General features: G+C 70.4%; 55 protein-coding genes and 1 tRNA gene (1 of these 56 cut by a window edge). 29 read left to right on the top strand and 27 right to left on the bottom strand.

Annotation, left to right across the window (positions count from 1 at the left end; translation table 11 throughout):
* Positions 1-29: 29 nt before the first annotated feature.
* Entirely contained in the window at positions 30-917 is an 888-nt protein-coding gene (locus tag MRBLWS13_RS06475) for an aminodeoxychorismate lyase (RefSeq protein ID WP_349428195.1), read from the top strand.
* An 83-nt stretch (positions 918-1,000) separates the two neighbouring features.
* Here MRBLWS13_RS06475 and pstB read toward each other — a convergent pair whose 3' ends face one another.
* From pstB to MRBLWS13_RS06440, 7 genes are all read right to left on the bottom strand, one after another.
* A complete protein-coding gene (gene pstB / locus MRBLWS13_RS06470; RefSeq protein ID WP_331912250.1) occupies positions 1,001-1,780 on the bottom strand; it encodes a phosphate ABC transporter ATP-binding protein PstB in 780 nt (259 codons plus the stop codon).
* Between the two features lie 33 nt (positions 1,781-1,813).
* Positions 1,814-2,920, bottom strand: a complete 1,107-nt coding sequence (gene pstA, locus MRBLWS13_RS06465; RefSeq protein ID WP_349428194.1) for a phosphate ABC transporter permease PstA — start codon at positions 2,918-2,920, stop codon at positions 1,814-1,816.
* Between the two features lies 1 nt (position 2,921).
* A complete protein-coding gene (gene pstC, locus MRBLWS13_RS06460; protein ID WP_349428192.1) occupies positions 2,922-3,866 on the bottom strand; it encodes a phosphate ABC transporter permease subunit PstC in 945 nt (314 codons plus the stop codon).
* 75 nt (positions 3,867-3,941) lie between these two features.
* Positions 3,942-5,051, bottom strand: a complete 1,110-nt coding sequence (pstS, locus tag MRBLWS13_RS06455) for a phosphate ABC transporter substrate-binding protein PstS (protein WP_349428191.1) — start codon at positions 5,049-5,051, stop codon at positions 3,942-3,944.
* A 239-nt stretch (positions 5,052-5,290) separates the two neighbouring features.
* Positions 5,291-6,229, bottom strand: a complete 939-nt coding sequence (locus MRBLWS13_RS06450; protein ID WP_349428190.1) for an NUDIX domain-containing protein — start codon at positions 6,227-6,229, stop codon at positions 5,291-5,293.
* Complete coding sequence (locus MRBLWS13_RS06445) at positions 6,226-8,388, bottom strand: RNA degradosome polyphosphate kinase (RefSeq protein WP_349428189.1); 2,163 nt, start codon at positions 8,386-8,388, stop codon at positions 6,226-6,228. Before MRBLWS13_RS06445 ends, MRBLWS13_RS06450 begins: the two co-directional genes overlap by 4 nt.
* Positions 8,389-8,461: 73 nt before the next feature.
* Positions 8,462-9,160, bottom strand: a complete 699-nt coding sequence (locus MRBLWS13_RS06440; RefSeq protein ID WP_159842741.1) for a response regulator transcription factor — start codon at positions 9,158-9,160, stop codon at positions 8,462-8,464.
* 137 nt (positions 9,161-9,297) lie between these two features.
* On the opposite strand from MRBLWS13_RS06440, the gene MRBLWS13_RS06435 reads away from it, so the two are divergent.
* The 4 genes from MRBLWS13_RS06435 (at position 9,298) to MRBLWS13_RS06420 (ending at position 12,599) form a co-directional block, all read left to right on the top strand.
* Positions 9,298-9,588, top strand: a complete 291-nt coding sequence (locus MRBLWS13_RS06435) for a hypothetical protein (RefSeq protein ID WP_349428188.1) — start codon at positions 9,298-9,300, stop codon at positions 9,586-9,588.
* A 135-nt stretch (positions 9,589-9,723) separates the two neighbouring features.
* Positions 9,724-10,326 (top strand): FABP family protein, encoded by a 603-nt coding sequence (locus MRBLWS13_RS06430; RefSeq protein ID WP_349428187.1) that lies wholly within the window; start codon positions 9,724-9,726, stop codon positions 10,324-10,326.
* A 42-nt stretch (positions 10,327-10,368) separates the two neighbouring features.
* Positions 10,369-11,475 (top strand): glycine cleavage T C-terminal barrel domain-containing protein, encoded by a 1,107-nt coding sequence (locus MRBLWS13_RS06425; RefSeq protein ID WP_349428186.1) that lies wholly within the window; start codon positions 10,369-10,371, stop codon positions 11,473-11,475.
* An 11-nt stretch (positions 11,476-11,486) separates the two neighbouring features.
* Complete coding sequence (locus MRBLWS13_RS06420; protein ID WP_349428185.1) at positions 11,487-12,599, top strand: FUSC family protein; 1,113 nt, start codon at positions 11,487-11,489, stop codon at positions 12,597-12,599.
* 10 nt (positions 12,600-12,609) lie between these two features.
* Here MRBLWS13_RS06420 and MRBLWS13_RS06415 read toward each other — a convergent pair whose 3' ends face one another.
* Positions 12,610-13,428 (bottom strand): class I SAM-dependent methyltransferase, encoded by an 819-nt coding sequence (locus MRBLWS13_RS06415; protein WP_349428184.1) that lies wholly within the window; start codon positions 13,426-13,428, stop codon positions 12,610-12,612.
* Positions 13,429-13,527: 99 nt separating this feature from the next.
* On the opposite strand from MRBLWS13_RS06415, the gene MRBLWS13_RS06410 reads away from it, so the two are divergent.
* Positions 13,528-14,277 (top strand): phosphoglyceromutase, encoded by a 750-nt coding sequence (locus tag MRBLWS13_RS06410; RefSeq protein WP_349428183.1) that lies wholly within the window; start codon positions 13,528-13,530, stop codon positions 14,275-14,277.
* A 79-nt stretch (positions 14,278-14,356) separates the two neighbouring features.
* Here the strand turns inward: MRBLWS13_RS06410 and phoU are convergent, their stop codons facing one another.
* The gene (gene phoU, locus MRBLWS13_RS06405; protein WP_308869915.1) at positions 14,357-15,034 is read right to left on the bottom strand and encodes a phosphate signaling complex protein PhoU; all 678 of its coding nucleotides are present in this window, start codon (positions 15,032-15,034) and stop codon (positions 14,357-14,359) included.
* Positions 15,035-15,205: 171 nt separating this feature from the next.
* Between phoU and MRBLWS13_RS06400 the strand changes: the two genes are divergently transcribed.
* Together MRBLWS13_RS06400 and MRBLWS13_RS06395 are read left to right on the top strand one after the other, a co-directional pair.
* Entirely contained in the window at positions 15,206-16,525 is a 1,320-nt protein-coding gene (locus tag MRBLWS13_RS06400; RefSeq protein WP_349428182.1) for an ATP-binding protein, read from the top strand.
* Positions 16,522-17,205: a response regulator transcription factor gene (locus MRBLWS13_RS06395; protein ID WP_349428181.1), complete on the top strand. Its 684-nt coding sequence runs from the start codon at positions 16,522-16,524 to the stop codon at positions 17,203-17,205. Before MRBLWS13_RS06400 ends, MRBLWS13_RS06395 begins: the two co-directional genes overlap by 4 nt.
* Before the next feature lie 69 nt (positions 17,206-17,274).
* Here the strand turns inward: MRBLWS13_RS06395 and MRBLWS13_RS06390 are convergent, their stop codons facing one another.
* On the bottom strand, positions 17,275-17,805 hold the full coding sequence (locus MRBLWS13_RS06390) for a DNA modification methylase (RefSeq protein ID WP_349428180.1): 531 nt from the start codon (positions 17,803-17,805) through the stop codon (positions 17,275-17,277).
* A gap of 177 nt (positions 17,806-17,982) precedes the next feature.
* Here MRBLWS13_RS06390 and MRBLWS13_RS06385 point away from each other — a divergent pair, with 177 nt between their 5' ends.
* Both MRBLWS13_RS06385 and ispD read left to right on the top strand, forming a co-directional pair.
* A complete protein-coding gene (locus MRBLWS13_RS06385; protein WP_045298114.1) occupies positions 17,983-18,465 on the top strand; it encodes a CarD family transcriptional regulator in 483 nt (160 codons plus the stop codon).
* Between the two features lie 115 nt (positions 18,466-18,580).
* The gene (gene ispD, locus MRBLWS13_RS06380; protein WP_349428179.1) at positions 18,581-19,783 is read left to right on the top strand and encodes a 2-C-methyl-D-erythritol 4-phosphate cytidylyltransferase; all 1,203 of its coding nucleotides are present in this window, start codon (positions 18,581-18,583) and stop codon (positions 19,781-19,783) included.
* A gap of 6 nt (positions 19,784-19,789) precedes the next feature.
* On the opposite strand, the gene MRBLWS13_RS06375 is transcribed toward ispD, so the two are convergent.
* Positions 19,790-20,263, bottom strand: a complete 474-nt coding sequence (locus MRBLWS13_RS06375; RefSeq protein ID WP_349428177.1) for a GNAT family N-acetyltransferase — start codon at positions 20,261-20,263, stop codon at positions 19,790-19,792.
* 56 nt (positions 20,264-20,319) lie between these two features.
* Positions 20,320-21,270, bottom strand: coding sequence for an EamA family transporter (locus tag MRBLWS13_RS06370; RefSeq protein WP_349428176.1), 951 nt, complete (start codon positions 21,268-21,270; stop codon positions 20,320-20,322).
* Between the two features lie 92 nt (positions 21,271-21,362).
* On the opposite strand from MRBLWS13_RS06370, the gene cysS reads away from it, so the two are divergent.
* From cysS to MRBLWS13_RS06355, 3 genes are all read left to right on the top strand, one after another.
* On the top strand, positions 21,363-22,820 hold the full coding sequence (gene cysS / locus MRBLWS13_RS06365; RefSeq protein ID WP_349428175.1) for a cysteine--tRNA ligase: 1,458 nt from the start codon (positions 21,363-21,365) through the stop codon (positions 22,818-22,820).
* A gap of 30 nt (positions 22,821-22,850) precedes the next feature.
* Complete coding sequence (gene rlmB, locus MRBLWS13_RS06360; RefSeq protein ID WP_349428174.1) at positions 22,851-23,843, top strand: 23S rRNA (guanosine(2251)-2'-O)-methyltransferase RlmB; 993 nt, start codon at positions 22,851-22,853, stop codon at positions 23,841-23,843.
* Positions 23,844-23,945: 102 nt separating this feature from the next.
* Entirely contained in the window at positions 23,946-24,587 is a 642-nt protein-coding gene (locus tag MRBLWS13_RS06355) for an NAD(P)H-binding protein (RefSeq protein ID WP_349428173.1), read from the top strand.
* A 66-nt stretch (positions 24,588-24,653) separates the two neighbouring features.
* Here MRBLWS13_RS06355 and MRBLWS13_RS06350 read toward each other — a convergent pair whose 3' ends face one another.
* Together MRBLWS13_RS06350 and ugpC are read right to left on the bottom strand one after the other, a co-directional pair.
* Positions 24,654-25,961 (bottom strand): DUF4032 domain-containing protein, encoded by a 1,308-nt coding sequence (locus MRBLWS13_RS06350; protein WP_308869903.1) that lies wholly within the window; start codon positions 25,959-25,961, stop codon positions 24,654-24,656.
* A gap of 74 nt (positions 25,962-26,035) precedes the next feature.
* Positions 26,036-27,139 (bottom strand): sn-glycerol-3-phosphate ABC transporter ATP-binding protein UgpC, encoded by a 1,104-nt coding sequence (gene ugpC, locus MRBLWS13_RS06345; RefSeq protein WP_308869902.1) that lies wholly within the window; start codon positions 27,137-27,139, stop codon positions 26,036-26,038.
* A 222-nt stretch (positions 27,140-27,361) separates the two neighbouring features.
* Here ugpC and MRBLWS13_RS06340 point away from each other — a divergent pair, with 222 nt between their 5' ends.
* The 5 genes from MRBLWS13_RS06340 (at position 27,362) to bcp (ending at position 31,165) form a co-directional block, all read left to right on the top strand.
* Positions 27,362-28,318 (top strand): thioredoxin domain-containing protein, encoded by a 957-nt coding sequence (locus MRBLWS13_RS06340; protein ID WP_349428172.1) that lies wholly within the window; start codon positions 27,362-27,364, stop codon positions 28,316-28,318.
* Positions 28,319-28,356: 38 nt separating this feature from the next.
* A tRNA-Thr gene (locus tag MRBLWS13_RS06335) sits at positions 28,357-28,432 on the top strand.
* 28 nt (positions 28,433-28,460) lie between these two features.
* Positions 28,461-29,408: a DMT family transporter gene (locus MRBLWS13_RS06330; RefSeq protein ID WP_349428171.1), complete on the top strand. Its 948-nt coding sequence runs from the start codon at positions 28,461-28,463 to the stop codon at positions 29,406-29,408.
* 330 nt (positions 29,409-29,738) lie between these two features.
* Positions 29,739-30,653, top strand: coding sequence for a CoA ester lyase (locus MRBLWS13_RS06325; RefSeq protein WP_349428170.1), 915 nt, complete (start codon positions 29,739-29,741; stop codon positions 30,651-30,653).
* A gap of 38 nt (positions 30,654-30,691) precedes the next feature.
* A complete protein-coding gene (gene bcp, locus MRBLWS13_RS06320) occupies positions 30,692-31,165 on the top strand; it encodes a thioredoxin-dependent thiol peroxidase (protein WP_349428169.1) in 474 nt (157 codons plus the stop codon).
* 117 nt (positions 31,166-31,282) lie between these two features.
* Here the strand turns inward: bcp and MRBLWS13_RS06315 are convergent, their stop codons facing one another.
* The gene (locus MRBLWS13_RS06315; protein ID WP_349428168.1) at positions 31,283-31,819 is read right to left on the bottom strand and encodes a nitroreductase family protein; all 537 of its coding nucleotides are present in this window, start codon (positions 31,817-31,819) and stop codon (positions 31,283-31,285) included.
* A complete protein-coding gene (gene msrB, locus MRBLWS13_RS06310) occupies positions 31,819-32,235 on the bottom strand; it encodes a peptide-methionine (R)-S-oxide reductase MsrB (RefSeq protein ID WP_349428167.1) in 417 nt (138 codons plus the stop codon). The genes MRBLWS13_RS06315 and msrB overlap by 1 nt, the downstream gene beginning before the upstream one ends.
* Before the next feature lie 191 nt (positions 32,236-32,426).
* Between msrB and MRBLWS13_RS06305 the strand changes: the two genes are divergently transcribed.
* From MRBLWS13_RS06305 to groL, 5 genes are all read left to right on the top strand, one after another.
* The gene (locus MRBLWS13_RS06305; protein WP_349428166.1) at positions 32,427-33,446 is read left to right on the top strand and encodes a DUF2332 domain-containing protein; all 1,020 of its coding nucleotides are present in this window, start codon (positions 32,427-32,429) and stop codon (positions 33,444-33,446) included.
* Between the two features lie 9 nt (positions 33,447-33,455).
* Positions 33,456-33,704 carry a DUF3263 domain-containing protein gene (locus tag MRBLWS13_RS06300; protein ID WP_349428165.1) on the top strand — a complete coding sequence of 83 codons (249 nt, stop codon included), beginning with the start codon at positions 33,456-33,458 and terminating at the stop codon, positions 33,702-33,704.
* Positions 33,705-33,772: 68 nt separating this feature from the next.
* A complete protein-coding gene (locus MRBLWS13_RS06295; RefSeq protein ID WP_349428164.1) occupies positions 33,773-34,342 on the top strand; it encodes a LytR C-terminal domain-containing protein in 570 nt (189 codons plus the stop codon).
* 130 nt (positions 34,343-34,472) lie between these two features.
* Positions 34,473-34,673 carry a cold-shock protein gene (locus tag MRBLWS13_RS06290; RefSeq protein WP_045298154.1) on the top strand — a complete coding sequence of 67 codons (201 nt, stop codon included), beginning with the start codon at positions 34,473-34,475 and terminating at the stop codon, positions 34,671-34,673.
* Between the two features lie 189 nt (positions 34,674-34,862).
* Positions 34,863-36,482, top strand: coding sequence for a chaperonin GroEL (gene groL / locus MRBLWS13_RS06285; RefSeq protein WP_349428163.1), 1,620 nt, complete (start codon positions 34,863-34,865; stop codon positions 36,480-36,482).
* Positions 36,483-36,568: 86 nt separating this feature from the next.
* Here the strand turns inward: groL and MRBLWS13_RS06280 are convergent, their stop codons facing one another.
* From MRBLWS13_RS06280 to MRBLWS13_RS06270, 3 genes are all read right to left on the bottom strand, one after another.
* The gene (locus MRBLWS13_RS06280) at positions 36,569-36,856 is read right to left on the bottom strand and encodes a WXG100 family type VII secretion target (protein WP_349428162.1); all 288 of its coding nucleotides are present in this window, start codon (positions 36,854-36,856) and stop codon (positions 36,569-36,571) included.
* Between the two features lie 141 nt (positions 36,857-36,997).
* Positions 36,998-38,581: a HAMP domain-containing sensor histidine kinase gene (locus tag MRBLWS13_RS06275; protein WP_349428161.1), complete on the bottom strand. Its 1,584-nt coding sequence runs from the start codon at positions 38,579-38,581 to the stop codon at positions 36,998-37,000.
* Positions 38,582-38,769: 188 nt separating this feature from the next.
* Positions 38,770-39,462: a response regulator transcription factor gene (locus tag MRBLWS13_RS06270; RefSeq protein WP_308869889.1), complete on the bottom strand. Its 693-nt coding sequence runs from the start codon at positions 39,460-39,462 to the stop codon at positions 38,770-38,772.
* Between the two features lie 229 nt (positions 39,463-39,691).
* Here MRBLWS13_RS06270 and MRBLWS13_RS06265 point away from each other — a divergent pair, with 229 nt between their 5' ends.
* From MRBLWS13_RS06265 to MRBLWS13_RS06255, 3 genes are all read left to right on the top strand, one after another.
* A complete protein-coding gene (locus tag MRBLWS13_RS06265) occupies positions 39,692-40,930 on the top strand; it encodes an FAD-dependent oxidoreductase (RefSeq protein ID WP_349428160.1) in 1,239 nt (412 codons plus the stop codon).
* 89 nt (positions 40,931-41,019) lie between these two features.
* Complete coding sequence (gene folP, locus MRBLWS13_RS06260) at positions 41,020-41,835, top strand: dihydropteroate synthase (RefSeq protein WP_349429002.1); 816 nt, start codon at positions 41,020-41,022, stop codon at positions 41,833-41,835.
* Complete coding sequence (locus tag MRBLWS13_RS06255; protein WP_349428159.1) at positions 41,835-42,542, top strand: pyrimidine reductase family protein; 708 nt, start codon at positions 41,835-41,837, stop codon at positions 42,540-42,542. The genes folP and MRBLWS13_RS06255 overlap by 1 nt, the downstream gene beginning before the upstream one ends.
* 26 nt (positions 42,543-42,568) lie before the next feature.
* Here the strand turns inward: MRBLWS13_RS06255 and MRBLWS13_RS06250 are convergent, their stop codons facing one another.
* Positions 42,569-43,117: a TetR family transcriptional regulator gene (locus tag MRBLWS13_RS06250; RefSeq protein ID WP_349428158.1), complete on the bottom strand. Its 549-nt coding sequence runs from the start codon at positions 43,115-43,117 to the stop codon at positions 42,569-42,571.
* A 60-nt stretch (positions 43,118-43,177) separates the two neighbouring features.
* On the bottom strand, positions 43,178-44,005 hold the full coding sequence (locus MRBLWS13_RS06245) for an SDR family oxidoreductase (protein WP_349428157.1): 828 nt from the start codon (positions 44,003-44,005) through the stop codon (positions 43,178-43,180).
* Positions 44,006-44,289: 284 nt separating this feature from the next.
* Here MRBLWS13_RS06245 and MRBLWS13_RS06240 point away from each other — a divergent pair, with 284 nt between their 5' ends.
* The gene (locus MRBLWS13_RS06240; protein WP_349428156.1) at positions 44,290-46,083 is read left to right on the top strand and encodes a bifunctional metallophosphatase/5'-nucleotidase; all 1,794 of its coding nucleotides are present in this window, start codon (positions 44,290-44,292) and stop codon (positions 46,081-46,083) included.
* Between the two features lie 60 nt (positions 46,084-46,143).
* On the opposite strand, the gene MRBLWS13_RS06235 is transcribed toward MRBLWS13_RS06240, so the two are convergent.
* The 3 genes from MRBLWS13_RS06235 to MRBLWS13_RS06225 are packed head-to-tail and all read right to left on the bottom strand — an operon-like array spanning position 46,144 to position 49,826.
* Entirely contained in the window at positions 46,144-47,784 is a 1,641-nt protein-coding gene (locus MRBLWS13_RS06235) for a DNA repair helicase XPB (protein ID WP_349428155.1), read from the bottom strand.
* Between the two features lie 51 nt (positions 47,785-47,835).
* Positions 47,836-49,557, bottom strand: coding sequence for a helicase-associated domain-containing protein (locus MRBLWS13_RS06230; RefSeq protein ID WP_349428154.1), 1,722 nt, complete (start codon positions 49,555-49,557; stop codon positions 47,836-47,838).
* A gap of 5 nt (positions 49,558-49,562) precedes the next feature.
* Positions 49,563-49,826 carry a multidrug ABC transporter ATPase gene (locus tag MRBLWS13_RS06225; protein WP_331910384.1) on the bottom strand — a complete coding sequence of 88 codons (264 nt, stop codon included), beginning with the start codon at positions 49,824-49,826 and terminating at the stop codon, positions 49,563-49,565.
* A 144-nt stretch (positions 49,827-49,970) separates the two neighbouring features.
* Here MRBLWS13_RS06225 and MRBLWS13_RS06220 point away from each other — a divergent pair, with 144 nt between their 5' ends.
* Positions 49,971-50,354, top strand: a complete 384-nt coding sequence (locus MRBLWS13_RS06220) for a cold shock domain-containing protein (protein WP_349428153.1) — start codon at positions 49,971-49,973, stop codon at positions 50,352-50,354.
* Positions 50,338-51,216 (top strand): DUF3027 domain-containing protein, encoded by an 879-nt coding sequence (locus tag MRBLWS13_RS06215; RefSeq protein ID WP_349428152.1) that lies wholly within the window; start codon positions 50,338-50,340, stop codon positions 51,214-51,216. The genes MRBLWS13_RS06220 and MRBLWS13_RS06215 overlap by 17 nt, the downstream gene beginning before the upstream one ends.
* An 81-nt stretch (positions 51,217-51,297) precedes the next feature.
* On the opposite strand, the gene MRBLWS13_RS06210 is transcribed toward MRBLWS13_RS06215, so the two are convergent.
* The 3 genes in view from MRBLWS13_RS06210 to MRBLWS13_RS06200 are tightly spaced (at most 2 nt apart) and all read right to left on the bottom strand, a layout consistent with a single transcriptional unit that may run on beyond the window.
* Positions 51,298-53,640 carry a glycoside hydrolase family 3 N-terminal domain-containing protein gene (locus tag MRBLWS13_RS06210; RefSeq protein ID WP_349428151.1) on the bottom strand — a complete coding sequence of 781 codons (2,343 nt, stop codon included), beginning with the start codon at positions 53,638-53,640 and terminating at the stop codon, positions 51,298-51,300.
* Positions 53,637-54,689 (bottom strand): ABC transporter permease, encoded by a 1,053-nt coding sequence (locus MRBLWS13_RS06205; protein WP_349428150.1) that lies wholly within the window; start codon positions 54,687-54,689, stop codon positions 53,637-53,639. Before MRBLWS13_RS06205 ends, MRBLWS13_RS06210 begins: the two co-directional genes overlap by 4 nt.
* A 2-nt stretch (positions 54,690-54,691) precedes the next feature.
* Positions 54,692-55,078 carry the end of an ABC transporter permease gene (locus MRBLWS13_RS06200; RefSeq protein WP_349428149.1) on the bottom strand. It continues 693 nt past the right edge of the window, so only the last 387 of its 1,080 coding nucleotides appear in the window; its start codon lies off the right edge, out of view — the gene reads right to left on this strand; it ends in the stop codon at positions 54,692-54,694.

Genomic DNA, 55,078 nt, shown 5'->3' with positions numbered 1-55,078 from the left:
GGCATTCCCGAGCACTTAGGCTCGGGGACATGGCATTGCTCTTCGCGCTCGTCATCGACCCCGCGGCATCCGATGATCCTCGGTCCGATTTCGCCGGCACGTTCCGGGTCATCAACCCGTCGGCGCCGGCCCTGAGCGTCGGCGAGCTGAGCACGCAGCGCGGCGACGGCATCTTCGAGTCGATCGGGGTCGTCGACGGCCACGCGCAGGAGACACAGGCCCACCTCGAGCGGCTCGCACACTCCGCGCGCATCTGCGACCTGGCCGCTCCGCACCTCGAGCAGTGGCGCCAGGCCGTCGACGCCGCCGCGCAGCACGCGCCTCGCCAGGGCGAGGGCGTCATCAAGCTCATCCTGAGCCGCGGCGTCGAGCACGGCCCCGCACCGACGGCGTGGGTGACGGTGGCTGCCGCCGCCGACAACACCGCCGTGCGCGAGCACGGCATCAGGGTCGTCACGCTCGATCGCGGCTACGGCATCGACACCCCTGCGAAGGCGCCGTGGCTGCTGCTCGGCGCGAAGACCCTGTCGTACGCGGTCAACATGGCTGCGATCCGCGAGGCCAAGCGCCGAGGGGCCGACGACGCCGTCTTCGTCACCTCGGACGGCTTCGTGCTCGAGGCGCCCACCGCCTCTCTCATCCTGCGCATCGACGGCCGCTTCGTCACGCCCGCGCCGAACGGCGGCATCCTCCACGGCACGACGCAGCTGAGCCTCTTCGCCCACCTCGAGGAGGAGGGGCACGAGACCGGTTACGCCACGCTGCCGACGAGCGCGCTGACGGACGCGGATGCCGCGTGGCTGGTGTCGAGCGTGCGACTGGCGGCGCCCATCACAGCCATCGACGGCGCGGCGGTGCCGGTGGATGCCGAGGTCACGGCATCCTTCAACCGCTACCTGCTGAGCCCGCGCGACTGAGCCCGACCGACTGATCCCGCACGACTGAGCCGACGACGAAGCCCCCGCCGATCGGCGAGGGCTTCGGGCAGCGATCGGGCGGTTCAGCCGAATCGACCGGAGACGTAGTCCTCGGTCGCCTGCACCGACGGAGTCGTGAAGATCGAGCGCGTGTCGTTGTACTCGATGAGCTTGCCGGGCTTGCCGGTGCCCGCGATGTTGAAGAACGCCGTCTTGTCGCTCACCCGTGACGCCTGCTGCATGTTGTGCGTCACGATGACGACCGTGTAGTCGTTCTTGAGTTCGCCGATCAGCTCCTCGATCGCGTAGGTCGAGATCGGGTCGAGGGCGGAGCATGGCTCGTCCATGAGGATCACCTCGGGCGAGACCGCGATGGCGCGCGCGATGCACAGACGCTGCTGCTGGCCGCCAGACAGGCCCGATCCGGGCTTGTCGAGGCGGTCCTTGACCTCGTTCCACAGGTTCGCGCCACGCAGCGACTTCTCGACGAGAGCATCCGAGTCGGACTTCGACATCTTCTTGTTGTTGAGCTTGACCCCCGCCAGCACGTTCTCCTTGATCGACATCGTGGGGAACGGGTTGGGGCGCTGGAAGACCATGCCGACCTGACGGCGCACGAGCACCGGGTCGACGTTCGCGCCGTAGAGGTTGTTTCCGTCCAGGAGCACCTCGCCCTCCACACGCGCGCCGGGGATCACTTCGTGCATGCGGTTGAGCGTGCGCAGGAACGTCGACTTGCCGCAGCCCGACGGGCCGATGAAGGCGGTGACGCTGCGCGGCTCGATGCCGAGGGAGACGCCTTCGACGGCCTTGAAGTCGCCGTAGTAGACGTTGAGGTCGTTGACTTCGATGCTCTTGGACATGGTTCCTGTCAGTGCTTTCGGGTGGAGGCTGCTTCAGCGGCCCAGCTTGGGGGAGAACACCTTCGCGACGAGGCGCGCGATGAGGTTGAGGAGCATCACGATGACGATGAGGACGAGAGCGCACGCCCACGCGCGGTCGATGTAGGCCTGGGCGGGGATGCCCTGGTTCATGTACTGCGAGTAGGCCATGACCGGCAGCGTCATCATGCGGCCCTCGAAGAGGTTGTAGTTCATCGACGTCGCGACGCCCGCCGTGAGAAGCAGCGGAGCGGTCTCGCCGATCACGCGGGAGATCGAGAGCATGACGCCCGTGGTGATGCCGGCGAGCGAGGTCGGCAGGACGATCTTCGCGATCGTGCGCCACTTGGGCACGCCGAGCGCGTACGACGCTTCGCGGAGCTCGTTGGGCACGAGGCGCAGCATCTCCTCCGTCGAACGCACGACCACCGGGATCATCAGCACCGCCAGTGCGACCGAGCCCATGATGCCCATGCGGATGCCGGGCCCGAGGAACAGCGCGAACAGGGCGTACGCGAACAGACCGGCGACGATCGACGGGATGCCGGTCATGACGTCCACGAGGAACGTGATGCCGCGGCTCAGGCGTCCGCCCTGCCCGTACTCGACGAGGTAGATGGCGGTGAAGATGCCGATCGGGATCGAGATCACGGCGGCTGCGAACGTGATGAGGACGGTGCCGACGATCGCGTGGAGCGCGCCGCCGCCTTCGCCCACGACGTTGCGCATCGAGGAGGTGAAGAACTCGGCCGAGATGCCGGCGACGCCGTTGACGACGACCGTGATCGCCACCGAGACCAGCGGGACCATGGCGATGAGGAATGCGATCGTCACGACGCCGGTCACAAGGCGATCCATGCCCTTGCGGCGGCCCTCGACGAGGGACGACGTCGTCGTGATCAGCGCGAGGTACACCAGCGCCGCCACGACCGCCCAGCCGGCGACGTTGAAGCCGTCTCCGGAGCCCATCGCGACGATCGCGAAGAGGATGGCGCTGATGACGAGGCTGCCGACGAGGATGGCCCATGGCGCCCAGGAGGGGAGGTGGCCGCTGGTCAGCCGCGGGGTCTCGCGCACGGGCGCCGACTGCGGAGCCCGGGGTGGAGCGGTCGTCACGGTCATGTCAGTTCGCTCCCGAGAATTCCTTGCGGCGGCTGACGATCCATCGGGCGATGGCGTTGACCGCGAAGGTGACGATGAAGAGGATGAGGCCGGTGGCGATGAGGACGTTGATGTTGACGCCGTACGCCTCGGGGAAGGTCAGGGCGATGTTGGCGGGGATCGTGCCGGGGTTCTCGGCCGTGAACAGCTGGAAGGTCACCACGTTCGCGACGGAGAGCACCATGGCGACCGCCATCGTCTCGCCGAGCGCGCGGCCGAGGCCCAGCATCGAGGCCGAGACGATGCCGCTGCGGCCGAACGGGAAGACGGCCATCTTGATCATCTCCCACCGCGTGGCGCCGAGCGCCAGGGCCGCCTCCTCATGCAGGACCGGGGTCTGCAGGAAGATCTCGCGGCAGATGGCGGTGATGATCGGGACGACCATCACCGCGAGGACGATCGCGGCGGTGAAGATGGTGCGGCCGGTGCTGGAGACGGTGCCCGAGAAGAGCGGGAACCATCCCATGTTGGCGTTGAGCCATGCGTAGATCGGCTGGACGGCGGGGGCGAGCACGAGGATGCCCCACAGGCCGAAGACCACCGACGGAACGGCGGCGAGCAGGTCGACGATGTAGCCGAGCCCCTGCGCGAGTCGACGCGGTGCATAGTGCGAGATGAAGAGGGCGACCGAGACTGCCAGAGGGACGGCCATCAGAAGGGCCAGGAAGGAGGCCCACACGGTGCCGAAGGCGAGCGGCCAGACGTACTCCCAGAAGTTCCCCGCAAGGATGCTGGCGGTCTCCGACGTGGCGGTCAGACCGGGCACGGACTGGATGAGGAGGAAGATGGCGACCGCGGCCAGCGTGACGAGGATCATCACGCCGGCGCCGAGCGCGGTTCCCGAGAACCAGCGGTCGCCCGGCCGCTGCTTGACCTTGCCCGAGGCGGGGGCGGTCGTCGTGGTCATGGTGTCCTTCTGGATTCGGGTTCTCTCAGGGTGATACCCGGCCCGATCGCGAGGACCGGGCCGGGTATCGGGGTCTTACGGGGTGACGATCAGGTCGATCGCGGCGTTGACCTGCTCACGCAGGGAGTCCGAGATCGGCGCGCTGCCGGCGGCGGCAGCAGCGGCATCCTGGCCCTCAGCGCTGGCCACGTACTGCAGGTAGCCCTTGACGATCGGCGCCGCGGCCGCGTCGGCGTACTCCTGGCACGCGATCATGTAGCTCACGAGCACGATCGGGTAGACGCCCGCGACGTCGGAGGTGCGGTTCAGCTCGATGGCGAGATCGCCCTCGCCGCGGCCCTCCTCGAACGGCGACTCGTCGACGATGGCGGCAGCCGCCTCCGGCGAGTACTCGACGAACTCGTCGCCGACCTTCACCGCAGCGGTCGAGAGGCCCTCCTCAGCGGCACGCGACGCGTCGGCGTAGCCGATGGTGCCGTTGCCGCCCGCGACGGCGGAGACGACACCCGAGGTGCCCTGGGCGGCCTCACCGCTGGACAGCGGCCACACGCCGTCGGCCTCGTTCGTCCACACGTCGCCGGCCGCCTGGTAGAGGTAGTCGGTGAAGTTCTCGGTGGTGCCCGAGTCGTCGGCGCGGTGCACCGGCGTCACGGCCAGGTCGGGGAAGGTCACGTCGGGGTTGAGAGCGGCGATCGCCGGGTCGTTCCAGTTCGTGATCGTGCCGGCGAACAGGCCGGCCATCGTCGCCGCGTCGAGGTTGAGCGAGTCGACGCCCTCGACGTTGAAGATGACGGCGATCGGCGAGATGTACGTCGGCAGCTCGATGATGCCCGACTCCTCGACGCAGCCGTCGAACGGACCGGCCTCGACCTCTTCGATCGTGAACGCGCGGTCGGAGCCCGCGAACGGGAAGGCTCCCGCCTGGAACGACTCGCGGCCGGCGCCGGAACCCGACGGGTCGTACGTGATCGTCACGTCGGGGTTGGCGGTCTGGAAGCCGGCGGTCCACGCCTGGACGGCGACCTCCTGAGCCGAGGAGCCGCCGCCGGCGATCTCGCCGGAGAGGTTCGACTCGGGTGCGTCGGTGGTCTCGCCCGAGGGGGTCTCGTTGGAGGCGCAGCCTGCGAGGGCGAGGGCCGCGATTGCGGCGACAGCGCCCACCTGGGCGATGCGAGAGATCTTCACTGTGTGAATCCTTCACGTGTCAGGGAAAGAGGCCCGGGAAGGCCTTCGGGTTCGAACCCGGTGCGGGGTTCGTTCTGAAACGTAGGCTCGGACTCTTAAGAGAGTGCGCTGCGCGGGTGAACGGAAGGTGAACGGGATGCCGACATCCATGCGCCGGCATCGAGGTCGCACGGCGTCCCGCCGCGGGATTCCGCGGCATCCGGTGGCTGCTGTTCACTCACCCGGCTGAGGCGCGCGGATCAGACCTTCGGGATGTGGGTCTCGATGGCGACGATGCCCGAGCCGGGATTGTCCACCGACATGTGCACGACCGAGAACGCTGCCGGCTCGAGCGCCGACGCGCTGCCGAGGTACGACCCGCGCAGTGTGCCCGTCGCGAGTGCGAGCTCACTGAGGATGTCGGGCAGCACCGGCCCATGGCTGCACAGCACGGAGGGCTTGCGGGCGCGGACGCGTTCGCCGACGACGGTGCGCGCGTCGGAGGTGCCTTCCTCCCACGCGTCCTGGCCGATCATCCTGGTGGTGTCGATCTTGCGACCGAGAGCGGCCGACAGCGGCGCAACCGTCTTGACGCAGCGCACCGCCGGGCTCGACACGATCTTGCGGACGCCGAACGCGACCAGCGGGCCGACGATCGAGTTCGCCTGCTTGCGGCCGCGCGCCGCGAGCGGACGCGCGGCATCGCTGCCGTCCCACTCCTCGCGGGCGACCGCCTTGGCGTGCCGCAGCGCGACGATGGGGAAGGTGCGCAGCACGCCCTCGTCGATCAGCCGGACGAAGTACTCCAGGATCTCGGCGTCGACGGGATAACTGAGCCGGCGGAGGGCCTTCTTCGGCGAGACCCACTCGATCGCGGCGATCTCCTTGTTCGGGACGAACGCGGAGGTGCGGATCGCCGTCTCCGTCGCCTCCGCCGCCCAGTAGTGCACGATCTTGGTGCGCTTGCTGGGCAGTCGGTAGCGAGACACGCCGACGGGCACGCCGAGAGCGACACGGATGCCCGTCTCTTCGTGGATCTCGCGGACCGCGGTCTCGGCGAGCATCTCGCCGGGGTCGACCTTGCCCTTGGGCAGCGTCACATCGCGATACTTCGTGCGGTGGATCAGGAGCACGCGCAGCTTGCCGTCGACGACACGCCAGACGACGCCCCCGGCCGCGTAGACGGCCGTCTCGGTCATCGCACCGCCCGTGCCCGCCGGCGGCGCTGCACGTTGATCATGGTCCGGTCCTGGAGGTCCAGGAGCAGCTTGCCGTCCTCGCCGACGTTGTGGCGCACCCATTCGCCGTCGGGTCCCAGATGCCACGAGCTGGTGGTGTCGCTCATGGACAGCGTGAAGAGGTCGTTGAGCTCCTTGACGTGGGCGGGCATCGACACGCGCACGAGCGCCTCGACCCGGCGGTCGAGGTTGCGGTGCATCATGTCGGCGCTGCCGATGTACACCACCGGGTCGCCGTCGTTGTGGAACGCGAAGATGCGCGAGTGCTCCAGGTAGCGACCGAGAATGGAGCGGACCGTGATGTTCTCGCTCATGCCCACCACGCCCGGTTTCAGCGAGCAGATGCCCCGCACCCACACCTCGACCTTCACGCCGGCCTGGCTGGCCCGGTAGAGCGCGTCGATGATCTGCTCGTCGACCATGGAGTTGACCTTGATGCGCACACTCGCGGGCTTGCCGGCGAGGGCATTGCGGCGCTCCTTGTCGATGAGGCGCAGCAGGCCCTTGCGCAGGTGGAGAGGCGCGACCAGGAGGCGCTTGAACTTCTTCTCGATCGCGTAGCCGCTCAGCTCGTTGAACAGGCGGGTGAGGTCGCGGCCCACGACGTCGTCAGCCGTGAACAGGCCGAAGTCCTCATAGACGCGGCTGGTCTTCGGGTTGTAGTTGCCGGTGCCGACATGGCTGTAGCTGCGCAGCACGCCGTTCTCCTCGCGGATCACGAGCGCCAGCTTGCAGTGGGTCTTCAGGCCCACCAGGCCGTATACGACGTGGACGCCCGCCTTCTCGAGCTTGCGCGCCCAGACGATGTTGTTCGCCTCGTCGAAGCGTGCCTTGATCTCCACGAGCGCCAGGACCTGCTTGCCGGCCTCGGCGGCGTCGATGAGCGCCTCAACGATGGGGCTGTCACCCGACGTGCGGTAGAGGGTCTGCTTGATGGCGAGGACGTGGGGGTCCTTCGCCGCCTGCTCGAGGAAGGCCTGCACGCTGGTCGCGAAGGACTCGTAGGGGTGGTGCACGAGCACGTCGCCCTTGCGGATCGATGCGAAGATGTCGGGCCGCTCGTTGTTGTCGCCGGGCTGGAAGGCGACCGCGGTCGTCGGCAGATGCGGCGTGAAGCGCAGGTCCGGGCGATCGATGCGCAGATCGAACAGGCCGCGCAGGTCGAGTGGACCGGGGAGGCGGTAGACCTCCTGCTCGGTGACGTCGAGCTCCTTGACGAGGAGGTCGAGCGTCACGTCGTCCATGTCGTCCGTGATCTCGAGCCGGATCGGCGGGCCGAAGCGGCGCCGCAGCAGCTCCGCCTCGAGCGCCTGGATGAGGTTCTCGGTCTCGTCCTCCTCGATCGCGACGTCCTCGTTGCGTGTGAGGCGGAACGCGTGGTGGTCCAGCACCTCCATGCCCGGGAACAGATCGTCGAGGTGGTTGGAGATGAGGTCTTCGAGCGGCAGGTAGCGCACCGTGCCCGCGGCGGCGGGCAGCTCGACGAACCGGGGGAGCATCGGCGGCACCTTCAGACGCGCGAACTCCTGACGACCGGTGCGGGCGCTGCGGATGCGGATCGCGAGGTTCAGCGACAGCCCGGAGATGTAGGGGAACGGGTGTGCGGGGTCGACCGCGAGTGGCATCAGGACGGGGAAGACCTGCGCCTGGAAGTAGTCGTAGAGCCGTGCGCGTTCGTCCTCGTCGAGGGTGTCGTACGAGACGATCTGGATGCCGGCGTCGGCGAGCGCCGGTTTGACGAGCGACGTCCACGCCTCGGCGTGACGCAGCTGCAGGCGGCGCACCTCCGCCGAGATGTCGGCGAGGACGTCCGCGGGGGAGCGGCCGATGTTCGTCGGGAGCGCCAGACCGGTGACGATGCGGCGCTTGAGGCCCGCGACGCGCACCATGAAGAACTCGTCGAGGTTGTTCGCGAAGATCGCCAGGAAGTTCGCCCGCTCCAGCGTGGGCAGGTTCGGATCCTCGGCGAGTTCGAGCACGCGCTGGTTGAAGGCGAGCCAGCTGAGCTCGCGGTCCAGGTAGCGATGGTCGGGAAGCTGCGAGTCGAAGACCTCCGAGAGGTCGAAGTCGTCGTCGTCCGCATCGCCCAGGCCGGCGTCGAGCACCTCGGGTTCGATCATCCCCTCATCATTGCAGGGTCACGTGACGAGAGTGTGAACGGGGTGACGGATGCCGCGGGTCGAGCCCGGTCGCCTACGCCTCGGTGCGCTCGCGAGGAGCGGGCTCGGGCTCGTCCTCGTACACGTTGAAGCGGTAGCCCACGTTGCGGACGGTGCCGATGAGCTGCTCCATGTCGCCGAGCTTGGCCCGCAGTCGCCGGACATGCACGTCCACCGTGCGGGTGCCGCCGAAGTAGTCGTAGCCCCAGACCTCGCTCAGCAGCTGCTCGCGCGTGAACACCCGCGACGGGTGCGTGGCGAAGAAGTGCAGGAGCTGGAACTCCTTGTAGGTGAGGTCGAGCGGCCGGCCGTGCACCTTCGCGGAGTACGACGACTCGTCGATCGTGATGCCCGACGTCTGGATGCGGGTCGACACCTGCTCGGCCGACTGGCGTCCGACCGCCAGCCGGATGCGCGCGTCCACCTCGGCCGGGCCCGCGGTGAAGAGGATCACGTCGTCGACGCCCCAGTCCGGCGAGACGGCGGTGAGACCGCCCTCCGTGACGATCAGCAGGAGCGGCGCGTCCAGACCCGTCGTGTTGAGGATCTTGCACAGCGACTTCGCTCCGACGAGGTCCACACGGGCGTCGACGAAGATGATGTCGGCGCTGGGGGCGTTGACCAGCTGGGCGGGCTCGGCGGGGATCAGGCGCACGCGGTGGCTCAGCAACTCGAGCGAGGGCAGCACGGGGCCGCCTCCGTGAGTGGAACTGAGAACCAGGAGCTGTGCCAATGGATCGCCTTCCCGGCGCGTGGGGGCGCGCCGCGAACCCCAGTGTAGGGCGTGGCCGGGTTGCGGTTCGCTCTCATGACTTCGTGGACGCTGTCTGGACGCGTGCGCCGAGCGACCCGATGGGCGATGATGGAGGCGTGGCCGTCCCTGAACTCGCCCCTCGTCGCACCTTCGGTGGCATCGTCGCCGTGTGGGTGCTGGCGGCGCTGATCGCGATCGTCGTCGGCGTCTTCGCGACGCCGGACTGGCGCGCGGCCTGGCTGGGCGTCGGCTTGGGCGGATGCCTCATCGTCGCGTTCGCCACCCAGCTCTGGTCGGGCCGCTCCCAGGGGTTCACCGAGCGGGTGGCGGCGAGCGTCCTCGGTGCGGCCCTGGTGATGGGGGTCATCAGTCTCGGCTTCGGTCTGGCCGCCCTCGTTCCCGGCTAGACTCGGTCTCATGGATCTCGTCGCGCTCGAACTGTTCTTCGTGGGCCTGCTCGGTCTGGCGTCGCTCGCGATCGCCTTCGTCTCCGCGGTCGTCGTCAAGAACCTGTACCGCGGCCAGCGCTGACGGGTCGCGTCGTGCTCGAGATTCCGACCGACCTTCCCGCAGAGCTCGTGCCGCTGTCGTGGCTCATCGGCGTGTGGGAGGGAACCGGCGTCATCGACTACGGTGACCACGCCTACACGGGCGAGTTCACGCACCGCGTGAGCTTCAGCCACGATGGCGGCGACTACCTGAACTACTCCGCCGAGGCATGGCTGCACGACGCCGACGATCCCGAGGCGCGCACGCGACTGGTGGCCGAGCTCGGCTACTGGCGTCTCACCCTCTCTGCGACCGACGCGGACGCCGGACCTGGCCTGCTCCCCGCCGTCTCGGCTCCGGTCACCCGCACCGCCGACGACATCGAGGGGCTGCGCAACAGCGACGGCGGGTTCGACCTCGAGGTGGCCCTCGTGCACGCCGACGGCGTGAGCGAACTGTACCTCGGCCAGATCAAAGGCCCCCGCATCGACATCGCCACGGACGCCGTGGTGCGTCCGGCGAGCGCCAAGGCCTACGCCGCGGCGACCCGCATGTACGGCCTCGTCGACGGCCACCTGCTGTGGGCGTGGGACATCGCCGCACTCGGCTTCGAACTCGGCGCGCATGCCTCAGCCCGCCTCGCGAAGCTGGAATGAGCGCTGTGGAATGAGCACTCCCCGAAATGAGCAGAGTGATCGATGACTGACCCGTTCGCCGCCGTCCCCGGCGCCGTCGTCGACGACGCCGGTCTGCAGCACGTGGGCAGCCCCCTCGTGGAGCAGCGTCGTCTCGCCGCAGGCGCCGCGATCGCGCCGCGCCGCGACCGCGCGGTCATCGCGGTTCCCGGCGAGGACCGGCTGACCTGGCTCGACTCGCTGTCGTCGCAGGCGCTGGCGCGCCTTCAGCCCGGCGTGAGCACGGAGCTTCTCATCCTCGATCCGCAAGGACACGTCGAGCATGCGGCATCCGTCCTCGACGACGGCGAGACCACCTGGCTGATCGCCGACCGGGCGGACGTCGACGGCCTCTTCGACTGGCTGCGCAAGATGCGCTTCCGGCTGCGCGTCGACCCGCGCATCGCCGACGACGAGTACACGGTGGTCGGCGGCACCGCCGCGGCGCTCGAGCGCATCTCGCCCGCCGCGCCGTCCGGCATGCCCGTCGTGTGGCACGACCCGTGGCCGTCCGTCACGCCCGGCGGGCACGCATACGCCCCGGTCGACCCGCACCCCGGTGCCGACCGCGACTGGGCCGAGGCGATCGTGACGCGTGACGAGGAGCAGCGGATCGCGGATGCCGCGGCCGCCGGTGATCTCGAGCTCGCCGGGCTCGCAGCGGTCGACGCGCTCCGCGTCGCGGCATGGCGGCCGCGGTGGACGGCCGATGTCGACGAGCGCGCGCTGCCGCACGAGCTCGACTGGCTGCGCACCGCCGTCCACCTCGACAAGGGGTGCTACCGCGGCCAGGAGACCATCGCGAAGGTGCACAATCTCGGCCACCCGCCGCGACGGCTCGTCGCCCTGCAGCTCGACGGCTCGGACAGCGTCCTGCCCGAGCATGGTGCTGCGGTGCGGGTCGGCGACGACGCGGTCGGCATCGTGACGTCCGCGGCGCTTCACTACGAGGAGGGGCCCATCGCCCTGGCGGTCGTGCGCCGCACCACTCCGGTCGACGCGCCGCTCACGGTGGATACCGCCGACGGCCGCATCGCCGCGGCGCAAGAGGTCGTCGTGCCGCCCGACGCCGGCGCCACGGCGAACGTCCCCCGGATCACCCGGCTGTCGCGGCGCGCGGCAGCGCAGTAGGAGCGGCGGCGGTGAGCGGCGACGGCGACACCGCCGCGATCACCCAGACCGTGCCCACGGGCTGGCGCGCCCGGCTCGATCTGCGGCCGCAGCTGGCGCGCGTCCGCGGATCCGCGATCGCGATCGTGCAGATCACGGTGGCCGCGACCGCAGCGTGGGCCTTCGCGCACTACGTGGTGGGGCATCCGGCGCCGCTGCTCGCGGCGACCGTCACGATCTCGAGCCTCGGCCTCGTGCGCGACGCCCGTCCTCGCCGCGTGCTGGAGACCGTCGTCGGGATGCTGGTGGGCATCCTCGTCGCCGAGGGCTTCGTCGTGGTCGTCGGGCCGGGGTGGTGGCAGCTCGCGCTCGCGCTGGGTGTCACGCTGCTCGTCGCCCGGTTCCTGTCGCCGTATCCGCCGTTCGCGATCATGGCCGGGATCCAGGCGTCGATCGTGATGTCGCTGCCGGCGTCGCAGCCCTTCTCCCGGCTCATCGACGGGATCGTGGGCGGTGTGGCCGCCCTCGTCGTGACCGCGCTCATCCCGCGCAACCCCCGCAGCGAGGAGGCGAGAGACGGACACGCCGTGTTCGCGGCGGCCGATGCCGCCGCGCGCACCATCGTGCAGGCGCTCCGCCGCGGCGATGCGCTGCGGGCGACACGAGGGCTCGAGAAGGCCCGGGCGATCGGCCCCCGGATCGACGAATGGCGCGCGTCGCTGGAGTCGGGACTCGCGGTGGCCGGATTCTCGCCGTGGCTGCGTCCCCAGCGCGCCGAGCTGCGGCGCCATCAGACGGTGCTGCAGGCCATGGACTTCGCCACGCGCAATCTTCGCGTGGTCGCCCGCCGGGCGGTGTACCTGTGCGACGACGGCCAGCGCCGCCCGGTGCCGGCGGAGCTCCTGGCCGAGCTGATGCGTGGCGCCTCCCTCGTCGGCGAGAGCCTCGACGACATCTCGTTCCAGCCCGCCGCCCAGGAGGCGGTGCGGGCGGTGGCGACCCGTCTCGACCCGGCACAGATCCTGCCTGACGGCTCGCAGGGCGAGCAGTACCTCATCACGGCGCTGCGCCCTCTCGCGGTCGACCTTCTCACCGCAACCGGCATGCCGTCGGCCGAGGCGCGCGCCCTGCTGCCGCGGGTGTGAGGATCCGGGGTCAGCGCGGCGCGACGGCCTCCCAGGGGACGGTGACCTCGCCCAGGCGCCACCGCGACCGTTCGAGGACCGGCCATCCGCCCTCGACGAGCGCGGAAAGCGACGTGCGCCAGCGATGCACCGGCCCGAACGGCGAGACGCTCGCCGCGCGTTCCCACTCGGCGTCGAGGGCGGCCAGGAACGCGTGCACGCGCTCGCCGGGGACGTTCCGGTGGATGAGAGCTTTCGGAAGCCGCTCCGCGGCGACGGACGGATGCTCCAGCCCGGCCAGCCGCAGTGACACCGTGAGGGTCCGCGGTGCCGCGTCGGGGCCGATCGCGGCCCAGGTCGCGATCCGCCCGATCTCGTCGCAGGTGCCTTCGACGAGAAGCCCGTCGAAGGCGAGACGCGCGGCCATCGTCCCCCAGGCCTCGGCGACCTCGGCCTCGTCGTACTGGCGCAGGACGTTGAATGCCCGCACGACGGCCGGCCGGCGGCCGCCGGCCACGGGCACCTCGAACCCGCCGCGCGCGAACGAGACCCGCGCATCCCGTGCGAACGAGGTGCCGCCGCTGCGCACCTGCTCGAGCTGCGCGCGGGCGCGCGTCACACGCGCCGGATCGATCTCGAGACCCAGCACCTCGACGTCCGGGCGGACGTGCGCGAGCCGGGAGTGCAGCTCGAGCGCGGTGACGCCGCTCGCGCCGTAGCCGAGATCGACCACGAGCGGATCCGCGGCCCGGCGGAGAGCGGGCTGCCGCGCGATCCAGCGATCCACGCGCCGCAGCCGGTTGGTCCCGGTCGTGCCGCGCGTGATCTGCCCGACCGGTCCCCGCGCCATCCCCCCATGATGCCAGGCCGTCGCCACGGTCGAGCTGACGGGTCCCGCCCGCCGACACAGCGCCGGGGCGGGCGGCATCGCCCGGATATCATGGGGCGCATGACCGCGCCCTATACGCTGATCCTCCTCCGTCACGGCCAGAGCGAGTGGAACAAGACCAACCAGTTCACGGGCTGGGTCGACGTCCGCCTCACCGACCAGGGCAAGGCCGAGGCCGCGCGCGGCGGCGAGCTGCTCGCCGAGTCCGGCATCCTCCCTGACGTCCTCCACACCTCGGTGCTGAGCCGCGCCATCCAGACCGCCGACATCGCCCTCGACGCGGCTGACCGCCTCTGGATCCCGGTGAAGCGCTCGTGGCGCCTGAACGAGCGGCACTACGGCGCTCTGCAGGGCAAGGACAAGGCGCAGACCCTCGAGGAGTTCGGCAACGAGCAGTTCATGCTGTGGCGCCGCTCGTTCGACGTGCCGCCGCCGCCGCTGGCTGCCGACGACCAGTACAGTCAGGTCGGCGACCCGCGCTACGTGGGCATCGACGGCGAGGTGCCCGACACCGAGTCGCTGAAGATCGTGATCGACCGCATGCTGCCGTACTGGCACAGCGACATCGTCCCCGACCTCAAGGCCGGCAAGACCGTCCTCGTGACGGCGCACGGCAACTCCCTGCGCGGGCTGGTCAAGCACCTCGACGGCATCAGCGACGCCGACATCTCGGAGCTCAACATCCCCACCGGCATCCCGCTGGTGTACCGCCTCGACGAGAACCTCGAGCCGCTCAGCCCGGGGGAGTACCTCGACCCCGAGGCCGCCGCCGCCGGGGCCGCCGCGGTCGCCAATCAGGGCAAGGCCTGACCCCAGACGCGCAGAGAAGCGCGGATGCCTCCCCCCGAGGCATCCGCGCTTGCTGTTCCGCGTGGCGGTAGCGTCTGGGCTACTGCGGGGTCACCACGTCGATGGTGTCGGTGCTCGTCGTCCAGTCGCCCGTCGACAGGTAGGCGACCTTCTTCGCCACCGAGACGGCGTGGTCGCCGAAGCGCTCGTGGTAGCGGCTGGCGAGCGTCGCGTCGACGGTGGCCGACGGGTCGCCCTGCCAGCTGTCGCTCAGCACCTTCTCGAACACCGACACGTGCAGCTCGTCGAGCTTGTCGTCGGCGTTGCGGATCTCGTCGATGAGGTCGCCGTCCTGGGTGCGCAGCAGCTCGGTCAGCTGGCGAGCCGCCTCGACGTCGAGCTCGCCCATCTTCAGGAAGGTCGACTTCAGCCCCTTGGGGATGGCTCGCTCGGGGAAGCGCATGCGGGTGAGCTGCGCGATGTGCTCGGCGATGTCACCCATCCGCTCGAGCGATGCGCTCATGCGCAGCGCGCTCACGACGATGCGCAGGTCGCGGGCCACCGGCTGCTGACGCGCGAGGATCTCGATCGCGAGCTCGTCGAGCTCGACGGCCTTCTCGTCGATGACCGCGTCGGCCTCGATGACCTCCTCCGCCAGGGCGACGTCGCTCGTGCCGAACGCGCGCGTCGCCTTGTCGATGGCGACCGTGACGAGTTCGGCGATCTCGACGAGACGCCCCTGCACGTCCTCGAGGGACTGGTGGAAGACTTCGCGCATTCCGACGCACCTTTCATGGGTTTCGGGGGATGAGGCTCGGCCCCGCGCCCCGCCGATTGTCGCCAGGGAAGGTTAACGGATGGTGCCTCCGCGGTGAACAGTACCCGGCCGATGCGGAGTCCTTCCCGTTCGCGTCAAACCCCACCGTGAGCGTGGCTCTACGCTGGTCGCATGGACACGACGCAGCTCGCGCTGCTCGCCCTCCTCGCGGGGATCATCATCGGCGGTTCGATCTCCGCCGTCGTCGTCGCGGCGATGCGGGCGCGCGATCGTGCGCACGCGGAGATGTCTGTAGAGATTCCCGACGGCGTCCGCGGCGTGCTCCACGGCATGGATGACGCCGCGCTCGTGGTCGACGCGTCGTTCACGGTCCTGGCGGCGTCGGCGGCCGCCGCCGCCTTCGACCTCGTGGAGGGCGGCACGCTCCCGAACGACGAGCTGCGCGCCCTGGTGCGCCGTGTGCGCACGAGCGACGCGGTCGCGACCGAGACCAGTGCGACCGAGACCATGCGCATGCGCCGGGGCGCCCCGCCGGCGGAGCCTCGTCTCGTGGTGGTCCGGGCGTCGCGGATCTCGCCGCGGCTGACCCTGTTCGTGCTCCGCGACATCACCGAACGCGAGCGCGTCGAAGAGATGCGCCGCGACTTCGTCGCCAACACGAGTCACGAGCTCAAGACGCCGGTGGGCGCGGTGAGCCTGCTCGCCGAAGCCATCGAGTCGGCATCCGATGACCCGCCGCAGGTGCGGATCTTCGCGACGCGGCTGCAGGCCGAGGCGAACCGGCTCGCACTGCTCACGTCGCGCATCATGAACCTCTCGCGACTGCAGGCATCCGACGAGCTGCCGCAGCGGGACGTCTCGGTCGACGAGGTCATCGCCTCCGCGTTGGACGCGCACGCCATTCAGGCCGATTCGGCCGGCGTCGAGGTGGTGCGAGGCGGCGCCCGCGGCCTTTACGTCCGCGGCGACGCGCAGATCCTGAGCGAGGCCGTCGGCAACCTCATCGCGAACGCCATCGCTTACTCGCCCCGCGGCTCGAGCGTGGGGGTCGGCATCAAGGCCGCGGACCGCGTCGTCGAGATCACCGTGACCGACCGCGGGATCGGCATCGCCGAGGGCGAGCAGGACCGTGTCTTCGAGCGCTTCTACCGCGCCGATCCGGCCCGAGCGCGCCGCACCGGCGGCAGCGGCCTCGGACTGTCCATCGTCAAGCATGCGGTCCAGCGGCACGGCGGCGAGGTGCGGCTGTGGTCGCGCCCTGGCCGCGGGTCGACGTTCACCATCCGGCTGCCGCAGATCGACGCCCCTGACCTCGACCCGGCACCCAAGCGCGGGCGTAAGAAGAAGCGGCCGGCCGCGACCTCCACCGGGGCCACCGGCCCCGCCGTCGGTGCGACCTCCGCTGCCGGCGGCGCGACCGCCCCCCGAACCATCGTCGGCCCTGCTGCCGGCAAGAACCTCGCCTCCGGCAGGAATGGAGACCCCGCATGACCCGCGTCTTGATCGTCGAGGACGAGCCCGATCTCGCCGACCCGCTCGCCTACCTCCTGCGCCGCGAGGGGTACGACGTCGAGATCGCCGAGGACGGTCCCGCCGCCCTCGCCTCGTTCCGGGAGCGCGGCGCCGACATCGTACTGCTCGACCTCATGCTGCCCGGGATGCCGGGGACCGAGGTGTGCCGGCAGATCCGGACCACCTCGGCGGTGCCGATCATCATGCTGACGGCCAAGGACTCCGAGGTCGACATCGTCGTGGGGCTCGAGCTCGGCGCGGACGATTACGTCACCAAGCCCTACTCGGCCCGTGAGCTGCTGGCGCGCATGCGTGCCGTGCTGCGGCGCTTCTCGCAGATCGACACAGACCTCGAGGATCGCGTGCTCGAGGGCGGGCGTGTGGTGCTCGACATCGACCGGCACACCGTGGCGGTCGAGGGCGGCGAGATCAACATGCCGCTCAAGGAATTCGAGCTGCTCGAGGTGCTGATGCGCAACGCCGGCCGGGTGCTCACCCGTGGGCAGCTCATCGACCGGGTGTGGGGGAGCGACTACTTCGGCGACACCAAGACGCTCGACGTGCACATCAAGCGGATCCGCTCGCGCATCGAGAGGAACCCGGGATCCCCCGAGATGCTGGTCACCGTCCGCGGTCTGGGCTACCGCTTCGAGGGCTGAGCGCGGCAGACGAACGAAGAGGGCGCCCCGACCGGGGCGCCCTCTTCGTGGTGCGTGCGACGCGTCCGCTCAGGGGGCGAGCGCGGAGAGGTAGTCGAGCGAGCCGTCGAGAACCGGCACGGAGACCAGCGTGCCCTCGGCGTCGCCGGACTGGAAGAAGGCCGTGACGTCCGTGCCGGGCAGAGCGTCGAGCTCTTCGATCAGCAGCGGCTCGTCCTCTTCGGAGCCGAGGCTCACCGTCGTGTTGGCGGGGACGCGCACCGTCAGGGCGACGCCGTCCTCGCCGATCTCGACGTTGAGGGTGTGCGAGTCGTCGGTGCGGTTGATGATCGCGGCGACGAAGTTGCCCTCGGAGCCGTCCTCGTTCGCCACGATGAGGGCGTTGCGCACCTCGAGGGGGCCGGAGCCGTAGACGTTCGTGCCCTCGGCGGCCGAGTACGCGATCGTGGTCGCCTGGGGCGAGATCATGCTGCACCCGGTGGCGGTGAGGACGAGGGCGCCGCCGACGGCCAGCGACGCGATCAGCCGGCGATTGCGGGTGCCGGGGGCCGCCGCGGATCGTCCGCGCGTAGAACCGCTGCGGCGGTGTATCGAGATCACGGATCCTCCTAGACGGATGACGGTTCTCCAGCATTCTAGGGGCTCGTCGCCGAGCGCGCGGAGCACCTCCGCGGCCGATGCCCGGTGGGGGATGTGCCACGCCCCGGCCGGTGGGGCGGAGAACCTTAGCGTATTTCTCCTGTGGTATCCTGGAGGTTGCCGAAAGGACATAACTCCATGCTTTTTGAGGTTGGCGAGACGGTCGTCTACCCCCACCACGGGGCGGCAACGATCATCGAGGTCAAAGACCGGATCATCAAGGGCGAGACGAAGAAGTATCTGAAGCTCAACGTCACGCAGGGTGATCTCATCATCGAAGTCCCCGCAGAGAACGTCGACCTGGTCGGCGTCCGAGATGTCATCGGCAAGGAGGGTCTCGACAAGGTCTTCGAGGTGCTGCGCGCTCCCTTCACGGAGGAGCCGACCAACTGGTCGCGCCGATACAAGGCCAACCTCGAGAAGCTCGCCTCCGGTGACGTCATCAAGGTCAGCGAGGTCGTGCGCGACCTCTGGCGCCGCGATCAGGACCGCGGCCTGTCGGCCGGAGAGAAGCGCATGCTCGCCAAGGCGAAGCAGATCCTGATCTCCGAGCTGGCCCTCGCCGAGAAGACGGACGAGGAGAAGGCGAGCGTCCTCCTCGACGAGGTCCTCGCGAGCTGAGACTCCCAGAACGGCGCCCCGCGGGGCGCCGTTCTGCTGTGTGCGCCGCCTGTTCGCCGGCGCCCGGCGCAGCGCGCGCGGCGGCGCCCGAGGCCGATCGCGATAGCGTGATCGGGTGAGGATCACCCCCGTGCCGCGCATCGGCATCGTCGTCGTGGCCGCAGGTTCCGGCACCCGCCTCGGAGCGGGTGCGCCGAAGGCCTTCGTGGGCATCGACGGCGGCAGCATCCTGCGCCACGCGCTCGAGGGCGTGTTCGCCGCCCCGGCGGCGCAGGTCGTGATCGTGGCCCCCGACGGGCGCGAGGGCGATGCGTGGAGCGAGGCGCTCGCGACCGCAGGGGATCGTCGTGACCTCGTGTCCGTGGTCCCCGGTGGCGAGACCCGCCAGGCCTCCGTGGCCGCCGGACTCGACGCCCTCTGGGCCGACGTCGAGATCGTCCTCGTGCACGACGCGGCGCGGGCGCTGACCCCGCCCGAGGTGTTCGAACGCGTCGTCGCCGCCATCGACGCCGGGGCGTCCGGCGCGATCCCGGTGCTCCCGGTCATCGACACCATCAAGCGCGTCGTCGCGGACGAGATCGTCGCCGTCGTCGACCGGTCCGAGCTCGCCGCCGCGCAGACTCCGCAGGGCTTCCGCCGTGACGTGCTCGACGCGGCATATGCCGCGGCCCGTGCCGACTTCACGGACGACGCCGCTCTGGTCGCCGAGGCCGGTCATGCCGTTGCGGCCGTGCCGGGGCATCCGCTCGCCTTCAAGATCACGACCGCCGCCGACCTCGACCGTGCCCGCCATCTGCTCGCCCGGCCCGCCCCGCATGCTGTCGGGCACCTGGAGAACCCGCATCCGATTCCTCGCGTCGGCGTCGGCACGGACGTGCACGCGTTCGGCGGCGACGGCACGCTGTGGCTCGCCGGCCTCGAATGGCCCGGCGAGACTCCGCTGTCGGGACACTCCGATGGGGATGCCGTGGCCCATGCCATCGTCGACGCGCTGCTCTCCGCCGCCGGCCTGGGCGACATCGGCACGCACTTCGGCACCGATCATCCGGAGTACGCGGGCGCGCACGCGGATGTCTTCCTCAGCCGCGCGGTCGCCCTCCTCGGCGAGGCGGGGTGGGGTGTGGGCAACGTGTCGGTGCAGGTGCAGGCGAACCGCCCCCGCTTCTCCAGCCGCCGTGCCGAGGCCGAACGGGTGCTCTCGGCCGCCCTCGGCGGAGCACCGGTGGCGGTCTCGGCGACGACCACCGACGGACTCGGGTTCACCGGGCGCACCGAAGGCGTGTCGGTCTTCGCCGTCGCCCTCGTGATCCCCGCGTGAACGGGATCAGGAGCTGAGAACACGCGTCATGAAGATCGAGAACGGATCGAGCGCGTAGCCGCCGAACGGCCCGCACACCACGAAGCCCTCGCTCTCGTACAGGCGCTGCGCCGGTGCGAAGTCGGCGGTCGTGCCGGTCTCGAGCCACAGGCTCGACATGCCTCGCCGCCGTGCCTCGTCGACGATGTGGCGCAGCACCGCCCGCCCGACGCCGCTGCCGCGGAACCGGTCGTCGACCCGCATCGACTTGACCTCGCCGCGGTCGGCATCCATCTCCTTGAGCGCACCGACACCCGCGAGCTCGCCGTCTATCCACGCCGACCACACGGAGAGCGACGGATGCCGCAGCGCGTCGATGTCGAGCGCATGCACGCTCTCCGCCGGAGAGATGTCATGCATACCTGCCAGGTGGAAAGCGATGAGACGCCGTGTGGCCTCGCCGCTCAGGTCGTCGGTGTGGATCTCGATGGTGCGCTGCATGTCGCGCCCAGTGTGCCACGCCGCTGTTGCCGGCGTGTTTCAAGCGCCCGGGGCTGTCAGGCCTCGACCGCGAACGGCGCGGGGTCGCGCGGCGCCCGCGAACCCCAGGCGAGCAGAGCCAGGCCCGCGGCGAGCACGACCAGGCCGATGACCGCGAGCGCCGAGAGCCGCTCGCCCAGCACGACGATCCCGAGCACGCTCGCGGTCAGCGGTTCGCCCAGGGTGAGGGTCGCCGCGGTGGCGGCGGTCAGCCCGCTCAAGCCCCACGTGAACAGGACGTAGGCGATCGCGATCGTCGCGAGTCCCAGCCACAGCGCCATCGTGACGCCGGTCGGCGTTCCCAGCCAGGTCAGGTCGACGAAGGGCAGCGCGCAGGCGCAGATGAGCGCCGCGCTCGCCCCCATGGCGCCTACGACGGTGAACGGATCCCAGCCGTCGTCGAGCAGTCGGCGCTGCGCGTTGGCGATCACCGCGAACGACGCGCCGGCGCCCACGGAGCCGAGGATCCCGAGGGGATCGGTCCCGCCCGCGGAGCCCGCTTCGCCGCCGAAGCCCAGCAGCACGACGCCGATCGTCGCGAGGGCGGTCGCCGCCATCCACGTCCAGCTCGGCATCCGTCGCGTGAGCGCCCACTCCAGGAGCCCCGCGAGGATCGGGGCGGAGCCGAGCGCGACGACGGTGCCGACCGCCACGCCGTTGCGGCCGGTGCCGAGGAAGAAGAGGGGCTGGTAGACCGAGATGCAGACGCCGGTGAGCACCATGAGAGCGAGCGGGCGGATGCCGCCCTTCGAGGGGCTCAGCGACCGGAGGCTCTTAGCCGCGGCGTCCGGGCGCCGGCGGGCGTGGCGGGCGGCGAGGGCGAACGCGATGAGGGCCAGACCCGCGCCGCCGATGACCATGCGCATGACACCGATCGACAGCGGGGTCGTGCCGTCGGGGCCGAGAGCCTGCGATGTCCCGGTCGTGCCGAACAGCACCGCGGCGGCGAGGACAGCGAGGACATGCACCCTCCGTTTATATCCGCATCGGCGCCCTCCGACCGACATGGCCCCACCGGGCTCCCAGGGGCCGCCGTGGCACCCGCCGGTAGGCTGGTGCGGTGACGGTTCAGTTGTATGACACCAAGGCGCAGACCCTGCGCGACTTCGTGCCCCTCGACCCCGGAAACGTCACGATCTACGTCTGCGGTCCGACCGTGCAGTCGGGTCCCCACATCGGGCATCTCCGCGGCGCGTTGAGCTTCGACATCCTGCGGCGCTGGCTCACCCACCGCTATGGCCGCGTCACGTTCGTCCGCAACGTGACCGACATCGACGACAAGGTGCTCGCGAACGCGAGCGACGGCGAGCCGTGGTGGGCGCTCGCCTACCGCATGGAGCTGGAGTTCACGCGCGCGTACACGGCCATCGGCATCCTCCCTCCCACATACGAGCCGCGCGCGACCGCCTCGATCCCGCAGATGCAGGAGCTGATCGCGCGGCTGATCGACGCGGGGCACGCCTACGCCGCGCCTTCGACAGGCTCGGAGGCCGCGGATGCCGCCGGCGACGTGTACTTCGACGTCCGGTCATGGGATTCGTACGGCTCGCTCACACGGCAGAGCCTCGACGCGATGGAGCCCGCCGCGGACGCGGACCCGCGCGGCAAGCGCGACCCCCGGGACTTCGCGCTGTGGAAGGGCGCCAAGGCCGACGAGCCCGCATCGGCGACGTGGGACTCGCCCTGGGGTGCCGGACGCCCCGGCTGGCACATCGAGTGCTCCGCGATGGCGCGGCGCTACCTCGGCAGCGAGTTCGACATCCACGGCGGCGGCCTCGACCTGCGCTTCCCGCACCACGAGAACGAGCTGGCCCAGTCGACGGCCGCCGGCGACGGCTTCGCGCGCTACTGGGTGCACAACGGACTCGTGACCGTCGGCGCGCAGAAGATGTCGAAGTCGCTGTTCAACTTCGTCCTCGCCGAGGACGTGCTGCGCGAACGCGACCCGCTCGTCGTGCGCTACGCGCTCGCTGCGGCCCACTATCGCTCGAGCCTCGACATCACCGGCTCGACGTTCGACGAGGCCGAGGCGGCGCTCGACCGCATCCGCACGTTCCTCGAGCGCGCGATCCGGACGCTTCGGGGCACCGAGGATGTGCGGGTGGATGCCGCCGTCCCGGCCGCGTTCGCGGCAGCGCTCGACGACGACCTCGGCGTGCCCCAGGCGCTCGCCGTGCTGCACGAGGCCGTGCGCGACGGCAACACGGCGCTGGACGCCGGCGACCGGGCCGGCGCGCTGCGCGCGTTCGCCGACGTCGCCGTGATGACCGGGGTGCTCGGCATCGACCCCCTCGACCCGCACTGGCGTTCGACGGACGTCTCAGCCGAGGCAGCCGCTCTCGACGCCCTCGTGCAGACGATGATCGCGCAGCGCGCCGACGCGCGCGCGGCGAAGGACTGGGCGGCGGCCGACCGCATCCGCGATGCGATCGCGGCGGCCGGCATCGCCCTCGAAGACGGACCCGACGGGACGCATTGGAGTGTCGCCGACACGCCTCGCCCCGCGGAGAGAAACTGACGGGGCGGCGCCCCGCATGAAGGAGAACTGATGGCCAAGCCAGGACGCCCCGGCGCGAGCAAGGGCAACAAGAAGGGCCCCACCAAGGGCACGGGCGGCAAGAACAAGCGGTCGCTCGCCGGCCGGGGGCCGACGCCCAAGGCCGAGGACCGCGCGTGGCACCCCGCCGGCAAGCGCAAGGCGGCCGCCGAGCGGTACGCCGCCGCGGGCGGCACCGGCAAGCCCGGGCAGCCGGCTCCCCGGTCGTCACGGCCCGGCAAGAAGGACGATGACACCGAGACCGTCACCGGGCGCAACTCGGTGCTCGAGGCGCTGCGGGCGAAGATCCCGGCGACCGCGTTCTACATCGCGCAGCGCGTCGAGATGGACGACCGCGTCAAGGAGATGCTGGCGATCGCCACTCACCGGGAGATCCCGGTGCTCGAGGTCACGCGGCCCGAGCTGGACCGCATGGCCGGCTTCGACGGTGTGCACCAGGGCGTCGCCCTCAAGGTGCCGCCGTACGAGTACGCCCACCCGCAGGACCTGCTGGAGCAGGTCATCGAGAAGGGCCAGACGCCGCTGTTCGTCGCGCTCGACGGCATCACAGACCCCCGCAACCTCGGGGCCATCCTGCGTTCGACCGCGGCGTTCGGCGGCCACGCCGTCATCGTGCCGCAGCGACGCTCGGCGAGCGTCAACTCGGCCGCGTGGAAGACGAGCGCCGGCGCGGCGGCACGCATCCCCGTCGCGATCGCCGCCAACCTCACCGCGATGCTCAAGGACTTCAAGAAGCAGGGCGTGTTCGTGCTCGGGCTCGACGGCGGGGGAGAGGTCTCCCTCCCCGAGCTCCAGCTCGCCGATCGCCCGGTCGTGATCGTCGTCGGCTCCGAGGGCAAAGGCCTCTCGCGGCTGGTCACCGAGACCTGCGACCAGATCGTCTCGATCCCGATCTCGTCGAGCACCGAGTCGCTCAACGCGGGCATCGCGGCATCCGTCGCCCTCTATCAGGTCGCGACTCTCCGGACGGCTCCGCCCGCCTGAGTCGCCGCATGACGCATTCACTGGAATGAACCGCCCCGTGACGCGCTTGTCCCACCCAGAGCCGGCGAGCGTTCGGCGGTACGACAGATCGAAAGGCACAACATGGCACGCATCGCCGTCATCGGAGGCTCCGGCTACGCCGGACGACACATCGTCGCCGAGGCGGTGAATCGCGGCCACAGCGTCCTCGCGATCGCGCGCCGCGTCCCGAGCGAGCGCCAGCCGGGCGCGGTGTACATCGAGGGCTCGCTCACGGACGTGCCCGACCTGCTCGCCCAGCTCGAGGGCGTCGACGTCGTCGTGTCGGCCGTCGCGCCGCGCGGCGACATGCAGGGTCTCGTGCGCCCCAACATCGCCGCGCTCGCCTCGCTCCTGCCCGAGGGCGTCCGGCTGGGCGTCATCGGCGGCGCCGGCGGCAGCCTGGTCACCGAGGACGGGCAGCGGGTCGTGGACCTGCCGTCGTTCAGCGAGGAGTACAAGGCAGAGGCCCTCGAGGCGATCGGCATCCTCGAAGACCTGCAGGCGGGGCCGGAGTCGCTCGACTGGTTCTACATCCACCCCGCCGGCGGGTTCGGCGCCTACAACCCCGGCGAGCGCACCGGCTCGTACCGCACCGGCGGCGACGTCATCGTGACCGACGCCGAGGGAGAGTCGTACATCTCGGGCGAAGACCTCGCGGTCGCCATCGTCGACGAGATCGAGAAGCCGCAGCACCCCCGCAAGCGGTTCACCGTCGGCTACTGAGCGCTGATCGCGGAGAGGCAGGTCGCCGCTCGGCGGGACCTGCCTCTCGCGCTGTTCTGGGGCGCGTCAGACCAGGTCGCGCCAGTCGATGTCGGCCTCGTCGTCGTCGACGACGGGGGTCGGCGACGTGATGACCGACAGCGACACCGTCTCTGTCGGCGGGCCCATCAGCGTCGCCTCGTCGCGGCGGTGACGCAGCACGTTGTCGATGTAGCTCGTGAGCGACTCGGCGAGAGGCACCGACTTCCCCTTGGCCTGCGACAGGTACCAGCGGTGCTCGAGCAGCTGGTGGAACACCTCGGCGGGCTCGAGCTTGGATCGCAGGTCCCACGGGATCGCCTTGACGACCGGCTCGAAGACGCGCGTGAGCCACTCGTGGGCGACCATCTCCTCGTCGTCGCCCAGGCGCGAGATGCGCGCGCGGAACTCGTCGAGGTCGTTGAGCAGGCGGCGGGCCTGGTTCTCCTCGACGTCGAGGCCTGTCAGGCGCAGCAGCCGCCGCTGGTGGTGTCCCGCGTCGACGACCTTGGGCTGGATCGAGACCCTGGCGCCGTCGGCCGTGGCCTGGATCGACATCTCGCCGATGTCGAACCCGAGGTCGTTGAGCCGCTGCACGCGCTCGGTCAGGCGCCAGGCCTCGTCGGCGCGGAAGCTCTCCTCGTCGGTGAGCGCCGCCCACAGCGCGTGGTACGCCGACACGATGCCGTCGGCGACCGCGATGGCGTCGACGCCGCCCTCGAGGCGCCCGCCCGCCTCGAGATCCATGATCTCGCCCGCGATGTTCGTGCGGGCCACGTCGAGGTCGTGCGCGCGCTGACCGGGCGTCAGACCGCTCTCGTGCAGCTCGCCCGTCTCGGCGTCGACGAGGTAGGCGGCGAAGGCGCCGGCGTCGCGGCGGAACAGCGTGTTCGACAGCGAGACGTCGCCCCAGAAGAAGCCGACGTTGTGCAGACGCACCAGCAGCAGGGCGAGCGCATCCACGAGGCGCGTGGCGGTGTCGGGCCGCAGCACCTGCGTGAACAGGGCCCGGTAGGGGAGTGAGAACTTCAGGTGCGCGGTCACCAGCGCGGCCGGCAGCGGCTCGCCCGCGGCATCCGTGCGTCCGGCGATCACCGCGACCCGCTCGACGCAGGGGACGTCCAGACGCGCGAGGTTGCCGAGCATGTCGTACTCGCGCTGCGCCATCGCCTGCGTCGTCTCCTTGATGGCGACGACGCGGCCAGAGAGATTGGCGAAACGCACCAGGTGGCGTGAGATGCCCTTCGGGAGGAACACGATGTGCTGCGACGGCCAGTCGCCGAGCGGTGTCGACCAGGGCAGCGTCAGCAGCCCGGGATCCACGCTGCTGGCCGTGATGTTCAGGGCGTCAGGCACGTTCCCTCCGGAGAAGACAGCGACGGCGCGGGGGAATTGCTCCCACCCGCGCCGTCGCGATATGCGAAACGGTGTTACGCCGCGGCGATCGCCCGGTCCGTGAGGCGCTCGCCCGACTCGATGTCGAAGACGTGGACGTGTCCGGGGACCGGAGCCAGCGCGACCTTGTCGCCCGCGATCGGGTGACGGCGTCCGTCGACGCGCGCGACGATGTCGGTGCGCTTGCCGTTGACGTCGGCGTGTCCGTAGAGGTAGCCGTCGGCGCCGAGCTCCTCGACGAGGTCGACCGTGACCGTGAGGCCCTTGCCGTCGGCCGGGGCGACCTGGATGTCTTCCGGACGAACGCCGATCGTGACGTCGGAGCCGTGCGCCTTGCCCAGCGTGTCGGCTTCGATGCCCACGACCGTGTCACCGAACTGGACGCCGCCCTCGGCGAGGTGCGCCGGGAACAGGTTCATGGCAGGCGAGCCGATGAAGCCGGCGACGAACACGTTGTTGGGCTTCTCGTACAGGTCGCGCGGGGTGCCGACCTGCTGCAGGAGGCCGTCCTTGAGGACCGCGATGCGGTCGCCCATGGTGAGGGCCTCGGTCTGGTCGTGCGTCACGTAGACGGTGGTGACGCCGAGGCGGCGCTGCAGCGACGCGATCTGCGTACGCGTCTGGACGCGGAGCTTGGCGTCGAGGTTCGACAGCGGCTCGTCCATGAGGAACACCTGCGGCTGGCGGACGATGGCGCGGCCCATGGCGACGCGCTGACGCTGACCACCCGAGAGGGCCTTCGGCTTGCGGGTCAGGTACTCCTCGAGGTCGAGGAGCTTCGCGGCCTCGAGCACGCGAGCGGCGCGCTCCTCCTTGCCGACGCCGGCGATCTTGAGCGCGAAGCCCATGTTCTCGGCGACGGTCATGTGCGGGTACAGCGCGTAGTTCTGGAAGACCATCGCGATGTCGCGGTCCTTCGGGGGGACGTCGGTGACGTCACGGTCGCCGATCAGGATGCGGCCCGAGTTGACCTCTTCGAGGCCGGCCAGCATGCGCAGCGACGTGGACTTGCCGCAGCCCGAGGGGCCGACGAGAACCAGGAACTCGCCATCGGCGACCTCGAGGTTGAGCTTGTCCACAGCGGGGCGAGTGCCCCCGGGGTACAGACGAGTTGCGTTGTCAAACGTGACGGACGCCATGTTCTCTTCTCCTTCACCGGCAGGTACGTGCCGGACGATCCGTAGTGATGGAATGAGCGGGGGCTTTCCCGCACGCCCTTCATCGGGCGCACGAACAGTATGACACGGCGCGCACGGAGGTTGCGTCTGGGCATTTCCCAGGGTGGCTGACTAGCATCGTGGACGGCCGTTTTCCCGTTCGGCCCCGCCGGATGCCGGCTGATTTCCGCCCCGAGAGGTTCCATGTCGAGCGACGAGTCACAGAACGCCGCGTCCAGCGAGCGCCGCGACGCCGTGCGTGAGAAGGCACAGCAGGTGAAGGTGCGACAGTCGCGGGCGCGTCTGATCCGGCGCACTTCGCTCGCGGTGGTCGCGGTCGCGTTCGTCGCCGTCATCGCCGTCGTGGTGACGTGGACCGTGTCGTCGAGCGCGTCGAAGCCGATGATGAGCCCCGCGAACGTCGTGAACGACGGCTTCGTGGTGAGCGATGTCAGGGGCGGCGGCGTCGACTCCGTAGACCCCGACTCGAACGGCTCGCTCGAGGGCGAGGCGGCCACACCGAGCCCGACCCCCGAGCCCGAGCCGACACCGACCGCCAGCCCCACCGAGGCCCCCGCCGTCGAGATCCGTGTCTACGTCGACTACCTCTCGACCGGCTCGCGCGACTTCCAGCTCGCGAACACGAAGCAGCTGTCGGAGTGGGTCGGCGACGGCGCTGCGACTCTGACCTACTACCCGGTGGCGATGCTGACGGCGAAGTCGAACGGCACCAAGTACTCGCTGCGCGCCGCCGGCGCCGCGGCATGCGTCGCGCAGCACGCGCCCGATTACTTCTTCGCATTCAACGACGCGCTCCTTCGCCAGCAGCCCGAGGTCGACTCCGACGGCTACAGCGACAGCGAGCTCGCCGCGCTCGCCATCGCGACCGGCCTGGACGGGCCCAAGGTCGTGCGCGCGTGCATCGAGGACCAGTCGTACGCCTCGTGGGCGAAGACCGCCACCGAGCGTGCCCTGCAGGAGCTGCCTGACACAGACGGTGCAACCCTCACCGGCACGCCGATGGTGCTCGTCAACGGCACCCAGTACGTGGGCAAGCTCGACGACCCCAAGGAGTTCGCCCAGTTCGTGCTCACCGTCGCGAGCGACGCGTACTACAAGGCCACGCCGACTCCCACGCCGACGCCGACGACGGCCCCCTGATCGGGTGCCCGCGCGGGCGCCGCTAGACTGGGCGCTCTGCCGACTTGGCGCAATTGGTAGCGCACCGTACTTGTAATACGGGGGTTACGGGTTCAAGTCCCGTAGTCGGCTCCACGAACCGGCAGCGGGCAAGATGGATCGGGTGACCGCATCCCGCCCGCCCGTCTGGATCGGCCTCGGCGGCGCCGCGCTCATCGGCATCCTCACCGCGGCGCAGGCCCGCATCAACGGCCAGCTCGGCGTCCGCATCGGCGACGGGTTCGCCGCGGCCGTGATCTCGTTCGGTTCCGGCCTGATCGTGGTCCTCGTGCTCTCGGCGGCGCTGCCGCAGGGGCGCAGAGGATTCGCCGCGCTGGTCACCGGAGTCCGCGGGCGCCGCCTCCCGATCTGGATGCTGTGCGGCGGCGTCGCCGGCGCGCTGTCGGTCGCGACCCAGTCGCTTTCCGTCGCCATCATCGGCGTCGCGCTGTTCACCGTGGGAACGGTCGCCGGGCAGACGGTGAGCGGCCTGCTGCTCGACCGCGCGGGCGTGGGTCCCGCCGGCATCGTCGCGGTGACGCCGGCGCGGCTCCTGGGCGGCGCCCTCGCGATGCTCGCCGCCGGCGTGTCGCTGGCCGGGGGCGTGGACGCGCCGCCCGTGCTCGTCGTGCTGCCGTTCCTCGTCGGGGCGGGCATCGCCTGGCAGTCTGCGGTCAACGGGCGGCTGCGTCAGCGTGTCGGCACACCGCTGACCGCGACGCTCGTCAACTTCATCGGCGGCACGGCGGTGCTCGGTGTCGCCGAGCTCATCCACGCGGCGGTCGCGGGCGCGCCGACGTCGTACCCGGCGGATCCGTGGCTGTACCTCGGCGGCGTGATCGGGGTGGCGTACATCTTCCTCGCCGCCGCCCTCGTGCCCTTCACGGGGGTGCTCCTGCTCGGCCTCGGCACCGTCGTGGGGCAGGTGGTCACGTCGGTCCTGATCGATGCGATCTGGCCCGCGGCGGGCGGGCCGGCGCTCGGGGTGTCGCTGCTGATGTCGACGCTCGCGATCCTATCGGTCGTCGTGGCGGCCGTGCCCTGGCGAGGGATGCCGCGGCCGCGGCGCTGACGCTGCGGCCCGAACGGGCAGCGCTCCCCGCGGAAGAATCGGCGGCTCTCCCCGCGGACGCACGACGCACCCGTCCGGCGCTTCCGCGGGTCCCTGCCGCCGTCACATGCGCTGTCGCGCTCGAGAAGATGATGGAATGGATGGCGGCGCGACCGTCGGACCCCCGGCGTCGTCAGCCGCACCGAGGCGTCGTGCTCCGTGTGGAACCCCCGCGAGCGCGCACCCGACGCGGTCGACCGGAGAATCCGGCCGGCCGCCCGTCGCGCCCCGCGTGGCCGAGACCCCGACGGCCCGGGCCGCGCGAGACCCGAAGCACGGAAGAAGAGTGAGATGTCGGCAGATCCCTATGGCAACGGTGCAGAGGTGCTCGATCCCGAGGAGGATCTGCGCACCCTGATCTCGACCCGTCCGGGGCCCCATCGCGCCGTAGACCCGTCGATCGCCCGCTCCTGGCTGCTCGTGCCCGGAACGCGCCCCGACTCGTTCCACGACATGGCGGCCTCGCGTGCCGACGCAGTGGTCCTCGACATCGAGGACGCGGTCGATCCGAGCAACAAGTCGCAGGCCCGTCAGGACGTGGTCGACTGGCTTACCGCCGGCGGCCGCGCGTGGGTGCGAGTGAACGACGCGGCGAGCCCCTTCTGGGCCGACGATCTGGCTGCGCTCGTCGGCGCGCCCGGGCTGCTGGGCATCATGCTCGCCAAGACCGAGTCGCCCGACCAGGTCACAAGCTCGTTCGACCGCCTGCGCGCCAGCGTGCCCGTGGTGGCGCTGATCGAGTCAGCACTGGGCGTGGAGGATGCCGCGCACATCGCCCGCGCGCGCGGCGCGTTCCGGCTCGCGTTCGGCAGCGGAGACTTCCGGCGCGACACCGGCATGAGCGCGGATGCCGAGGCCATGGCCTACCCGCGCGCCCGCCTGGTCGTCGCCAGTCGCGTGGGAGACCTTCCCGGCCCCATCGACGGCCCCACCGTCGGCAACAGCATGCCGACGCTGCGCGAGCACTCCGCGATCACCGTCTCGATGGGCATGACCGGCAAGCTGTGCCTGGCCGCCGAGCAGGCGCCCGTCATCAACGAGGTGATCTGCCCGACCCCGAGCGAGGTGGAGTGGGCACTGGACTTCCTGGCCGACTTCGAGGGCCGGGGCCGCGTCATCCGCGACGGCAGCGACTTGCCTCGCCTGGGCCGGGCGCAGAAGATCGAGAAGCTTGCGATGGCGTTCGGCGTCCACCCGACGTCGTGACCGCCGCATCACCCCCGACCCTCGAAGGGACAAATGACATGGCCGACGACATCCGCCTGCACGAAGGCGACCGGAACCCCGGCTTCGCCCTTCCCGACTCCACCGGCGCCGTCGTGCGCCCGGAGGACTTCGCCGGGCGCCGCCTGATCGTGTACTTCTACCCGGCCGCGTTCACACCCGGCTGTACGACCGAGGCCTGCGACTTCCGCGACAACCTCGCCTCGCTCCAGGCCGCCGGCGTGGCCGTCGTCGGCATCTCGCCCGACCCGGTCGAGCGGCTCGCGGAGTGGGCGAACGCCGAGCAGCTGGAGTTCCCGCTGCTCTCGGACGAGGACCACGCGGTCGCCGAGGCGTGGGGCGCCTGGGGCGCCAAGGTCGTGGGCGGCGAGGAGCGCGTGGGTCTCATCCGCTCGACCTTCGTGCTGGCCGCCGACGGCACGGTGGAGTCCGCCGAGTACCGCGTCGACCCGCAGGGCCACGTCGACCGCCTCCGGGCACAGCTCGCCGCCTGAGCCGGGTTCGGCCCGGCCGCCGACGCTCTCCCGGCAGGGAGCGCGGATCGCGGCATCCGTCTCGATCCGCCCGCCTCCCGGGCGCCTACGTGGCGCCAGGGCGACGATGTGCCTGCCTCAGGGCATGCGGGTGACGAACGCGCGGGCGTCGACGGCCTTGCGCCGTTCCGGCCGGGAGCGCGGCGGCTTGCCGCCGACGTAGAGCCAGCCGAGCAGCTCCTCGTTCTTCTTGAGACCGTGGGCCTTCGCGACGGCCTTCGCACGCGTGTAGTGGCCGGTGCGCCAGAAGACGCCCCAGCCGGCCTCGTCGAGCAGCAGGCTCAGCATGTGCGCGACGCCCGAGGCCACGGCCTCCTGCTCCCAGCGCGGCACCTTGTGGCTCTTGTGGTAGCTCGCCACCACCGCGACGAGCAGCGGTGCGCGCAGCGGCTTCGACGAGACGCCCTTGTCTCCCTGCCCCTTGTTGATCGCGCGGCCGAGTCGCTCGCGGTCCTCGCCGCGCAGCTCGATGAGCCGCCACGGCCGCAGCGACGAGTGGTCGGCGACTCGGCCCGCGGCCGCCACGAACTGCAGCAGTTCGGCGTGGGTCGGCGCCTCGTCGGTCACCTTCGACCACGAACGGCGCGCGAGGGCAGCCTCCAGTGCTCCGGGCATCAGACGGTCCCGGCGTCGTCGCCCGGCGTGAACTGCAGCGAGATCGAGTTCATGCAGTAGCGGTCGCCCGTCGGGGTGCCGAAGCCGTCGGGGAACACGTGGCCGAGGTGCGAGCCGCAGTTCGCGCAGCGCACTTCGGTGCGCACCATCCCGTGACTGCTGTCCTCGATCAGTTCGACCGCGTCGGGACGGATCGACTCGTAGAAGCTCGGCCACCCGCAGTGCGAGTCGAACTTCGTGCCGCTCTGGAACAGCTCGGCGCCGCACGCCGCGCACGTGTACAGGCCGGCGCGGCCCTCGTCGAGCAGCTCACCGGTCCACGGCCGCTCGGTGCCGGCTTCGCGCAGGACCGCGTACTGCTCGGCGGTCAGGTCTTCGCGCCACTGGGCGTCGCTCTTGTCGACGGCGTAGTTCATGGTCTCCTCCTGGGCACAGCATCCGGCCCGTGTATTCCAGGTTCCATTCAACCCCAGCCGGTGGGGCAGCGGGTCGTCGGGTGGAGGGGTTCGGGGCGCGCCAGGAACGTTCGGGGCGCGTCGCGTGCGCCCCGAACGTTCACCGGGCGCCCCAAACCCCGGAGAGCAGGACCGTGGGGGAGGATGGCGGGATGATCCAGGACCCGGATGCCGAGACCGCGGCGGTCGTGGAGCGGTACGCGCGCTTCGCCCGCGACGAGGCCCCCGGGCGCTCGGAGCTCTACGCGGGCTGGGCCGGCGGTGTGGCCGCCGACCCGGAGGTCGCCGCGATCCTCGCGCGCATCCCGGCCACGCGCCGGCAGCCGCCGCTCGTCTTCGCGGTCACGCGCATGCTCGGCGCGCCCGAGGCGGACTTCGCGGCGTGGGCCGCGTGGCTGCGAGCTCACGCCGACCAGACCGTGGCCGAGGCATCCGTGCGGCGCCTGCAGACCAACGAGCCGATGCGGTGTGCCGTCCTGCTCCCCGCGCTGGCGACGATCCTCGGGCCGATCGCGCTGCTGGAGGTCGGCGCGAGCGCGGGACTGTGCCTCTATCCGGACCGCTACTCGTACCGCTACCGCAGCGGTGGCGGCGTCGTGGCGCTGGATCCTGCCGGCGGTCAATCGACGGTGGTGCTGGAATGCGAGATCACCGGCGATCCGCCCCTGCGCATGCCGGAGCTGGTGTGGCGCGGCGGGATCGACCTCGATCCGCTAGACGCCGCCGACGCCGGCGATCGCCGTTTCCTCACGAGCCTCGTGTGGCCGGGAGAGGCCGGGCGAGCCGACCGCATCGCCGCAGCCCTCGACATCGCCGCGGCGGACCCACCACTGCTGCGGGCGGGTGACGCGTCCGACCCGGACGTGCTGCACGCCGCCGCCGGGGCCGCGCCGGCCGGCGCGACGCTCGTCGTGACGACCCCGGGCGTGCTCCCGCACATCCCGCGTGCCGGACGCGAGCGCCTCATCGAGGCCGTGCGGCGACTGGACGCGGTGTGGATCACGATCGATCCGCCGGCCCTGCACGAGGGGTGGCGGTCGCCCGTGGACCCCGACGCGTGGGGCGGCTTCGTGCTCGGCCGCGACGGCGAGGCGCTCGCCGCGGTGGATCCGCTCGGCTCGTTCGTGCACTGGCGCGCGTGGCGCACCGGAGAGACGGATGCCGCGGGCTAGCGTGGACGCGTGCCTCTGACCGACCGCGACCGCGCCATCCTCGAATTCGAGGTCGAATGGCGCCGGCACGCGGGAGCCAAGGAGGAGGCGATCCGCGCCGAGCTGGGGATCTCGCCGGCACGGTACTACCAACTCCTCGGGCGGCTCATCGACACGACCGAGGCGCAGGAGCACGATCCGATGCTCGTCAAGCGGCTGCGCCGGCTGCGTGAGGTCCGCCTCCACGAGCGCGCCGCCCGCGCCGCCGACGCGCGCTGAGTCGCGGTTCGGGCCCGGACCGGCTGTCGCAGACGGAACGCCCGGCGTTCGCCGGGTAGCATCGACGGGTGCCGACCACCAGTTTCCCTCGGGATCGTTTCGACGATGTGCCGGAGACGGACCGCGTGGGCGCCCACCGGGCGGAGAACCCGCGGATGCGCGGCTGGGTCGTGCTGCTGTGGGCGGCGCTGGCCACCGTCGTGCTCATCGTCATCGGGATCTTCGGGACGCTGCTGGCGTCCGGCCGCATCGAGCTCGTGCCGACGCCGACTCCCACGGTGGCGCCCCTCCCCGAGGTCACGCCGGTCGTCGACGTGAACTACGACGTCATGATCCTCAACGCGACTCCCGAGCAGGGACTGGCCACGCAGATGAAGGACGTCGTCGTCGGCGCCGGATGGGCCGACGAGAAGGTGACGGCGGGTGAAGCGGGCTCGCAGGACTTCCCGACGACCACCGTCTTCTACGTGGATCCTGCCGACGAAGCGGCTGCGGCCGGCCTCGCCGGCGTCATCGGCGGCGCGGAGATCGAGCAGAGCGAGGCCTATCCGGCCACCTCGCCCGATGTCCCTCAGCTGACGGTCGTGATCGGCCTAGACCGCACCGCCGCGGGGCAGACGCCCGCACCCACTCCCTGATCGCCGGGCGTCGTGTTTCGCGCCGGTAAACACTTGTATTCCTGCGTGTCAACAAGTGACGAATCGCGCCGAGGCCGAGTTTTCGCCTGCATACGATGAAGCCCTGCACCGTCGGCTACAGGAGATTCGCATGACCCAGGGCACCGTCAAATGGTTCAACGCCGAGAAGGGATTCGGCTTCATCACCGTCGCCGACGGCCAGGACGTCTTCGTCCACTACTCGAACATCGACATGTCGGGCTTCCGCGTGCTCGAAGAGGGTCAGACCGTGGAGTTCACGGTCGGCTCCGGCCAGAAAGGCCCTCAGGCGGAGTCGGTGCGCGTCGTCTGACCAGCCGACCCAGCGCCCGGCGCTGACATGACCCAGGAGACGGGATGCCGCGAGGCATCCCGTCTCCTCGTATGTCGGCATCCGTCACCGCGGCTTGCACTCGATAGGGTCGAGTGCCAGAATGATTTAGCACTCGTGTTTGTTGAGTGCTAATACCCAAAGCCAACGTTCCGGAGGGACGACACACACATGGCAAAGATCATCGCTTTCGACGAGGAGGCCCGCCGCGGCCTCGAGCGCGGCCTCAACATCCTGGCCGACGCCGTCAAGGTGACGCTCGGCCCGCGCGGTCGCAACGTCGTGCTCGAGAAGAAGTGGGGCGCACCCACGATCACGAACGACGGTGTCTCCATCGCCAAGGAGATCGAGCTGGACGACCCGTACGAGAAGATCGGTGCGGAGCTCGTCAAGGAGGTCGCCAAGAAGACCGACGACGTCGCCGGTGACGGCACGACCACCGCGACCGTTCTCGCCCAGGCGCTCGTGCGCGAGGGCCTGCGCAACGTCGCAGCCGGCGCCGACCCCATCTCGCTCAAGAAGGGCATCGAGAAGGCCGTCGCCGCCATCACCGCCGAGCTGCTCGAGTCCGCCAAGGAGGTCGAGTCCAAGGAGCAGATCGCTGCCACGGCATCGATCTCGGCCGCTGACCCGGAGATCGGCGCGCTGATCGCCGAGGCCATCGACAAGGTGGGCAAGGAAGGCGTCGTCACCGTCGAGGAGTCGCAGACGTTCGGCACCGAGCTCGAGCTCACCGAGGGCATGCGGTTCGACAAGGGCTACATCAACCCCTACTTCGTCACGGACCCGGAGCGCCAGGAGGCGGTCTTCGAGGACCCGTACATCCTCATCGCGAACCAGAAGATCTCGAACATCAAGGACCTTCTGCCCGTCGTCGACAAGGTGATCCAGGACGGCAAGGAGCTCGTCATCATCGCCGAGGACGTCGAGGGTGAGGCTCTCGCGACCCTCGTGCTCAACAAGATCCGCGGCATCTTCAAGTCGGTCGCCGTCAAGGCTCCCGGCTTCGGCGACCGTCGCAAGGCGCAGCTGCAGGACATCGCGATCCTCACCGGCGGCCAGGTCATCACCGAGGAGGTCGGTCTCAAGCTCGAGAACGCCACCCTCGACCTGCTCGGCCGTGCGCGCAAGGTCATCGTCACCAAGGACGAGACCACGATCATCGAGGGTGCCGGCGACCCCGGACAGCTCGAAGGTCGCGTCACGCAGATCCGTCGCGAGATCGAGAACACCGACAGCGACTACGACCGCGAGAAGCTTCAGGAGCGCCTCGCCAAGCTCGCGGGTGGCGTCGCCGTCATCAAGGCGGGCGCGGCCACCGAGGTCGAGCTCAAGGAGCGCAAGCACCGCATCGAGGACGCCGTTCGCAACGCGAAGGCGGCCGTCGAGGAGGGCATCGTCCCCGGTGGTGGTGTCGCCCTCATCCAGTCCGGCCGGAAGGCGCTCGACGCCCTCGAGCTGACCGGTGACGAGGCGACCGGTGCCAACATCGTGCGTGTCGCGATCGAGGCCCCGCTGAAGCAGATCGCCCTCAACGCCGGTCTCGAGCCGGGCGTCGTGGCGAACAAGGTGTCGGAGCTCCCCGCGGGCCACGGCCTCAACGCCGCCACGGGCGAGTACGGTGACCTGTTCGCACAGGGCATCATCGACCCCGCCAAGGTGACCCGTTCGGCGCTGCAGAACGCTGCGTCGATCGCCGGCCTCTTCCTCACGACCGAGGCCGTCGTCGCCGACAAGCCGGAGAAGGTCTCGGCTCCGGCCGGCGACCCGACCGGCGGCATGGACTTCTGATCCCGCCCCTCGCGTAACGCGTTCACAGAACGGCCCCTCCTCGCGGAGGGGCCGTTCTGCGTTCGGGGGGGTTCAGCGGAACAAGATCAGCGGAACAGGCTCGTCGTCGCCAGTTCGGTGTCGGCGTACTGGCGGCCGGCGGCGGCGAGCGACGCGTTGATGCTGGCGAGGGACTCCTCGACCTGGCGCTGCGTGGCGCGCCACTGCTCGACGACACCCGCGAATGCCGCAGAGGCAGAGCCGGTCCACGAGGACTGCAGCTGGGTCAGCTGTGAGAGCATCGCGTTCGACTCCGCCTGCAGCCGGTCGATCGTGCCGCGCACCGTGGCGGTCGAGGTGAGGATGCTGTCGCTGTCGACGGTGAAGACGGCCATTCGGGACTCCTGATCAACGTGCGGCGGCCGGATGCCGAACCCGCGGTGCACGCCACGCTAGGGGTCTGGGATGCGCGGGAAACGGCATCCGTCGTCATCTGGGGACGGAGGCGCGGAATCGCCGGCGGGGGAGGAGGCGCGTCACTCCGACGCGTCGGCCAGGCGCGGCATCGGCTGGGTCAGGACGTCGAGGTGCTCCGCAGCGGCGCGGGCGTCGGCCAGCGGGAACGCGACGCGGAACGTCGCGCCGCCGCCTGGGGTGTCGACGACGTCGACCGAGCCGTGCAGCGCCTCCACGATCGATGCCACGATAGACAGACCGAGCCCGGAGCCGCCCGTCTCACGCGTTCGCGACGTGTCGGCCCGCCAGAAGCGCTGGAAGATCTTGTCCTTGATCTGATCCGGCACGCCCTCGCCGTGGTCGACGATCTCGATCCAGCCCATGCGGGAGCGCGCGTCCGTCCCGACGCGCAGCTCGATGGGCGAGTCGTCGGCGGTGAACCGTCGCGCGTTGCCGAGGAGGTTCGTCACGACCTGGCGGATCCGGTTCTCGTCCCCGAGCACGATGGGCGGAAGCCCGTCCGCAGGGGCGGTGCCGTCGGCATCCGGCAGCAGCGGGGGCAGGGCGGATGCCGCCGCTCCGGTCGCCGGCACGGGCTTCGGACGCCGTCGCAGCAGCGACAGCGTCGCGCCGGCCCGGGAGATCGCCGAAGTGCTTCCGGTGCGCCGCTTCTCGTCGGCGACGCCTGCCGCTTCCTCCTCGACCGGCCGCGCAGGATGCTCGACCGTGGTGTCGATGACGGTGACCGGGCGTGCGGGGGAGGCCGCACGGACGTCGAGTGCGGCATCGCGGGCGACGGGGCGCAGGTCGACCGGACCGATGACGACGTCGCGGCGCTCGTCGAGGCGCGCGAGGGCAAGCAGGTCCTCGACCAGCAGCCCCATGCGGATCGCCTCCTTCTCGATGCGCTCCATGGACTGCGCGACGTCCTCGTCGCCGCGCACGGCTCCCATGCGGTACAGCTCGGCATAGCCGCGCACGGTCACCAGCGGGGTGCGCAGCTCATGGCTGGCGTCGCCGATGAACCGACGCATCTGCCGCACGGTCGCATCGCGCTGCGTGATGGCGGCGTCGACGCGGTCGAGCATCGCGTTGATGGCGGTCTTGAGGCGCCCGACCTCGGTCGTCGTGGGCTCGATGTCGGTCATGCGCAGGCTGAAATCGCCCGCGGCGATCGCGTCGGCCGTCGATTCGACCTGGCCGAGGCTGCGGAAGGTGAGGGTGACGAGGTAGCGGGTGGCCACCGCCCCGCCCACGAGGATCAGAATGGCGAGGATGCTGTAGATGCCGATGTACGAGGCGATCGTGCGGTTCACGGTGGCGAGGGGGACGGCGACCATCTGCGTGTAGAGCAGTCCTGTGTTGGCCAGTTCCTGCACCGTGACGGTTGCGCGGAATTCCGTGTCGCCGTCCTCGGAGGATAGCGTCGCGATCCGCAGCTCCTGCGACTGCGCGACGTCCAGGGGGAACGCCGAAGGGAACGCCGGCTCCGGGCCGCCTCGCCCTCCCGCGGTCTCGAGCAGCTTGCCGTGGGTCGGTTCGTAGACCGCGACGAAATAATCCGTCGGCGGCGCGTTCGTGATCGGCTCGGCCTCGAGATTCCCCTCGTTGGCGCTCAGATCCATCAGTGGGCCTGCCGCATCCGTGCGGGCGAGCGAGTCCACCTGCGTGTCGACGCCGTCGATCAGCGAGTTGCGCAGGAACGCCGCCGTGCCGACGCCGGCGGCGATGAGGCCGACCGCGAGGAGCGCGACAGTGACCCCGGTGACCTTCGCGCGCAGACTCGTGCCGCGCCACCACCGGGTGATCGCGTCGGGCTTCTGCGCCAGATCGTCCCCCTTGCTCGCCGCCGCTAGGCGGTCTTGCCGGCCTTCAGCATGTAGCCGAAGCCGCGCTTGGTCTGGATGAGCGGCTCCGACGAGTGCGGATCGATCTTGCGGCGGAGGTACGAGATGTAGCTCTCGACGATGCCGGCGTCGCCGTTGAAGTCGTACTCCCAGACGTGGTCCAGGATCTGCGCCTTCGACAGCACGCGGTTGGGGTTGAGCATGAGGTAGCGCAGCAGCTTGAACTCGGTGGGGCTGAGGTCGATGGAGGCCTCGCCGACCTGCACGTCGTGCGTGTCCTGGTCCATCGTGATCTCGCCCGCGCGGATCACGGACTCCTCGTCCGCCTGCATCGTGCGGCGCAGGATCGCCTGGATGCGGGCCACGATCTCGTCGAGGCTGAAGGGCTTGGTGACGTAGTCGTCACCGCCGGCGTTGAGGCCGGTGATCTTGTCCTCGGTCTCGTCCTTCGCGGTCAGGAAGAGGATGGGCGCCGTGTAGCCGGCGCCGCGGAGGCGCTTGGTGACGCTGAACCCGTTCATGTCGGGCAGCATCACGTCGAGGATGATGAGGTCCGGTTCCTCTTCGAGGACGGCCGAGATCGTCTGAGCGCCGTTGGAGACGGCCCGTACCTGGAATCCGGCGAATCGCAGGCTCGTGATCAGCAGATCGCGAATGTTCGGTTCGTCGTCCACGACGAGGATGCGCGGTGCGGTCATGCCCTCATTATGTCGGCGGAATCCATGCGGCGTCTGGATATCTGCGACGCGGCCCCGAATTAGTCCACGCGCCGGTGCGGCGGATCTCGAACCTCGAGCGGCCACTGCGGAGGCGAGGAAGGGTAGCGTCAGGGCAAGGCGAGCCGTTCGCTGTTGCGCGATGGATCGAGGTGACGTCTGCCGTCCGCGCGCTTCCCCTGACGCCCGCACGTCGACGAGAGGAGCCGTCATGAGCCACATGCTGATCATCGGAGGGGGCCTTGCCGGCGGTACGGCGGCCGAGGCCCTGCGCGACGAGGGCTTCGACGGCGACATCACGGTCGTCGCCGCAGAGCCGCATCCGCCCTACCAGCGACCCCCGCTGTCGAAGGGGTACCTCGCGGGGAGCGAGGGGACGGATGCCGTCATCCTGCACCCCGCCGAGTGGTACGCCGAGCGGGGCATCCGGCTGATCGCCGGCGTAGCCGTGCGTGCGCTCGACGCCGCCGCTCACACGGCGGAGCTCGAGGACGGGACACGACTGGGCTACGACGCCGTGCTGCTGGCGACCGGTGCGACGCCGCGCATGATCCCGCTGCCCGGCCACGAGCTGCCCGGCGTCGTGACGCTGCGTCGCCTCGACGACTCGGACGCGCTCGCCGCGCAGCTGCGCGACGGGGGCCGGCGGCTGGTGGTCATCGGTGCGGGGTGGATCGGCATGGAGGTCGCCGCCACCGCGCGTGGCTTCGGCAACGACGTGGCGATCCTCGAGCGCGACGACGTGCCGCTCGCGGCCGCGCTCGGTCCCGAGATGGGGGAGGTCTTCCGGGGTCTGCACCTGGAGCACGGCGTGGACCTGCGCACGTCGGTCGCGGTGGAGCGCATCGCCGGATCCGACCGAGCGGAAGGCGTCGTCGTCGACGGTGAGACGCTTCCCGCAGACCTGGTGCTGGTCGGCGTCGGCGCCGCACCCGACACCGCGCTCGCCGAGGCGGCCGGCCTCGACATCCTGAACGGCGTCCTCACCGATGCGGCACTGCGCACCAGCGCACCCGACGTGTACGCGGCGGGGGACGTCGCCAACCCGTTCCACCCGGTGCTGCAGCGGCATCTGCGCAACGAGCATTGGGCGAATGCGCTGAACGCCGGCAAGGTCGCGGCGCGGTCGATGCTCGGCAAGCCGGCATCCTTCGACGACATCCCGTACTTCTACACGGATCAGTTCGACCTCGGCATGGAGCTGTCCGGCTACGCGCCGCTCATGACGGATGCCGAGCTCGTCGTCCGCGGGGATCTCGCGGGCCGGGAGTTCATCGCGTTCTGGGTCGACGCCCCCGATTCCACAGGCAGGGGTCGCGTGGTCGCGGGTATGAACGTCAACATCTGGGACGTGAACGAGACCGTGCAGGCGCTGATCCGATCGGGCGAGCGGCTCGACGCGGAGCGCCTGCGGAATGCGGACGTGCCACTGAGTAGCCTTCTTCCGTGACCCTCGCTCCCGATTCGGCCGCCGCGCTGCTCACGGGAGGGCTCGATCTTCCCGGCGGCCATCTCGACCTCGCGCGGCACGTCGCGGTCATGGCGATCGTGAACCGCACGCCGGACTCCTTCTACGACCGCGGTGCGACTTTCGCCCTCGACGCCGCGGTGGCAGCCGGTGTCGCCGCCGCCGAGGCGGGAGCGGAGATCGTCGACGTCGGCGGGGTGAAGTTCGCGCCCGGACCCCCGGTGCCGGTCGAGGAGGAGATCGCACGCGTCGTGCCCGTGGTGCGCGAGCTGGCGCCGATCGCGCGCGTGAGCGTCGACACGTTCCAGCCCGAGGTGGCACGCGCCGCCATCGAGGCCGGTGCCGCGATCATCAACGACACGACGGGCCTGCACGACCCGGCGATGGCCGACGTCATCGCGGAGGGCGGTGCGGGCGTCGTCATCGCCCACAGCCTTGCCGCGCCCCGGACCCCGCATCCGCTGCCTCGGTATGACGACGTGATCGGCGACATCGCCGGCTTCCTGGCCGACCGGCGCGAGCTCGCGCGCGAACGCGGCGTGCCCGACGCGCGGATCGTGCTCGATCCGGGCCACGACCTCAACAAGAGCACGCGTCATTCGCTCGAGCTGACGCGGCGGCTCGACGAGCTGACCGCGCTGGGATCCACGCTCCTCGTCGCTCTCTCGAACAAGGACTTCGTCGGCGAGACGCTTGGTCGTGACCGCGGCGACCGCCTCTCGGGTTCGCTCGCCGCGGCGGTGTACTGCGTGCTCCACGGCGCCCGGATCGTCCGCGCCCACAACGTGCGCGAGACCGTCGACGCGATGCGCATGGTCGAGGCGATCCTGGGCTGGCGCGAGCCGGTTCTCGAACTGCACAACGCCCGCGCCGAAGGGAACGCCTGATGCCGACCCGCCATCAGCTCTTCGACGCATATGAGCTGCCCGACCGAACCGAGCCGCGGGTGCGCATGAACTTCGTCTCGAGCGCCGACGGCGCCGTCACGCTCGGGGGGCAGAGCGGCGCCCTCGGCGGCGACACCGATCGCATGCTCATGCAGGTGCTGCGCGCGATGGCCGACGTCGTGGTGGTCGGCGCCGGGACCGTGCGCGCCGAGGGCTACGGAGGACTGCAGGTCGACGCCGGCCACGTCGAGTGGCGGCGTGCGCACGGCCTCGCCGATCAGCCGGCCCTCGCCGTGGTCAGCGGCGGCCTGCACCTCGAGCCCGACGATTCCGTGTTCGCCGAGGCGGCGGGGCGCCCGCTGATCGTCACGACGGATGCCGCCGCCGACGCCCGCGGCGATCTCTTCGCAGCGGTGGCCGAGGTGCTGCCGTGCGGCGCGGCGTCGGTCGATCTCGTCGCCGCGCTCGACGCCTTCGCCCGCCGGGGATGGAATCAGGTGCTGTGCGAGGGCGGACCGCACCTCTTCGGTGCGCTGCTCGACGCCGGCCTGGTCGATGAGGTCTGCCTCACCGTGGCACCCCGATTCGTGAGCGGCGACGCGGGACGCATCGCACAGGGTGCGGCCGAGTCCGATCGCCGGTTCGCGCTCGCCGGAGTCATGACGGACGAGGACGGATTCGTCTTCCTGCGCTACGTCGTGGTGTGACGCCGCCGGGCAGGCGCGGGCCTGCCTCAGTCGAGCGCGGCGCGCACGGCGCGCTCGATGACGGGCCGGATCTCGGCATCCGGATCCACGGTCATGCGATGGAGGACGAGTCCCTCGCCGGTCGCCATCAGCGTGCGGGCCGCATCCCGGGGAGAGCGCGCGCCGACGGCTGTCAGCAGGGCGATGGTCCAGTCCACGAAGACCCGACGCTGAGCGAGCAGGGGGGCCAGCAGCTCGGCATCACCGGCGCACTCGAGGAAGATCGCGTACCGCGTCTTCGTCCGCGAGGCGAGTGGCCCGGTCTGCAGCGCGATCGCACCGCTGAGCGCGTCGACGAGCTGCTCGGGCGTCTCGATCGAGGGCCTCGCGTCCGAGCCGAAATCGGCTCGCTCGCTCTCGGCGAGCCACGTCACGACCCCGGCGATGAGTGCGTCACGCGTGCGGAACCAGTTCGAGGTCGATCCCCTTGGCAGCCCGGCGCGCTCGTCGACCCGGGCGTGTGTCAACGCCCTTATGCCCTGCTCACCCACGAGCGCGACCGCGGCTTCCAGAGCGCGATCTCTCGTTGAAGCCATGTTCTGACCATAGGCGACGGCTGGGCGCAGAGCGCCATCGCGTCGGCGGGGCTCAGTGGCTCACGTCAGACCCGCGATGCGGGCGCCGATCGCGTCTCCGGTGCGGGTCGGAAGAAGTGCGTGCATGGCGACCATCGCCCGTGCCGGAGCCCCGACCACATAGCGCGCGCGTGGCCGCCGCACGGTCAACGCATGTTCTATGGCGCGAACGACGGCGTCGGGTGGTGCCGCAACGGATCCCATTCGCGCAATGTTGTTCCGCAGCCCGACGACGTGCCGCGCGTAGAGGTCGCGATCCCGCGGCGACATCCGGGTCTCCATGTCGTCGATCATGGTGTCGACCTCGCGCCAGGTCTCGGTGTCGGTAGGCCCGGGTTCGACGACGGACACGGCGATGTTCCAGGGGCGCAGTTCCACCCGGAGAGCATCGGCGATCCCCTCCACGGCGCACTTCGAGGCGCAGTAGGCGCCCTCCATGGGGATAACAGACCGACTGCCGACCGACGAGACGAAGACGATCCTGCCCGCTGCGGCGCGCAGTCGGGGGAGCACCGCCCGGGTGACGGCGACCGTGCCCACGACGTTGACCTCGAACTGTCGCCGAAGATCCGCTGTGGTGAGCGTCTCGATCGGTCCCAGAGCGGCGAACGCGGCGTTGTTGACGAGCGCGTCCACACGTTCGGGCAGGGCGTCGGCGAGGGCGTCGATACGTGTCTGGTCGGTGACATCGAGGCTGACGGGGGTGATGTGCTCGTCCGCCACCGTGACGTCGTTCCAATCGGCGAGGTCGCGGACCCCCGCGAAGACCGTCCATCCCGACCCCGCGAGCCGACGGGCGACCGCTCTTCCGATCCCGCGCCTCGTTCCGGTGACGAGTGCTGTCGGCATGTCGTCCCTCCGTCCCCGTCGTGGGCGCCTGATTCATCACGCCTACTACGAACGTAGTGTAAAGGTACTATTTATGTAGTGCAAGAGGTTCGCCATGGCTCGATAGCTCTGCGCGCCCGTGCGATTCGGCGACTTCGCCGTGACGTCTCCGTTAACAGGTGCACGGCATCCTGGCACCGGCTCTGTCGCACCCGCGTGCTCTGTATTAGGTTCATCCTGATCGCGCCCACGAGGACGCGTGCATACGGCGGGCGGAGGCGTCCGCCAGAGAAGGGGAGGGCCCTGTGCACACGCGCACGACATCCATCTCGCGCCTGACTGGAGGAGCGGTCATCGCCGCGACTGCCGTGGCGCTCGCACTGGCCGGTCCCGGAGCCGCCAGCGCCGCTCCGGGCGAGAAGAACAAGCCGAACGGCCCGGAGATCGAGATCCAGCTGCTGTCGTTCAACGACTTCCACGGCAACCTCGAGCCCCCCGCTGGCTCCAGCGGCCGGCTGAACCTGCCCGGCGGCGTGACCACCGACACTCTCGCCCCTCCCGGGGTCGGCGGCGTCGAATACCTCGCGACCCACCTCGCGCAGGCGCGGGAGGGGCACGAGAAGACCTCCCTCACCGTCGCGGCAGGCGACCTCATCGGGGCCTCGCCGCTGCTGTCCGGCGCCTTCCACGACGAACCGTCGATCGAGGCGCTCAATGCGCTCCACCTCGACGTCTCGGCCGTCGGCAACCACGAGTTCGACGAGGGCTATGTCGAGCTGCTGCGCATGGCGAACGGCGGCTGCATCGACGACGGCGACGGCGCGAACAACCAGAACTCGTGCCCGGACGGCTCCTTCGCCGGGGCCGATTTCGACTTCCTCGCGGCGAACGTCGTCTACGACGGGACGAACGAGACGATCCTCCCCGCGTACTCCATCGAGAATGTGCGAGGAGCCAAGATCGGCTTCATCGGCATGACGCTCGAGGAGACCCCCGACATCGTCACCGCTTCCGGTGTGGCCGGCCTGGACTTCAAGGACGAGGTGGAAACCGCGAACGCCCTGGTGCCGGTGCTCCGGGCCCAAGGCGTGAACGCGATCGTCGTGCTGATCCACCAGGGCGGCACACCTCCGTCGAGCGCCGCCTACAACGCGGCCTGCGGCAACGGGGCGGAGATCGCGGCGAACAGCCCGATCATCCCCATCGCTCAGAACCTCGATCCGGCGATCGACCTGATCGTGTCGGGGCACACCCACGCGCCGTACGTCTGCAACATCCCGGACCCCGCGGGCCAGAGCCGCATGGTCACGTCCGCCTCCTCGTTCGGGCGCCTGTACACCGAGACGAATCTCTCGTACGACCGCCGCACGCAGGACATCGTGCGCACGTCTGTCACGAGCGAGAACATGCTCGTGACGCGCAACGTGGACAAGGACCCGGCCGAGACCGATCTGATCGCAAAGTACAAGGAACTGGTCGCGCCGATCGCGAGCGAGGTGATCGGTTCGATCGCGTCGGACATCAACCGCGTGCCCAACGCGGGCGGCGAGTCGGCGCTCGGAGATCTGATCGCCGACGCCCAGCTGGCCGACCCGAGCGTCATCGGGCCGTACGCCGCACCGCAGATCGCGCTGATGAACCCCGGCGGGATCCGCACCGATCTCACCTACAGTGCGTCGGCGTGGGGCGAAGCGCCGGGTGACGTCACCTACGAGGAGGCGTTCAACGTGCAGCCGTTCAACAACTACCTCGTGTCGCTGGACCTCACCGGTGCCCAGATCAAGGAGCTGCTGGTGCAGCAGTGGAGCGGCCCGAACACCGCCCAGCCGAAGATCCTGCAGGTGAGCGAGGGCTTCGCCTACACGTACTCCGGCACCACGCTCGGCACGGTCACGCTGAACGGCGAGCCGTTGGTCGACACGACGGTGTATCGCGTCGTGACGAACAACTTCCTCGCGGGCGGCGGCGATGGGTTCCCGACGTTCCTGGCGGCGGGCAACGTGTACTACGGCGGGCTCGACATCGACGCGTTCGCTGCGTACCTCAGCGCGAACAGCCCGTACGCGCCCGGAACGCTCGACCGCATCATCCAGCAGTAAGCGCGGACGAACGGCCCGGCGCTGCATCGCACCGCCGGGCCGTTCGGCGTTCTCTGGGTGTCAGGCCGCGAGTGAGTGCGCGTCGAGGATCGTGTAGGCGTAGCCCTGCTCGGCGAGGAACCGCTGCCGGTTCTGAGCGAAGTCCTGGTCGACGGTGTCGCGGGCGATCAGCGTGTAGAAGCTCGCCGTGTGGTTCGACTGCTTGGGACGCAGCAGGCGTCCGAGCCGCTGCGCCTCCTCCTGGCGCGAGCCGAACGACCCCGATACCTGGATGGCGACGGATGCCTCGGGGAGGTCGATCGAGAAGTTCGCCACCTTCGACACCACCAGCACCGAGATCTCGCCGACGCGGAACGCCTGGTACAGCTGCTCCCGCTCGTCGATCGGGGTCTGGCCCGTGATCTTGGGGGCGTTCAGAGCTTCGGCGAGCACGTCGATCTGGTCCAGGTACTGGCCGATGATGAGGATGCGCTCGCCCTCGTGGCGCGCCACCAGGTCGCGGACCACGCCGATCTTGGCGGGCGCGGTTGCTGCGAGGCGGTACCGCTCGTCGTCGGCGGCCGCGGCATACTCGAGGCGGTCGCCGGCAGGCAGGTCGACCCGCACCTCGTAGCAGACGGCCGGCGAGATGAAGCCCTGAGCCTCGATCTCCTTCCATGGCGCGTCGAACCGCTTGGGCCCGATGAGGCTGAACACGTCGCCCTCGCGGCCGTCCTCGCGCACGAGCGTCGCGGTGAGCCCGAGCCGCCGCCGCGCCTGCAGGTCGGCGGTGAGCTTGAACACGGGCGCGGGCAGCAGGTGCACCTCGTCGTACACGATGAGGCCCCAGTCGAGGGCGTCGAGGAGGGCGAGGTGGGCGTACTGCCCCTTCCGCTTGGCGGTGAGGATCTGATACGTCGCGATCGTGACCGGCTTGACCTCCTTGGCCTGACCGGAGTACTCGCCGATCTCCTCGGCGGTGAGCGACGTGCGCTTGAGCAGCTCGTCGCGCCACTGCCGGGCGCTGACGGTGTTCGTCACGAGGATGAGGGTCGTGGTCTTGGTGTCGGCCATCGCCGCCGCGCCGACGAGAGTCTTGCCGGCGCCACAGGGCAGCACGACGACGCCCGACCCGCCCTGCGTGAAGATGTCGACGGCCTGCCGCTGGTACGGCCGCAGGTGCCAGCCGTCCTCCGCGAGGTCGATCGGGTGCGGCGTGCCCGGCGTGTACCCCGCGAGGTCCTCGGCGGGCCAGCCGATCTTCAGCAGCTCCTGCTTGATGTGGCCGCGCGCCCACGCGTCGATGACGAAGGCGTCGGGGGAGGGGCGGCCGATCAGCAGCGGCTGGATGCGCTTGTTCTTGGACACCTCGGCCAGGACCGCGGCATCCGTCGATCGGAGGATGAGCTCGCCCTCTTCGTTGCGTTCGATCACCAAGCGCCCGTAGCGGCCCACCGTCTCGGAGATGTCGATCGACACCGACGGCGGCACCGGGAAGCGCGACCAGCGATCGAGCGTTGCGAGCATGTCACCCGCGTCGTGACCGGCCGCCCGTGCGTTCCACAGCCCGAGCCGGGTGATGCGGTACGTGTGGATGTGCTCGGGGGCGCGTTCGAGCTCGGCGAAGATCGCGAGTTCGTGCCGCGCGCTCTCCGCATCGGGGTGCGCGACCTCGAGGAGAACCGTGCGGTCGCTCTGGACGATGAGGGGGCCGTCAGCCATAACGTGCCAGTCTACCGGGGCTCGCCGGCGACCGGCGCACCCTGGATGGACTCACGCCGCGCCGACGCTCACGATGCTCGACACCGGGAGGGTGCGCTCGATGTCCGCGGCGCGATCCCGCCCGCGCAGGCGTCCGCCGCCGAGGCCGGCCGCCTCCAGCACGAACGAGCGCTCCGAGCCGTCCGGCATCCGCACGACCACCAGGATCTCGGCGCGGGCGCGCACGGCCTGCTCGAGCTCGCGTTCGAGCCAGCCCGCCTCGCCCTGAGTGCCGTGCCCGCCCCGCAGCGTGCGGATCAGGCGGGCATACGTCGCCTCCGGAGCCGCCGGGGGCACGGACGGCGCGACCGCGGCCCGGCGGTGGACCGACTCGGCCGCACCGTCCGCGTCGAGCGCGACCACCGGGTAGCGCGCGTCGGCGAGGCTCCAGTAGACGGCGTCGCGAGCCACCCGCGACGTGAGCAGGCCGCTGTCGGCGATGAGGCCCAGCGGGCGCAGTGCCTGGTCGATCGCGATCGCGTCGAGGAGGCCGGGGTCGGAGCTCTCCACGCGCGTGCGCCCGGTGAGGTGGTCCGTGCTCACGCGCACGAGCCCGTGGCGTGCGGCCGTGCTCTCGATGAGGTAGTCGAGCGGCTGAGGGATGCCGGTCAGCGACAGTTCGGCGAGGAAGGCGCGCATCGAATCGGCGGTCTCGCCCTCGGTCATGCCAGCGCCCACCGACGCCGCGGTGAACCGGTACGTCGACGCCTGCGCGCGGGACTCGCGCACGGCGATGGAACGCAGGCGCAGGTCGAGGGCGGGCGCGAGCGGACCCGGCGCGATCGCCGTGAGGTCGGCCTGCAGATAGACACGGTCGATCTCGGCGGGGAGGTAGGCGGCCATGGTGCCGGCATCCGCAGGCTCGCCGGCCCGCAGCGCCGTGGTCCAAGCGAACTCGGCGGCGGGGTCGTCCCTGCCGAACAACCCCCAGCGCACGCCGATGCGGCGCAGCCTGTCGGCGCGTGCCGGCCACTCCGGGTCGAGCGGGTAGATGTCGGGCCACGCGTCGGGCACGAGGAAGCCGTGCGCCGGGGTGCGCAGCCCGTCGGGCAGCGCGGCGCGGAACCCCTCGGCGATGGTCTCCCAGCGCTCCGGCGTCGGGGCCTCGAGCCACTGCTCGCCCGCGTCGGTGACGGTCCACTCGCGTTCGCGGGCGTCCGCGAGTCCCGCGTCGGCGGCGGAGGCGAGTAGGTCTTCGAGGTCCTCGGCGAACTCGATGGCGCCGGCATCCGTCAGCCGCCGGCGGTCCACTGCGCTGATCGGTCCGGCCCCCGTGCGTGCGAGCGGAGCGTGCAGGCACGCCAGCAGGATGTCGGCGAGCGAGCCGGCGGTCGTGAACGCACGCTCGGCGGCGGCCGCGGCGGCGCGCGGCTCGGCCGGCACCGGGTCGGCGGGTGCGAGGACGGGGCGGAAGGCGTTCGGAGTCGCGTCGGCGGCCGCAGCGACCCGCTCGACGACCGCCGTGTAGGCGATGCCCTCCGCATCGACGAGCGCGAGACGCGCGGGCGCGCCGTCGAGCGGACCCGCTCCGGTGTGCAGGGCGATGAGGTCGCGCCGGTCGAGATGCGTCAGCGCGCGGTCGACCGACGTGGGATCGAGGAGCCCCTCGGCCGCGTCGAAGAAGTCGTGCCAGCCGCTCTGTGCCGAGACGCCGCGCGCCGCGAGCGTCCGGGCGAGCGCGGCGTCACCGAGTTCGGCGAGCCGCGTCGCAAGAGCGCGCGCGTCGGAGACCAAGCGTGTCAGCCTCCTCGGTTGGCTCGAGCCCTCCGCACGAAGCTCATGATCAAGACCGCGAGCAGCAGTGCGAACGCCACGAGAGGAGCGACGTACACCAGCACGCCCACGAGGGGCCAGACGCCGGTGCTCATGTCGGCGCCGGCGGCGGACGCGATCATGATCGCGAAGAAGCTCAGGATCGAGAGCACGAGCAGGCCCAGCGACATGAAGGCCAGGATGCGGTCGATGCGGCGGACGGGAACGTCGCCGGCAGGGTTTGTGCTCATCCGCTCCAGCCTACTCGCTGGCGTCGGCGCCACGATCCGAATGTGCACCGGTCCGTTAGGCTGGGTACCGGGGTTGGAAGACCCCGCTTTTGTCATGCTCTGTTTCGCCGCGGTGTTCGCGGCGACCGATCCAGCGAGGTTTCGATGCCCACCGGCAAGGTCAGGTTCTACGACGAGGAGAAGGGGTTCGGCTTCATCACCTCTGAAGACGGTCAGGACGTCTTCCTGCACGCCACCGCCCTGCCTCCCGGCACGCCCGCACCCAAGGCCGGCACGCGGCTCGAGTACGGCATCGCCGACGGCAAGCGCGGCCCGCAGGCGCTGTCGGTGCGCGTGCTCGAGGCCCCGGTGAGCCTCGCCAAGCGCTCCCGCAAGCCCGCCGACGACATGGCGATCATCATCGAGGACCTCATGAAGCTGCTCGACGGCATCGGCGGCGACCTCCGCCACGGCCGATACCCGAGCGGCGCGCACGCCAAGAAGGTCGCCGCCGTGCTGCGCAAGGTGGCTGATGAGCTCGACGCCTGATCCGGCCGATCCTGCCGACGTCGTCGCCGCAGCGGACGCCGCCTCTGACGCGCCATCTGACGAGTCCGCAGTGACGGATGCCGCATCCGCTGCCTCGGACGAGGCTGCCGTCGTCGAGCCCGACGAGGCCGACGTCGTCGAGCCGGACGAGGCTGCCGTCGTCGAGCCGGACGAGGCTGCCGTCATCGAGCCCGATCCGCAGCTGCTCGCCGCTCACGACCTCGCGCTCGCGGCGCTGCGCGAGATCACTCCCGAGACGTCGATCGGCGAACCCGCGGACTATCGCGTGGAAGCCGGAGGAGTCGTCTCGCTCCGGTTCGCGAACCGCCTCTCGGGCTACCCGGGGTGGTTCTGGACCGTGAGCCTCGCGCGCGTCGACGATGCCGAGCCCACCGTGCTCGAGGTCGAGCTTCTGCCGGGCGACGGCGCGCTGCTCGCGCCGGACTGGGTGCCGTGGGCCGTGCGCCTCGCCGACTACCACGCCGCGCAGGCGGCGCTGGCCGAGGCCGCCCACGCCGAGGATGACGAGGACGACGAGGACGAAGACCTCGACGACGTCGATGACCTCGATGCGTCGGACTTCGACGACGACGGATCGTCCATCCTCCACGCCGGCGACGTCGACGGGGTCGACATCGACGAGCTCGCCGAGGCCGGTGCCGACGATGACGAGGACGCCGACGACTCCGACGAGGATGACGACTTCGACGAGGACGACGAAGAGGACGACGACTTCGACGACGACCGCGATGATGACGACGAGTCCGACGACCTCGACGACGACGAGGAGTCCGACGAGGACGACTCGGACGACGACTCGGACGACGAGGACTCAGAAGAGGACGACGCCGACGAGTCGTGAGGCCTGGCCCCTCGGAGCACGACGACAGGGTGGATCACCGCTGCCCGCAGCGCAGCGGTGATCCACCCTCTCGCGTCGGCGTCAGCGGTGCTCGACGGCGCGTCGGTCGGACGAGGTCGACGTTGCCGCGGCGTCCGCGACCTGGAATCGGGCGCTGAGGAGGGCATCTTCGCGTGAGGACGGGCCGACCAGCAGCTCGAACTCCCCGGCCTCGACGAGGCGCCTGCCGGCGGCATCCACGATCGTGCAGTCGGCCACCGGCAGCGACAGCTCGACCGTGGCAGTCTCGCCGGGCTGCAGATCGACGTGCCGATAGGCCTTGAGCTCCTTGTCGGCCCAGCTGACAGATGCCAAGGGGTCGCGCACGTAGACCTGCACGACCTCGTGCGCGGGGCGTTCGCCCCTGTTGCGCAGCTCGACCAGCGCGCGCACCGTGCCCTCGCGGTCCGGCGCGGGATCCACCATCCGCAGGCCCGAGTACTCCACCGTCGAGTACGACAGGCCCTCGCCGAACGCGAAGGCGGGACTCTGCGTCAGATCGGCGTAGCGGTCGCCGTGCTGGCCGCGGATCCGGTTGTAGTAGATCGGCAACTGGCCGGCGTGGCGGGCGAACGAGATCGGCAGGCGACCGGTCGGCTCGATGAGCCCCAGCAGCAACTCCGCCACAGCCTGACCGCCCTGCATTCCGGGGTTCGCAGCCCACATCAGGGCCGCGGCATCCATCACCGTCTGCGGCAGGACGTGCGGCTTCGATGCGAGCAGCACCACCACCAGCGGGGTGCCGGTGCCGGCGAGCGCCTCGAGCAGGGCGAGCTGGCCGCCGACGAGCTCGAGCGTCGCAGTCGATCGGCCTTCGCCGACCAGCTCGATGCGATCCCCGACCACGGCGACGACGTAGTCGGCACCCTCGGCCGCGGCCACCGCCTCCGCGATGAGCGCCGCGTCCGGCGGGCTCGGCACGACGACCTGGGGCCGAGGCTGCCCGTCGGGGAAGAACGCGCCCTCGGGGTCCTCTTCGAGGGTGAGGATGTCGGCACCGCGCGCGTGCCGGATCTCCCAGTCCGCGGGGGCATGCGCGCGCAGGCCGTCGAGCACCGTCGTGATCATCCCGCGGGGGTGGCCGTCGGGGATCCAGTCCACCTGGCCGGATGATCCGGCCCAGTCGCCCAGCTGCGTCTGCGCATCGTCGGCGAGGGGGCCGACGACAGCGATGCGGCGGGGGCCGGATGCCGCGACCCGGACGCGTCCGGATTCGTCCGCCGTCACGCCGCCGGCGAGCGGCAGCGTGCCGTCGTTGCGCAGCAGCACGAGGGATCGACGTGCCGCCTCGAGGTTGAGCGCGGTGTGCTCGGCCGAGCCGACCGCCGCCGCGATGCGCTCGCGGTCGGGCAGACGCGGGTCTTCGAAGAGGCCGAACTCGAACTTGAGCAGCAGGATGCGGGTCACCGCGCGGTCGAGGGCTTCCTCGGTCATGAGGCCGTGCCGCAGCGCATCGAGTGCGCCCTGGAAGAAGCCGGGCGTGGTCATGATCATGTCGTTGCCGGCGAGCACGGCGGCAGCGGCGGCGTGCGCGTAATCGGGCTGCACCTTCTGCTCCCACACCATGCGCCCGACGTTGTCCCAGTCGGTGATGAGGGTGCCGGTGTATCCCCACTCGCCGCGCAGCACGTCGTTGAGCAGCCAGTCGTTGACCGTGATGGGCACGCCGTCGATGCTCTGGTATCCGAGCATGAAGGTGCGGCATCCCTCTTTCGCCACCCGCTCGAACGGCGGCAGGAACCACGAGCGGAGCTTGCGCTGCGAGATGTCGGCCTCGCTCGCATCGCGGCCGCCCTGGGTCTCGGAGTAGCCGGCGAAGTGCTTGGCCGTCGCGAGGATCGCGGTGGGGTCGTCGAGGCCACCACCCTGATAGCCGCGCACCATCGCCGATGCGAGCTCGCCGATGAGGAACGGATCCTCGCCGAATGTCTCGTCGACCCGGCCCCAGCGGAGATCCCGCGCGATGCAGAGCACCGGCGAGAAGGTCCAGTGGATGCCGGTGGCCGACACCTCGACCGCGGTCGCGCGTGCGACGCGCTCGGCCAGTCCGGCATCCCACGACGCCGCCATGCCGAGCTGGGTCGGATAGATCGTCGCGCCCTCCCAGAAGGAATGGCCGTGGATGCAGTCCTCGGCGACGAGGAGCGGGATCCGCAGGCGCGTCTGCAAGGTGAGCTCGCGGGCGCGCAGCACCTTCTCGGGCGAGGGGTGCAGGATCGACCCGGCGTGCATGCGCACGACCTGATCCTCGAGATCTTCGCGCGCGTCGAGCTGCAGCATCTGGCCGATCTTCTCCTCTGCCGTCATGCGGCCCAGGAGATCGGCGATGCGGTCGGCGACCGGGAGCGAGACGTCGAGGTACGCGGGACTGGTCGCGGTGGTCACGCGTCCTCCTGCGTCTTCATGTCGGTGCGCACGACGGTGACGGTGTCGTTCACGTTCATGCCCTTCTTCTTCATGGCGCGGGCGCGCTCACCGGCGGACCGCAGGCGCGGGTTGACGTACTCGTCGATGCCGAAGTTGATCAGCGAGAGAGCCACGCCGATGGCGGCGATGCACAGGCCCGGAGGCAGGAACCACCACCACTGGCCCTGGCGGAAGGCGCCCTGCGCGCTCGCCCAGTTGAGGATCGTGCCCCAGTTGTAGGTCGTCACCGGGATGATGCCGATGTACGACAGGGTCGTGAGGCCGATGATCGCTGCGGTCACGGTGCCCACGAAGCTCGCGGCGATCAGCGCCATGAGGTTCGGGAGCATCTCGACGGCGATGATCCGTCGCAGGGGTTCGCCGTTGGCCCGGGCGGCCTGCACGAAGTCCCGACTGCGCAGCGACATCGTCTGGGCGCGCAGCACGCGCGCGCCCCAGGCCCAGCCGATGAGGCCCAGTACTCCCGCGACGAGGATGAGGGGCGGATCCTCGAACATCGACGCCACGATGATGATCAACGGGATGCCGGGGATCACGAGGAAGACGTTCGTGAGAGCTGACAGGCCCTCGCTGCGCCACCCGCGCAGGTAGCCCGACAGCACACCGACGACGATCGCGATGACCGTGGCGATGATCGCTGCCAGGAAGCCCACCACGATGACACCGCGGGTGCCGTGGATGACTTGGCTCAACACGTCCTCGCCGATGTGCGTCGTGCCCAGCCAGTGCTCCGCCGACGGCGGCTGGAAGCGCGCCGTGTTGTCGACCTTCGTGGGGGAGTACGGGGCCAGCACATCGGCGAAGATCGCGACGAGCACGAAGAACCCGAGGATCGACAGGCCCGTGATCGACTTCCTGTTGCGGAACATCGCGAATGCGGCGCCCAGCTTGGACCAGAAGGTCGGCTTGCCCGGCACCTTGCCGGCCGGGGCGGGGCTGCGGACGGTGGCCGTCGCCGGCGTGTTCGTCGGACGCTGCGCTGTCGTGTCGTTGACGATCGTGTTCATGCTCAGGCCTCCGTCTGGCGCGTGCGCGGGTCGAGGAACGCGTAGGCGACGTCGGCGAGGAGGTTCGCCAGCAGCACCGAGATCGTGAGCACGAGGAACACCCCCTGCATCAGGGCGTAGTCCTTCGCGTTGGTGGCGTCCAGCAGGAGCTTGCCGACGCCGGGATAGCTGAACACCACTTCCATCACGATCGTGCCGCCGACGATGAAGCCGAGCGCCAGCGCGAAGCTCTGGATCTGGGGGAGCACGGCGTTGCGAGCGGCATAGCGCCAGAGCACCCGGTCGTTGGGCATGCCCTTGGCCTGCGCGACGGTGACGTAGTCCTCGTCGAGCACCGTGAGCATCATGTTCCGCATGCCCAGCATCCAGCCGCCGAGCGAGGCGATGAC

Origin of the sequence: Microbacterium sp. LWS13-1.2 (assembly GCF_040144835.1) — a bacterium.
Lineage (GTDB): Bacteria > Actinomycetota > Actinomycetes > Actinomycetales > Microbacteriaceae > Microbacterium.
This window is presented reverse-complemented; position numbering and strand designations above follow the sequence as displayed.

What these genes read in the sequence shown, in the direction of transcription:
- MRBLWS13_RS06475 (WP_349428195.1), top strand. Translation starts at nt 30, where the DNA reads ATGGCATTGCTCTTCGCGCTCGTCATCGACCCCGCGGCATCCGATGAT.
- pstB (WP_331912250.1), bottom strand. Translation starts at nt 1,780, where the DNA reads ATGTCCAAGAGCATCGAAGTCAACGACCTCAACGTCTACTACGGCGAC.
- pstA (WP_349428194.1), bottom strand. Translation starts at nt 2,920, where the DNA reads ATGACCGTGACGACCGCTCCACCCCGGGCTCCGCAGTCGGCGCCCGTG.
- pstC (WP_349428192.1), bottom strand. Translation starts at nt 3,866, where the DNA reads ATGACCACGACGACCGCCCCCGCCTCGGGCAAGGTCAAGCAGCGGCCG.
- MRBLWS13_RS06450 (WP_349428190.1), bottom strand. Translation starts at nt 6,229, where the DNA reads ATGACCGAGACGGCCGTCTACGCGGCCGGGGGCGTCGTCTGGCGTGTC.
- MRBLWS13_RS06445 (WP_349428189.1), bottom strand. Translation starts at nt 8,388, where the DNA reads ATGATCGAACCCGAGGTGCTCGACGCCGGCCTGGGCGATGCGGACGAC.
- MRBLWS13_RS06425 (WP_349428186.1), top strand. Translation starts at nt 10,369, where the DNA reads ATGACTGACCCGTTCGCCGCCGTCCCCGGCGCCGTCGTCGACGACGCC.
- MRBLWS13_RS06415 (WP_349428184.1), bottom strand. Translation starts at nt 13,428, where the DNA reads ATGGCGCGGGGACCGGTCGGGCAGATCACGCGCGGCACGACCGGGACC.
- MRBLWS13_RS06410 (WP_349428183.1), top strand. Translation starts at nt 13,528, where the DNA reads ATGACCGCGCCCTATACGCTGATCCTCCTCCGTCACGGCCAGAGCGAG.
- phoU (WP_308869915.1), bottom strand. Translation starts at nt 15,034, where the DNA reads ATGCGCGAAGTCTTCCACCAGTCCCTCGAGGACGTGCAGGGGCGTCTC.
- MRBLWS13_RS06400 (WP_349428182.1), top strand. Translation starts at nt 15,206, where the DNA reads ATGGACACGACGCAGCTCGCGCTGCTCGCCCTCCTCGCGGGGATCATC.
- MRBLWS13_RS06395 (WP_349428181.1), top strand. Translation starts at nt 16,522, where the DNA reads ATGACCCGCGTCTTGATCGTCGAGGACGAGCCCGATCTCGCCGACCCG.
- MRBLWS13_RS06385 (WP_045298114.1), top strand. Translation starts at nt 17,983, where the DNA reads ATGCTTTTTGAGGTTGGCGAGACGGTCGTCTACCCCCACCACGGGGCG.
- MRBLWS13_RS06375 (WP_349428177.1), bottom strand. Translation starts at nt 20,263, where the DNA reads ATGCAGCGCACCATCGAGATCCACACCGACGACCTGAGCGGCGAGGCC.
- rlmB (WP_349428174.1), top strand. Translation starts at nt 22,851, where the DNA reads ATGGCCAAGCCAGGACGCCCCGGCGCGAGCAAGGGCAACAAGAAGGGC.
- MRBLWS13_RS06355 (WP_349428173.1), top strand. Translation starts at nt 23,946, where the DNA reads ATGGCACGCATCGCCGTCATCGGAGGCTCCGGCTACGCCGGACGACAC.
- ugpC (WP_308869902.1), bottom strand. Translation starts at nt 27,139, where the DNA reads ATGGCGTCCGTCACGTTTGACAACGCAACTCGTCTGTACCCCGGGGGC.
- MRBLWS13_RS06340 (WP_349428172.1), top strand. Translation starts at nt 27,362, where the DNA reads ATGTCGAGCGACGAGTCACAGAACGCCGCGTCCAGCGAGCGCCGCGAC.
- MRBLWS13_RS06325 (WP_349428170.1), top strand. Translation starts at nt 29,739, where the DNA reads ATGTCGGCAGATCCCTATGGCAACGGTGCAGAGGTGCTCGATCCCGAG.
- bcp (WP_349428169.1), top strand. Translation starts at nt 30,692, where the DNA reads ATGGCCGACGACATCCGCCTGCACGAAGGCGACCGGAACCCCGGCTTC.
- MRBLWS13_RS06315 (WP_349428168.1), bottom strand. Translation starts at nt 31,819, where the DNA reads ATGCCCGGAGCACTGGAGGCTGCCCTCGCGCGCCGTTCGTGGTCGAAG.
- msrB (WP_349428167.1), bottom strand. Translation starts at nt 32,235, where the DNA reads ATGAACTACGCCGTCGACAAGAGCGACGCCCAGTGGCGCGAAGACCTG.
- MRBLWS13_RS06305 (WP_349428166.1), top strand. Translation starts at nt 32,427, where the DNA reads ATGATCCAGGACCCGGATGCCGAGACCGCGGCGGTCGTGGAGCGGTAC.
- MRBLWS13_RS06290 (WP_045298154.1), top strand. Translation starts at nt 34,473, where the DNA reads ATGACCCAGGGCACCGTCAAATGGTTCAACGCCGAGAAGGGATTCGGC.
- groL (WP_349428163.1), top strand. Translation starts at nt 34,863, where the DNA reads ATGGCAAAGATCATCGCTTTCGACGAGGAGGCCCGCCGCGGCCTCGAG.
- MRBLWS13_RS06280 (WP_349428162.1), bottom strand. Translation starts at nt 36,856, where the DNA reads ATGGCCGTCTTCACCGTCGACAGCGACAGCATCCTCACCTCGACCGCC.
- MRBLWS13_RS06270 (WP_308869889.1), bottom strand. Translation starts at nt 39,462, where the DNA reads ATGACCGCACCGCGCATCCTCGTCGTGGACGACGAACCGAACATTCGC.
- MRBLWS13_RS06265 (WP_349428160.1), top strand. Translation starts at nt 39,692, where the DNA reads ATGAGCCACATGCTGATCATCGGAGGGGGCCTTGCCGGCGGTACGGCG.
- folP (WP_349429002.1), top strand. Translation starts at nt 41,020, where the DNA reads ATGGCGATCGTGAACCGCACGCCGGACTCCTTCTACGACCGCGGTGCG.
- MRBLWS13_RS06255 (WP_349428159.1), top strand. Translation starts at nt 41,835, where the DNA reads ATGCCGACCCGCCATCAGCTCTTCGACGCATATGAGCTGCCCGACCGA.
- MRBLWS13_RS06250 (WP_349428158.1), bottom strand. Translation starts at nt 43,117, where the DNA reads ATGGCTTCAACGAGAGATCGCGCTCTGGAAGCCGCGGTCGCGCTCGTG.
- MRBLWS13_RS06245 (WP_349428157.1), bottom strand. Translation starts at nt 44,005, where the DNA reads ATGCCGACAGCACTCGTCACCGGAACGAGGCGCGGGATCGGAAGAGCG.
- MRBLWS13_RS06235 (WP_349428155.1), bottom strand. Translation starts at nt 47,784, where the DNA reads ATGGCTGACGGCCCCCTCATCGTCCAGAGCGACCGCACGGTTCTCCTC.
- MRBLWS13_RS06225 (WP_331910384.1), bottom strand. Translation starts at nt 49,826, where the DNA reads ATGAGCACAAACCCTGCCGGCGACGTTCCCGTCCGCCGCATCGACCGC.
- MRBLWS13_RS06220 (WP_349428153.1), top strand. Translation starts at nt 49,971, where the DNA reads ATGCCCACCGGCAAGGTCAGGTTCTACGACGAGGAGAAGGGGTTCGGC.
- MRBLWS13_RS06215 (WP_349428152.1), top strand. Translation starts at nt 50,338, where the DNA reads ATGAGCTCGACGCCTGATCCGGCCGATCCTGCCGACGTCGTCGCCGCA.
- MRBLWS13_RS06205 (WP_349428150.1), bottom strand. Translation starts at nt 54,689, where the DNA reads ATGAACACGATCGTCAACGACACGACAGCGCAGCGTCCGACGAACACG.